Origin of the sequence: Streptococcus hyointestinalis (assembly GCF_011039275.1) — a bacterium.
GTDB lineage: Bacteria > Bacillota > Bacilli > Lactobacillales > Streptococcaceae > Streptococcus > Streptococcus hyointestinalis_A.
The window spans coordinates 1,434,379-1,492,049 of the sequence record NZ_JAAKGB010000001.1 but is presented as its reverse complement, the minus strand read 5'-3'; the positions used below and the strand labels follow the sequence as shown (position 1 = coordinate 1,492,049).

Sequence of the window (57,671 nt, the reverse complement as noted above, 5' to 3'; positions counted from 1 at the left end):
AGCCAAGGTGATGGCAAGAATAACGACTCGCTGGTTTTATATGGCAATCTACTTGGCACACGCTTTTTATTCACAGGCGATTTGGAAAAAGAGGGCGAAGAGGTGCTGCTTACGTATTATCCGCAGCTAGCTGTTGATGTGCTAAAGGCTGGGCATCACGGCTCAAAAGGCTCTTCTAGCATGAGCTTTTTAGAGACCATTAAGCCAAAACTCACCCTCATCTCTGCTGGGCAAAACAACCGCTACCATCACCCACATCAAGAAACATTGGAGCGTTTGGCAAAGGTCAACAGCCAATTTTTGCGCACCGACCAACACGGTGCTATCCGCTTTATCGGCTGGCAAACTTGGCACATCAAGACTGTGAGATAGTGGTCAATAGGGCGAGATTTTGCTATAATACTGGGACTTTTATCAATTTAGAATTTCTTAAAATGCGTAGCGTAATCGCAGTTTAATGCTGCGATTTTACCATTTTCATAAATTTGTCGTATATTGGATTGACAAATTATTAGTTTTCATTTAAAATAAGAGTAACTTAAAAATAGGCTTGAAATCGGTAGAGAGGTTCGACTCCTCTCCTCACCATACTGAGCTAACCGGTGAAACAGGCTCTCCCCAAATTATTTTAACATCTGTGCAGATTGGTGTTGAGATACTTATAGACTTAATAAGTAATTGGTTTGCCAAATGGCTAGAAAAAATGGAGGACAAAGTTATGAGCATAATAATTACGTCAATTTTTAAGTTAATGTGCCTCGTAGTAGCGGTGAGGGTTTGTACGGTTACTGTAGCGTACGCGAGGTACTACAAAAGGACATTTCTTTAGAAATGTCCTTTTGTAGTACCTGACACATAATAAGCAAATTGTATCAACTTGCTCACCCACGCAGATACCTACTTCATAGGTAAAAAGTAGCAGCAAAACAGCCAATTTTTGCGCACCGACCAACACGGTGCGATTCGCTTTATCGGCTGGCAGACTTGGCACCTAGAGACCGTGAGGTAGTGGTCAATAGGGCGATATTTTGCTATAATAAAAAGAAAAAAGCGAGAAAAATCATGACAAAAACCTACAACTGGGCAACACTTGGAACGGGCGTTATCGCAAATGAACTGGCACAGGCGCTAGAGAGCCGTGGGCAAAAGCTCTATTCGGTTGCTAACCGCACCTATGACAAAGGGCTTGCCTTTGCTGAAAAATACGGTATCGACAAGGTCTACAAAGAAATCGACGAGGTCTTTGAGGATGAAAATGTCGACATCATCTATATCTCAACCCCTCACAATACCCACATCAACTACCTGAGAAAGGCTTTGGCAGCCGGCAAACACGTGCTCTGTGAAAAATCCATCACGCTCAACAGCGAAGAACTAGAAGAAGCTGTCGCCTTAGCCAAGGAGCACGGTGTCGTCCTAGCGGAAGCCATGACTATTTACCACATGCCGCTTTACCGTAAGCTCCATGAACTGGTAGCGTCAGGTAAACTGGGTGAGCTCAAGATGATTCAGATGAACTTTGGTAGCTACAAGGACTATGACATGACCAATCGTTTCTTTAGTCGAGATTTGGCTGGTGGTGCGCTTTTAGACATCGGAGTCTACGCTCTGTCTTTTGTGCGCTGGTTTATGTCTGAGACGCCTAGTCAAGTCAGCTCTCAAGTCAGACTAGCACCGACTAGAGTGGACGAGCAGGTCGGCATTCTCCTCTCAAATGACAAAGGCGAGATGGCAACTATCGCTCTGACCCTTCACGCTAAGCAACCCAAGCGTGGCATGATTGCCTTTGACAAGGGCTATATCGAGATTTACGATTATCCTCGTGGAGAGCGTGCAGTCATCACCTATACAGAGACAGGAGAGCAAGAGGTCATCGAGGAGGGCGAGATGGCTTCTGCTCTTGCCTATGAAGTAGCAGATATGGAAAAGGCTGTCGCTGGGGACACTAGCCGTGTCCACCTAGACTATACAAGAGATGTCATGCAGCTTATGACCCAGCTCCGCCGTGACTGGGGCATGACCTATCCTGAGGAAGAGTAATATTTTTAGCGAGAAAAAATCCTTTACGTTAAGTAAAGGATTTTATACTATCTTTTTACGGTACAAAAAGCAAGACAGCGGTACTTTTTTCTTGTTTAGTGTCAGCTCGATAGTGCGCTCTTGGTAGCGCTCAAAGCCACGCTTTTCATAGAATTGATAGGTGCAGAGGGAGTCGGTGTAGAGATAGATTTCCTTGCCAGAGAGGTCTTTTTCAAGAGAGTCTAACAGCGCTGTGCCTACGCCTTTGACCTTGAGAGTGGGATTGGCAGCTAAAAAGATAATCTCACCGTCTGGCTGATAATGCTCTTTGTAGACATCTAGCATGTCCTTGTTGACCGTGTCGTAGGTGCCTGCGCTGGATTTGAAAAAGATTTTCTGCAACCAATCAACGGTTTTGCTGTAGGCTTTTTCATACCAGCACTGCCGAAGTGGTGGATGACCTTTGACTTCCGCTAAAATCACACCCAGCAATTCATCACCTTGGTAGGCAGCCTTTAGATGTGTGGCTCTGCTATTTTCCAAATACCAAAAATAGCGTCCGTACAAACGTAGAAGCAGTGGATTTTTGATATACTGGTCAAAGTGCATGCCAGAAATGGCAAAAGAGATGGCTTTATTGCAGTCTTTTGGATCTAGTTCTTGAATAGAAATCGTGCTCATAGCGCCCTCCTATTTTCCTTTTTTTCTATTATACTGAAATTTTTGAAAAAGGACAGTGTAAAGACTTGTGATAAGAAAGAAAAGCATTTTTTCTTTTCATTTTTTCTCATAGTGTTATAATGAAACTAATAGGAGGCAGATATTATGTTAGTAAATTACAAGTCCTTTTGGACACACTATTTAGACTTTAAGGGCAGGACATGCCGTAGTCATTTTTGGCTCATTGTTTTGATTAACAGCTTGATTAGCTTGTCCTTTTTCTTTCTCATTGCGACCTTAGCTTTTGGGCTTCCTCAATTGCTTTATCTATTAGCCAACTCTGGCAATCTCATACTGACTGAGCAGAGCTTTCAATCCACATGGGCACGGTTGTTGCCGCTTATCTTATTAGGTGTCGCTTTTCTTAGCATTTGGTTTTTGTTTATCCTTGTGCCGTCTGTTGCTCTGCAAGTGAGACGTCTGCGGGATGCAGGATTCCACAGTGCCTTTATTCTCTTATTGTTAGGTGATTTTGCCGTCTTTATTCTCCCGCTTGGTTGGATCATTACACTGGGTTGTCACATCGCTCTTTTAGTTTTTTATTGCTTACCAAGCAAAAAAGAATCCCACTAACCATACGTGGGATTTTTTGGTATAATGAAACCATGATTGCAATTGAAGAAATAGAGAAGCTGTCTACGGCAAATCTCGCTCCTATCACCGTTCTAGCTGGTGATGATTTAGGGCAGTACACGGAGATAAAGCAAAAGCTCTTTGAGCAGATCGGCTTTGATAAGAGTGATTTGGCCTATTCTTATTTTGATTTGTCCGAGGATAGCTACCAAGAGGCGGAGATGGATCTCGAGAGTCTGCCTTTTTTGTCCGACTACAAGGTTGTTATTTTTGATAATCTCCTTGACATTACAACAAATAAAAAAAGCTATCTCGAGGATAGCTCTCTAAAGCGCTTTGAAGCTTATCTTGAAAATCCTGTAGACACCACACGCTTAATCATTTGTGCACCAGGAAAGCTCGATGGTAAGCGCCGTTTGGTCAAATTGCTCAAACGTGACGGCAAGGTCATCGAAGCTAGCACGCCAAAAGAAGCAGAGCTTAAAACCTATTTTCAAAAATACGCTCACAAACTGGGGCTTCGCTTTGATAAAGGGGCGTTTGAGGACTTGCTCATCAAATCAAACTATGACTACAGCGCCATTCAAAAAAATCTCGCTTTTTTGACCTCTTATAAAAAGACAGGGCTTATCAGCTCTAGCGACATCGCAGAAGCGATTCCTAAGACGCTTCAGGACAATATCTTTGATTTGACACAGCTGGTTATCCTAGGGCGTGTGGATGATAGTTTTGAGCTGGTGCGTGATTTGCGCCTACAAGGTGAAGATGACATCAAGCTCATTGCTGTTATGCTAGGGCAATTTAGGACTTTCTTGCAGGTCAAAATCCTGTCTGAGCAAGGTAAAAATGAAAGCCAAATAACCAGTGAGCTGTCCTATTATCTCGGACGCAAGGTCAATCCTTACCAAGTGCGCTATGCTTTACGTGATGTTAGAACCTTATCAACTGCTTTTTTAGCGTTTGCTCTTAAGTGCTTGATTGAGACGGATGCAGCGATTAAGAGCGGTCTTGCTGATAAGGATTATTTATTTGACAAGGCACTCTTACAGCTCATCACCTATAAAGCATAAGTTTCAGTCAAATTATTTGTAAGCTCTATCTCTTTTCGATACAATGAAGGTACTTTATAGAAAAGAGGAGCTTACTTATGGCAATTATCCTACCAGAACTACCTTATGCTTACGACGCTTTAGAACCTTATATCGATGCTGAGACAATGACTCTCCACCATGACAAACACCATGCGACTTATGTGGCAAATGTCAATGCAGCCCTTGAAAAACACCCTGAAATCGGTGAAGACTTGGTGGCACTTTTGTCTGACGTGGAAAAAATTCCTGCAGACATCCGTAAAGCCGTTATCAATAACGGTGGTGGACACCTCAACCACGCTCTTTTCTGGGAATTGATGACGCCAGAAAAAACAGAGATTTCAGCAGAGTTGTTAGCAGATATTGAAGCTACTTTTGGCTCATTTGACGCTTTCAAAGACGCTTTTTCAGCAGCAGCTGCGACTCGCTTTGGCTCTGGTTGGGCTTGGCTTGTCGTCAACAAAGAAGGAAAACTTGAGGTTCTCTCAACAGCTAACCAAGACAACCCTATCATGGATGGCAAACAACCTATCCTTGGACTAGACGTTTGGGAACACGCATACTATCTCAACTACCGTAATGTTCGCCCAGACTATATCAAGGCATTCTTTAACGTCATCAACTGGAACAAGGTTGCTGAATTGTACAAAGCAGCAAAAGCCTAAAAAACGAGCCGAAAGGCTTGTTTTTTTAGATAAATGTTACTTAAAAATATGAAATGACATGTTTTTGTAAAATATTTGTCAAAATACTTGCAATTTTAAAAAAATACTTTACAATAGAAGTGTTATGAAAAATGATGGAAAGAAAAAACGGCGTCAAGTTGATTTTATATTTGCGTGTACGATTTTAGGGCTACTGTTTTTGATTATTATATGCTTGTTTGTGACCATGTTTCAGCATGCTTCACAGTCAAAAACTGCAAGTTCGTCAACAAGTAAGAGCACTCAAGTCTCAACAAAGCCATCAAGCACCAAGACAAAGACCAGCACGAAAACCAAGTCAAAAGCAGATAAAGAAGCCGACTTACAAGCAGATTTAGCGGAAATGGATAGTTTAGGGCTGTATTATGACTATGCTAACCTCAGCTTAGAGGAGACGGTGAAGGCTTATATGGCAGAGTTTGGTTTGGCAGAGGACAGTGTCGCCTTTTCTTACAAGGACTTAACAACTGGAAAAACAGCCTCAATGAATGATACCCAGCCCATGACAGCAGGTTCTACCTACAAACTCCCCTTAAATATGCTGGTGGTTGACGAGGTGGCTAAGGGAAAATTATCCTTGACTGAGGCATTTGACATCATAAACACCACCTACGAGTACATCGGTGAGCACAATAGCTATGTCTCTGCCTTTGATGGAGCGATGACTATTCCTCAAATGCAGAAGTTCTCTCTCGTCTACTCTGAAAATACACCTGCTTACGCTCTAGCGGAGCGTTTAGGAGGCATGGAGAAAGCTTATGCCAAGTTTGGACGTTACGGCAAATCTAAAGGCAAGATTAAAACCATCCAGCAAGAAGGCAATAAAACCACAACAGACTACTATATCCAAGTGCTAGATTACCTCTATACGCACCGCAAGAAATACAAGGACTTGCTCTATTACCTCAAGGTCGCTTTTCCCGGAGAATATTACCACGGTTTGATTGGGGATGACTTGACAGTCGCACAAAAGCCTGGTTATGTCCGTGAAGCGCTCAATGTTGGTGCTGTTGTTTACGAGGAGAAGCCGTATATCATCGCCCTCTACACAAAAGGCTTGGGCGGTGCGACAGAAGAAAGTACAGAAATCAACGGTGTCGGCTACTATCAGCTCACCCAGCTTTGCTATGTGATTAACGAATGGCATCGTGTCAATATGAACTAAAGACTCATTACAAGCGTAATGAGTCTTTTTGCTCTAATGGCTGTTGCTAGACGGTGTGAGGAGTTGTTGGTAGGCTTTGATACGTTTCTTGAACGCTTTAGCTACAGCTTTTGAGAGCTGTTTAGAGGACTTGCCTTTTCGGCTGAAAATGCGATTGTGCTTGTCCTTTTGCTCTTCTAAGCTCGGCTCAACAAAAGTCTCACCGTTTGCTGTCATTGCCTTGGTGACAAAGTGAGGTTCGTGATAGGTAATCGGTGTCACATCCAGTTGGACGTGGCGGTCGTCATTTTGATTGGCATAGTTAAAGGTAGCGCTGTTGATGATGGCGTTTTGTGTCGTTTTTTGCACATCGGTTGCTACCAAAAAGTCGCCACTTTCAGACAGGATAAACTCACTGTGAAAATGAATGAGCACTTTGAAATTGCTCTCTTTACGATTGTCAGCGTAGACAGGCTTTAGCACACCGTTTTTGGTTAATTTACTTGCGACCTTGTTGTGGTATCTGGCAGATTCGTTGAGCGTGTAGTCAGAACTGTCCAGCTCAGCGAGGTATTTGGCAAGGGCATCAGCGTCTGTATCGTTTGTAGTCTTATAGTGACGTCTAATCCACTGGGCTTGCTGGCTAGAGATAATGTAGCGAAACTGGTGGAGCTGGATGGCTAGCTTATCATTTTTTGAGAAATTATCATTGGGATAAGCCGTCTGTGTCAGCGTTGCTAAGTCGCTCCACAGGCTGTCAGCAGGCGAGACACTGTCGTCGAAGCGAGCAAGCAGTGCCTTGGTTTGTGTTTTTTGCCCGCTGATGGTTTGTGGCATTTTATCCTGCTGTAAAAAGATAGCTAGCAAATGCTTAGCCTGCTCCAGTTTGTAAAGGGGTTGCTGACTTTCAACTCTAGCGAGCTCTGTTTTCCACAGCCTTCTAAAGGTTTGCGTGCCGATAATCTGTGTTTGAGCGAGCGCTTGATTAACTGCTTTTTGTGACAGATTGTCCTGTGGGAGATAGCGCAGATAAGCCCCCTCGATGGTCTCATCTGACCAGCCGTCCTCTTGCAGTTGCTTGATCGTTGCCATCATGTGCTGACGCATGGACATCTTCTCTAGGATAGGGAGCTTTTGATAGGCTTTATTATGCTTTTGAAAATAGCTGAGCGCATTTTGCGTGCTTTGGTAGCTTTTTTCAAACTGTGAGATACTCTTTTCATGCTGAAAAATGCCAAAACAAACAGCACACAAAAGGACAATACCCAGCAAACGCTTGAGATAAATCATCGCCTTCTCCCTTCTTTCTAATCTAGACTTTATTGTAACACAAGTTGACGGTCAAAAAAAGCTGAGCGAGTTCTCAAAAGAGAGTGGGACAAAAATCGGTCATTTCGCAGAAATGCGATTTTGTTGTCCCACCTCCGCAAAGTTGAGTAGGGTTCTAGAAGTTGATTTATCAACGTATTAGAACCCACTCAACTACTGCGTCTAGGGCAAGAGTCTGTAAAAATGAGAAGATGATAACTTTGTTTTTATCCTTTCAAAGTTTATTTGACAAACATAGCGTCCCCAAAGCTAAAGAAGCGGTAGTGCTCGTCGACAGCGTGTTTGTAGGCATCAAGGACAAACTCACGTCCAGCAAAGGCAGAAACGAGCATGACTAGAGTTGACTTTGGCAAATGGAAATTGGTTGAAAAAGCGTCTACAACCTTGAACTGATAGCCTGGTTTGATAAAGATATTGGTCCAGCCTGAGTCGGCTTTGATGTCGCCATCAAACTTTGTACCAATGGTCTCAAGGGTACGAATAGAAGTTGTGCCGACAGCAATGATACGTCCGCCATTTGAACGGACTTGGTTGAGCGTATCTGCAGCTTCTTGAGAGAGCTGGTAAAATTCGGAGTGCATTTCGTGTTCATCGACATTGTCAACAGATACAGGGCGGAAAGTACCAAGTCCAACGTGCAGGGTCAGATAGACTAGTTTAACGCCTTTTGCAGCGATTTTATCCAGCAAATCTTGGGTGAAGTGCAGTCCTGCTGTCGGTGCTGCAGCGGAGCCATTTTCCTTGGCATAGACTGTTTGGTAGCGTTCACGGTCTTCTAACTTTTCGTGGATATAAGGTGGTAGAGGCATTTCCCCTAGGCTTTCTAGCACTTCAAGGAAGATACCCTCGTATGAAAAGGTCACGATACGTCCGCCATGCTCAAGCTCTTCCTTGACAACAGCTGTGAGTCTACCGTCTCCAAAGGAAAACTGTGCGCCCACACGCAAGCGCTTAGCTGGCTTAGCAAGAACTTCCCAGTCGTCATTTTCGATATTTTTGAGAAGAAGAAGCTCGACATGCCCATGTGTGTCAGGCTTTTCACCGTAGAGACGAGCAGGCAAGACCCGTGTATTGTTCATCACGAGCGCATCTCCTGGGTTCAACTCGTCAATGATATGGTCAAAGTGTGTATCCACCATAGTGTGCTCTTTGTGGTCGATGACGAGAAGTTTTGAACTATCACGCTGTTTGAGCGGCGTTTGAGCAATTAGCTCTTCTGGCAAATCAAAATCAAAATCGTTTGTATTCACGCAAATTCTCCTTTATTCAGTCATGAATGGTGCTTTTTTATTATATCACAAAAAAAGCTAAAGATAGTTGTGATTTTTCTTGACAAAAATTGGTCTATACCATATAATAAAAGTAAAGATTGGTATAGACCTAAAGGAGGTAACGAGATGAATATTATTAGAGTAGCAGACGCCAAAGAAGGTGGCAAAAAAGCATTTGAACTTTTAAAAGAAAGTATGGCAAAGGGAAGTAAAACCTTGGGGCTAGCGACAGGGAGCACACCTTTGACTTTTTATAAGGAAATCACAGACAGCGATTTGGACTTTAGCCAAATGACCAGTCTCAATCTGGATGAGTACGTGGGTCTATCGGCTAGTCATCCGCAAAGCTATGCACACTTTATGGAAGAGCATCTCTTTAAGGCAAAACCTTTTAAAGCGCACTATTTGCCAAATGGATTGGCAGAGGATTTGACAGCTGAAGCCAAGCGCTATGATGACTTATTAGAAGCACATCCGATTGATTTCCAGATTTTAGGGATTGGGCGCAATGGACACATTGGCTTTAACGAGCCAGGGACACCTTTTGATGAGACGACACATGTGGTAGACTTGACCGCAAGCACTATCGAGGCTAACAGCCGTTTCTTTGCTAATAAAGACGAAGTGCCGAAACAAGCTATTTCGATGGGCATTGCCTCTATCGTCTCTGCTAAGCAAATTGTGCTTATGGCTTACGGAAAAGACAAGGCAGAAGCTATCAAGGCTTTGGTCGAAGGTAGGAAAACAGTAGACCTTCCAGCAAGCAGTCTAAAAGACCATCCAAATCTGTATATCATCTTAGACGAAGAAGCTGCTTCTCTTTTGAAAAACTAAGAGATATGCTACAATAGCAGCATGAGACTGGACAAATTACTGGAAAAAGCCAAGGTTGGCTCACGTGGAGAGGTCAAAAAACTCCTCCGCTCTAGACAGGTGCGTGTCGATGGACACATAGTAACCAAAGCAAATCTCAATGTCGATAGCCACCTGCAGGAGATTACCGTTTCTGGACGAGCTGTTCAGATAGAGGGTGAGTCTTATCTAATGCTCCATAAATCCGCTGGTGTGGTTAGTGCCGTGCGTGACGAAAAACATCAGACCGTCATTGGCCTGATAGCACCACAAGACCGAAAAGAAGGGCTTTATCCGATTGGTCGCTTAGACCGTGACACGGAAGGGCTTCTTCTTTTGACGACCAATGGTCCTCTAGGCTTTCGCATGTTACATCCTAGACACCATGTTGAGAAAACCTACTATGTCGAGGTCAATGGATGGCTAGGAGAAGACGCACCCCATTTTTTTGAAAAGGGGGTGTCTTTTTCAGATGGAACACTCTGCCAGCCAGCCCAACTAGAACTTTTGGAAGTTGGACAATCGCAAAGCAGTGCCCATCTGACCATAAGAGAGGGGAAGTTTCACCAAGTGAAAAAGATGTTTCTCGCTTATGGTGTTAAGGTTACTTATCTCAAGCGCATTCGCTTTGGTCCTTTCTGGCTAGATGCCAAGCTAGCTGTTGGTACTTACAGAAAACTGACAAATGGGGAGTGTGACCTTTTAAAAGATTATTTGGGCTAAAATTTGGGCATTTTTACCTGTTGTGCGAAAAATTTTGAAAGAAATTGAAAGTTTTTGAAATATTTCTTGAAAAATATGTTACAATGGGTAATGTTTTAGGTCAAAATTTATTTAGATAAGGAGCACAGACGGTGACGACTGTTAGAAAATTACGAACAAGGCGCCAGATTTATCATGCGGCTGGAAAACTTCTCCAGGACATTCCTTATGACAAATTGAGAGCTACCCAAATCGCAGAAGAAGCTCTCATTAGCCGTTCTGGTTTTTACCTTTATTTCTCTGATAAAGATGCGATGGTAAGCTCTTACTATGACTTTTTGATTAGAAAGGTGACCGCTATCTATGATGCCCACAGAAAAGACGCAGCAGATGTCGATCAGGCACTTATAGAGGTGATTGCATTTTTACAAGACGAAGAATTATTCGCAGCTCTGCTTGGTGACCACTCAACACCAGTCATTCGTGAGAAGACACGTGAAAATATCCGAATGGTCGTAATGGCAGAGATTGTGGATTATTACAAGCTGCTTGGCTTTGATCTCACAAACATGAGACTAGATAAAACAGAGATGGAGTATTATCAGGATATTATTGTTGATAGTATCATCTCCATTCTCATGTGCTGGTTTACAAGACGAAAAGCAGAGCGTCCAGAGCGTGTAGCGGGTATGATTCGTGAGTTTTTGATTGCCTTTACAGCAGTATTAAGACGCCACTTTAATCGCCAATACCCAAGTGAAAAATAAGAAAGACTGAGGTTGTGTACTGCCCCCCAAAAGTTGGACAATAAATATCAAATGATTAAGCTAAGGACTTAGTTCTGTATTGCACAGGGCTAAGTCCTTTTCTACTATTTGTCAAGTATATCAACGATTTTTAGAAGAAATTATTACCAGAAGCTACTCTATTTAACTGGTATAGGAGTAATTTCCTTTATTTAACAGGAAACAGTGCACAACAAAACAACACCCTATCTAGCTATATTTTTAATAAGGTGCTAAAATGATAGTGCATAAAACTTTTAGTAACTTTTAGCTAAATCATAGTCATAAAGTTTGTTGTGCACAATGAGGTAATGTATCGTCCGAATGAGACGGTGCATAGCGGCAATCGTAGCTGATTTAGTTGAAATCACTTGCGATTGTCGTTTTCTTTTCTCGTAAAATTCGGCAATGTGACAAGGATGGTAATGTCCAGCCGTGGTGATATTGTGAATTGTCTTGAACAAAATCTTTCTGGCATAAGGGTTACCCCGTTTGGTAATGTGTTCCTGAGCCAGATAAATCCCAGATTCGTAATGTCTCAAATCAATACCGATAAAAGCATTGATTTGATTGGCAGACTGAAACCGACGAACGTCTCCCAATTCGCCAATAATGCTTGTTGCAGTAGTCTCTGCAATACCAGGAATAGAAAGCAGAATATCATATTCTGGTAAAGGCTGAGCTAGTTCTATCATGTTATCTAAAGTAACTTGTCGGCGTTCTGTAAGTCTAAGCAACTCTTGTGCATAGTATCTAACCTCTTCAATCATCGGAGAGGCTATCTTAACCGCACAATAAGATTGTTTTAGGTTAACCTTGATACGCTTGTGATTATAATAATGAATAGAGTCCTCAATAGCTCTCTTTAATTGTTTAAGCGATTTGAATTCATGTTCGTGTCCATAAAACAGTTCAGATTTCAAAATACCAAAGAAAGATTCCATCATCCCATTATCAGGACTATTCCCTTTCCTAGACATAGAGGGATGAATCCCTTTTGAGTTTAGGAAACGATGATAATAATCGTGTTGGTATTGCCAACCTTGGTCGCTATGAAGGATAGCCCCTTGATAATTGTCTTTAGGGAAGGATTGCTTTAACATCCGTTGAAGTTGATACATATTTGGAGACGTTGAAATATCATAGCTGATAATTTCGCTATTAAAGCCATCCAAAACAGGCGATAGGTAAAGCTTCCCTGAAGCTATTGAAAACTCTGTCACATCTGTGTATACCTTTTGATAAGGTTTATTAGCTCTAAAATCTCTTTGAATGAGATTATCTGCTTTTTTCCCAACTTCCCCTCTATAAGAAGAATAGTGACGCTTACGACGGATAGTAGCTTTTAAACCTAGGACACGCAATAACCGTTGGACTTTTTTATGGTTAATATGATAACCGCGATTACGGAGTTCTAAACAAATTCTACGATAGCCATAACGTCCCTTATGCTCTTTGAAAATGGCTTTGATTTCTTTTTTGAGAGTCGCTTCCCTATCTACGGACCTTAAACGATTTAATTGGTAGTAGTAACTGGAACGGGATAACTTCAATTGATTCAAGAGAATGTCTAAAGGGAATTGGTTTACTAATCCTTGAACAATCTCTGTGCTTCGTCGTGTTCTGCTTCGTCCCTCAATCGGAACTCTCTCAGCTTTTTTAGCACGGCATTCTCCGCTCTAAGACATAGGTTTTCATATTCAAGGCGTTCTAGTTTGGTCATCTCTTCAAGCTTCTTTTTAGGTTTACGTCCCATTGTTGGTCTCCCTCGTTGTTTCTCAACAATAGTATATCCGTTTTTCTTGTATTGTGCTATCCAATTTGGTAATATTCCCATATTAGGAAGTGCATAATCAATAGAAACACTCCCTTGAGAATAACCCTCAATCAGAACCTTATCAATGATTTCCTGTTTTAGCTCAGGGGAATAGTGACGATTGGTCGTCTTTTGAATAACCTCTATGCCATGACGGTCAATTAAGCGAACCATATACCTTAAGTTATTCGTATTCACACCGAACTGGTTATGAATTTGTGACCAAGTAACACCTGATTTTCTCATCTCATATATTTTGACTTTATCTTCATAGCTTAATTTCATACAAAAACACCTCAAAAGTTAGATTTTTTCTGTCCAACTTTTGGGGTGCGGTTCATTGTTCAGTCTTTTTGTTTTTTGATATAATAGCTCTATGAAAACAATTCAAGAACTCTACAAAGATTATCCAGAAATCCCATATATCTCAAGCAAGCGTGATTTGCTTGAAGTGAATACCACACCTAAAGTGCCAAAGCGCAACATGATAAGAACTAAGGAAGGCGTTTTGCCAGGGCACATCATCTTGCTGTGGCGGATTCACTTTGGCACTTTTACGACAGAGACACCTTTTTCAAAATACTTTGAATACAGCTATGGTGTCAACGGCGCTGACGCACTTTCCTTTGTGATTGAGGAGGGTTATGTAGTGGTTGAGTCGGCTTTTGACTCGCTTGACCATATCCCAGCAACTAAACTCAAGCAGATTTTAAAAGAAAAGGGTGCTAAAGGGCTGTCCAAAATGAAAAGAAGTGACGTGGACGCTACACTTAAAGAGTTATTAAGCGAAGAAGAGTTAGGGGCTTATTTTTCACTCCGTGGCTTACGCTTAACACCAAAAGGTGAGGAGCTACTCACAAGCTATCCAGAAATCATCGCTAAGCATCCTCAAAAGAAATTCTAACTTTAATCCTTTCTTAAAATATGCTATAATGAGTCTAACTATCTAAACTAAGTCACTAGGTCGACATAAAACTATTTGGACTTGGTGCTTAGTAAAGTTATAGCACAGTGATTGTATGTGCTAACCAAAACTGACAAGTGCTTAGGAGAGCTGATATGACCAAAAAGACTGCCTGTTGGCAGCGTGATGGCTTTACGCTTCGTTCTTTTAAGAAAGGGGAAGCTGAGAAGTACTATCAAGATTGCTTTACCAAAACTTGCGAGGAAGTGGACTATCTGACGGGAACGACACAGACCTTTAGTCGAGATGATATTATCCGCTATCACAATCGTATTGTCTCAAGTTCGGAGCGTTTTGACTTTATCCTTGTGGCACCAGATGGCACTTTCATCGGTGAAGCTGTGGTGAATGACATAGATGAGCTTGACCAATCGGCAAACTTTCGTATCGTGATTTTTGATAAAGCATACTGGAATCAAGGGCTGGGCAGTTGGATGACGACATCTGTTTGTGATTTTGTCTTTGGTACGGTTGGTCTTCATCGCTTGGAATTAGAGGTTTATTCTTTTAATCCTAGAGCGCAGGCTGTCTATGAAAAGGCTGGTTTTAAGCTCGAAGGGCGTAAGCGTGAGAGTATCAAGACACAGGATGGCTACGCTGATACGCTCATCATGGCACTTTTAGATAAAGAGTGGAAAGCTCTCAAAAAGTAACAAGATTTCTACTAAAAGGTCAGTTAATACCGTTATTACTTGGGAATACCCAGATATAGAGGAGAAAAAACATGGAACTTACCCGTGAAAAAGAATTTGTGAACCAATACCACTATGACGCTAGAAACCTAGAATGGGAAAAGGAAAATGGTACTCCAGAGACCAACTTTGAGGTCACTTTCCAACTAGCAGAGCGTGATGAAGAGGCTGTACGCACAAGTGTTGTTGCTGTCCTTCAGTTCATGGTTGTCCGTGATGAGTTTGTCATTAGCGGTGCGGTGTCACAATTAGTTCACATCAAAGACCGTTTGATTGATGCACCAAAAGATTTTAGTCAAGAAGAAGTTCAAGACTTGGCGGCTCCTTTACTTGATATGGTGCAACGCTTAACCTATGAAGTTACAGAGATTGCCCTTGACCGTCCGGGCTTGAATTTGGAGTTTAACAGTTAATGAAATTAGCTATAATTACTGATAATACAGCGGTACTACCGCAAGAAGTTGCAGACCGAGAGGATATTTTTGTCCTTGATATTCCGGTCACTATCGAAGAAACGTCTTATGTCGAAGGGAAAAATCTGACCATTAGCGACTTTTACGCTAAGATGGCAGCCTCAAAAGACCTTCCAAAGACAAGCCAACCTAGCCTTGCAGACCTAGAAGAAGCTCTAAGCCAGATTGAAAGTGCTGGCTTTACCCATGTTATCGGGCTCTTTTTGTCATCAGGGATTTCAGGATTTTGGCAAAATATCCAGTTTTTGACAGATGATTATGACAAGCTGACCATAGCCTTTCCAGATAGTCGTATCACTTCCTACCCGCTAGGACGCATGGTGACCAATTGCCTGCGCTTAGCTGAGGATGGCGTTGCTTTTGAGACGATTCTTGAAAAACTCGCTTACCAGATTGACAAGACGCAAGCCTACATCATGGTGGATGATTTGAACCACTTGGTTAAGGGCGGACGTTTGTCAAATGGCGCAGCTATTTTGGGAAATCTTCTCAGTATCAAGCCGATTTTGTACTTTAATGACGAGGGGAAAATCCTTGTTTATGAAAAAGTCCGCACTGAAAAGAAAGCGATGAAGCGCATGCTAGCGATTTTAGAGGAGACAACATCGGCTGGTGCTTGCGATTACGATATTTTCATCATCGAAGGGCATGCGGCGGATAAGGCAGAGCGTTTGCGAGAGACGATGACTGATGAAGGCTACCAAGGCATTGACCTTGTTAGCTTTGGCAGTGTTATCGCCACACACCTTGGTGAGGGAGCAATCTGCTTTGGTGTGACACCAAAAATTTAAAAAAGGAGATAAGGATGCGTATAAAAGTCATTATTGCAGGATTTACAGGACGCATGGGAAGTGCTGCGCTTGATATGGTTAAAAAGGATGAGGAGCTTGAGCTCGTTGCCCTTTTGTCGCCTACAGCTGAAGTGGACGAGCTAGACGGTGTGCCTGTCTATCAGCAAAAAGAGGACTTGGCAGGGATTGATGCGGATGTCTGGGTGGACTTTACCATACCAGAGGTCGCTTATGCCAATACCCGCTTTGCCCTTGAAAATGGCTTTGCTCCTGTCGTTGGCACAACTGGCTTTACAGAAAGCGAGATAGAAGAGCTGATTGCTTTTTCAGCTGAGAAAAAGCTGGGTGGCTTGATTGCTCCAAACTTTGCCATTGGTGCGATTTTGCTCATGGAGTTTGCAGCAAAAGCAACGCAGTATTTCCCAGACCTTGAGATTATCGAGCTACATCATGACCAGAAAAAAGACGCTCCGAGCGGAACGGCTATCAAGACAGCGGAGCTTATCTCGCAGGTGAGACAGGCAAAACACCAAGGTGTTCCTGATGAAACCGAGTCTCTAGCGGGAGCTCGTGGGGCAGAGTACGATGGTTTTCGTATTCATAGCGTGCGTTTGCCGGGGCTTGTCGCCCATCAAGAGGTCATCTTTGGTGCGCAAGGTGAGGGGCTGACGCTTCGCCATGATTCTTATGATCGAAGCTCCTTTATGAGTGGCGTCAATCTGGGTATCAAGAAAGTTGTCACAGCGCAAAAATTAGTTTATGGTTTGGAAAAATTATTATGAAATTAACACACTTGCCTTCTGAATTTCAGAAGGCTTTGCCCATATTGAAGAAAATTCGCTCAGCTGGCTATGAGGCTTACTTTGTCGGCGGAAGTGTCCGTGACGCACTCTTAAATCGTCCTATCCATGATGTTGATATTGCGACCAGCTCATATCCCGAGGAGACCAAGCGGATTTTTAAGCGGACAGTCGATATCGGCATTGAGCATGGGACTGTTTTGGTGCTTGAAGAGGATGGCGAATATGAGATTACGACCTTTAGGACAGAGGATGTCTATGTGGACTATCGACGTCCGAGTCAAGTAAACTTTGTGCGCTCTCTCGATGAGGATTTGAAGCGCCGTGATTTTACGGTCAATGCTTTTGCCTTAGCGCCAGACGGTGAGATTGTTGACCATTTTGGTGGACTGGATGACCTTGAACATAAAATCCTGCGTGCTGTCGGTGAGCCAAAAGAGCGCTTCAACGAGGATGCACTTAGGATTTTGCGTGGTCTGCGTTTCTTAGCTAGCCTTGACTTTACGCTTGAAGAAAAGACTTTTGCTGCCATGAAGAGCCATGCTCACCTTTTAGAGAAAATTTCGATTGAACGCTCCTTTATCGAGCTGGATAAGCTGCTTGTAGCTCCATTTTGGAAGAAAGGTTTGCGTGCCTTTGTTGATTGTGAGGCTTATCGCTATCTGCCACAGTTAGACGACCAAGCGCCAGCTTTACTGGCTATGACTGAGGAGATGACAGACACAGTCTTTGTCAGCTCTACTCAGGCTTGGGCAGCTTTGCTATTAGAGATGAAGTGCCAAAATCCGAGAGGCTTTTTAAAGGCATGGAAAACCTCTAGTCAGTTCCAAAAGGAAGTGACTGCTATCATGGCGATCTATGAGCTTCGCTTAGAACAGCCTGTTGATAGGCGGATACTTTACCATTATGGCAGGGACTTGGTATGTCTTGCAGAGCGCCTGCGTGAAGCAAAGGGGCTAGCAGTGGATTACGAAAGCATTGACGCTATTTATAAGGACTTGCCTATCTACGATAAGCACGAGATTGTGGTCAATGGCGCTGATTTGATAAAGCAACTTGGCTTGACACCAGGTCCTAGCTTAGGGGAGCATTTGTCAGCGGTGGAGCTTGCTATTGTAGATGGTGACTTGGCAAATGACAGATCTGCTATTTTAGAGTTTGCGAGAAGGAGACAAGATGAGTGATTTTTTAGTAACACACTTGGCTAAGTCGGTTGGGGACAAGACTGTTTTTAAGGACATTTCCTTTATCGTTCACGACCTTGACCGGATTGGGATTATCGGTGTGAATGGTACGGGTAAGACGACACTTTTAGACGTCATTTCTGGTGAAATCGGATTTGACGGTGATGTGCCGCCTTTTTCATGTCCTAATGATTATAAGATTGCCTATTTGACACAGGAACCTCAGTTTGATGAGACTAAGACGGTGCTTGAGACCGTCCTTGACTCTAGTCTACGTGAAATGCAGTTGATTCGCCGTTATGAGACGCTACTTGCCCACTATGACGATAGCAAGCAAGCTGAACTAGAGGCGGTGATGGCAGAGATGGATAGTCTTGACGCTTGGTCCATTGAGAGTGAGGTCAAGACTGTTCTGACAAAACTTGGTATTTCAGATTTGACCAGTCGCATTTCAGACTTGTCTGGTGGTCTTAGACGTCGTGTCCAGCTGGCGCAGGTCTTGCTGGGGGAGGCGGACTTGCTTTTGCTAGATGAGCCGACCAACCACTTGGATATTGATACCATTGCTTGGCTGACGACTTATCTTAAGACCAGCAAAAAGACCGTTGTCTTTATCACCCATGACCGCTACTTTTTGGATAATGTGGCAACGCGCATTTTTGAATTGGCAGATGGTCAATTGACCGAATATCAGGGCAATTATCAAGACTATGTGCGCTTGCGAGCAGAGCAGGATGAGCGTGATGCGAGCACCCTGCACAAGAAAAAACAGCTCTACAAGCAAGAGCTTTCATGGATGCGCACGCAACCGCAAGCCCGTGCCACAAAACAGCAAGCTCGTATCAATCGTTTTAAGGACTTAAAAGCAGATTTAGCAAAATCAACCAACAAAGCAGAGCTAGAGGTCAATTTTGAGACCAGCCGTATCGGCAAAAAGGTCATCTCTTTTTCGCATGTGGACTTTGCCTATGAGACCAAGCCTATCTTGTCTGACTTTAACCTCCTTATCCAAAACAAGGACCGTATCGGTATTATCGGAGACAATGGTGTCGGCAAGTCAACGCTGCTTAATCTCATGACCAAGCGCCTAGAACCTAGCGCAGGTGTGGTGGAGATTGGTGAGACGGTGCGTATTGGCTATTTCTCACAGCAGCTGGTGGATATGGATGAGTCAAAGCGTGTCATCAGCTACCTGCAAGAAGTCGCTGATGAGGTTAAGACAAGTGTCGGCACTACCAGTGTGACAGAGCTTTTGGAGCAGTTTTTATTTCCACGCTCAACGCACGGCACTGTGATTGCAAAGCTGTCTGGTGGTGAGAAAAAACGTCTGTATCTCTTGCGTCTTTTGATTGAAAAGCCAAACGTTCTGCTTTTAGACGAGCCGACAAATGACCTTGATATTGCGACGTTGACGGTGCTTGAGCAGTTCTTGCAGCAGTTTGCAGGTCCTGTCATCACGGTTAGCCACGACCGCTATTTCCTTGACAAGGTCGCCAATAAAATCCTCGCCTTTGAAAATGGTATGGTGCGTGAGTTTTTCGGTAATTACACAGACTATCTAGACGAAAAAGCCTTTGAGGCAGATGTCCTTGAAAAGCAAGTGCAGACTGAAAAAACGACCAAGGTCGCCAAAAAAGAGCCGAGCAAAAAACGCATGTCCTACTTTGAAAAGCAGGAGTGGGCGACCATTGAAGAGGACATCAGTCAGCTGGAGGAGCGTATCGAGGCGATTGAGGCTGAGATGTTAACCTGCGGTAGCGATTTTACACGACTATCAGATTTGCAGAAAGAACTGGACGAGAAAAACGAGCGCTTGCTTGACAAGTACGAGCGCTACGAGTATCTGAGTGAATTGGAAAATTAAGAAAGGAGATGTTATGGGCTACATTTGGTCTTACATCAAAAAATATCCTAAGTGGTTGTTTTTAGACCTTCTAGGAGCACTTCTCTTTGTTGTTGTTAATTTAGGAATGCCGACCATGCTGGCACGCATGATTGACCAAGGGGTCACCAAAGGAGACGCCAAGGCGATTTATTTTTGGGCTGGTATGATGGCGATTATCGTTGTCTTAGGGATTATTGGACGTGTCACGCTGAGCTATGCTTCTGGGCGTTTGACGTCAACCATGATTCGTGACATGCGAAATGACATGTACACCAAGTTGCAGCAGTATTCGCACCATGAGTACGAAAAAATCGGTGTGCCGTCACTTGTGACACGGATGACCAGTGACGCATTTGTTCTTATGCAGTTTACAGAGCAGGTGCTACGCATGGGTGTGGTAACGCCCTTGATGATTATCTTTAGTATCGTCATGATTTTAGTGACGAGCCCTTCTTTAGCTTGGGTGGTGGCGGTTGCTATTCCATTTCTTATCTGGGTGGTTGCCTATGTTGCTATCAAGACACGTCCGCTGTCTGAAAAGCAACAAGCGCTTTTAGATAAAATCAACCAGTATGTCCGTGAAAATCTAACAGGGCTTCGTGTTATCCGTGCCTTTGCTAGAGAGGATTTCCAAGAAGAGCGCTTTGACACAGCAAATGTCGAGTACACCAACACTTCTAATCGCCTCTTTAAACTGACGGGACTGACTGAGCCGCTCTTTGTGCAAATCATCGTTGCTATGATTATCGCTATTGTCTGGTTTGCCCTTAAACCGCTTGGCGCTGGCTCGCTTCAGATTGGGGACTTAGTTGCCTTTATTGAGTACAGTTTCCATGCGCTCTTTTCATTCCTCCTCTTTGCCAATCTCTTTACCATGTATCCTCGTATGGCGGTCTCAAGTAGCCGTATCCAAGAGGTCATGGCAATGCCGATTTCCATTGACCCAAATGAAAATGGTATCACGGAAACCAAGGAGCGTGGCTATCTTGAGTTTGACAATGTCACCTTTGCTTATCCAGGTGAGACTGAAAGCCCAGTGCTTCACAGTATCAGTTTTAAGGCAAGCCCTGGTGAGACCATTGCCTTTATCGGCTCAACTGGATCTGGAAAATCATCCCTTGTTAACCTCATCCCACGTTTTTACGATGTGACTCTTGGGAAAATCTTGGTTGACGGTGTGGACGTCAGAGAGTACAACCTCAAGGCGCTGCGCCAAAAAATTGGTTTTATTCCGCAAAAAGCGTTGCTCTTTACAGGGACAATCGGGGATAACCTCAAATATGGTAAGGAAGATGCGACGATTGATGACCTGCGTCAGGCAGCTGACATCGCTCAAGCCAAAGAATTTATCGAAAGCCGTGAGGAAGCTTTTGAGACCCATCTAGCTGAAGGGGGAAGCAACCTCTCCGGTGGTCAAAAGCAACGTCTCTCCATTGCTCGTGCGGTGGTCAAAGACCCAGAAATCTATATCTTTGATGACTCATTCTCAGCCCTTGACTACAAGACAGACGCTATTTTACGTCGTCGTCTCAAGGAGGTCACTGGTGATAGCACCGTGCTTATCGTAGCACAACGTGTCGGCACCATCATGGACGCTGACCAAATCATCGTGCTTGACGAGGGCGAGATTGTCGGACGTGGCACACATGATGAGCTCATGAAGTCCAATGCCATCTACCGTGAAATCGCCAACTCCCAGCTCAACCAATCAGCGACTACAGAAGAATAGGAGGAAAATATGAAACAAAGAAGTGTCTTTCTGCGCTTGTGGGACTATCTCAAGCATTACAAGGGAGCTTTGTTCCTTGCTGTTTTTTTGAAAATTCTCAGCGCTGTCATGAGTGTGCTTGAGCCCTTTGTCATCGGTCTAGCCATCACCGAGATTACCAACAATCTCCTTGATATGGCAAGAGGCGTTCAAGGTGCCCACATCAATGTGCCCTATGTCGGCATGATACTGATTATCTACTTTATCCGTGGCTTTCTCTTTGAGGTCGGCTCATACGGGTCTAACTACTTTATGACCAATGTCGTGCAAAACAGCGTGCGTGATTTGCGTCGTGACCTCAGCTACAAAATCAACAGCATTCCAGTGTCTTATTTTGACAAGCACCAGTTCGGGGACATGCTTGGACGCTTTACCAGTGACGTCGAAACCGTCTCAAATGCCCTTCAGCAGAGCTTTCTTAAAATCATCGAGGCTGTGCTCACTATCGTCCTTGTTCTGTGCATGGTCTTTTACCTCAATGCCAAGCTAGCGCTGGTGCTTCTCGTTTGTGTGCCGCTGACTTATTTTGTCTCTCAGTATATCCTGAAAAAATCACAGCCTTACTTCAAACGCCAAGCCAATCTTGTCGGTGATTTGAACGGTTTTGTTCAAGAAAAACTCACAGGATTTAACGTCATCAAACTCTACGGACGTGAAGAAGCTTCAACTAAGGACTTCCAAGAAATCACAGATGAACTACGAGAAGTCGGTTTTAGAGCCAGCTTTATCTCTGGTATCATGATGCCAGTGCTCAATGCCATCAACGACTCAGCCTATCTCATCATAGCGTTGCTCGGTGGTTTGCAAGTATTAGCAGGAAAACTCACCGTCGGTAACATGCAAGCCTTTGTTCAGTACGTTTGGCAAATCAGCCAGCCTATCCAAACCATCACCCAGCTAACTGGTGTCATCCAAAGTGCCAAGTCCTCTCTTGAGCGTATCTTTGAGGTGCTGGATGAAGAGCCAGAAGTGTCAGAGGTTACAGAGCACCTAGAGCATGACCTTAGCGGTCGTGTCAGCTTTGAGCATGTGGACTTTCAGTATGTCGCTGACAAGCCCCTTATCCGTGACTTTAACCTTGAGGTCAATCCTGGTGAGATGGTCGCCATCGTAGGACCTACCGGAGCTGGTAAGACCACTTTGATTAACCTTTTGATGCGTTTCTACGACGTGACAAATGGCTCTATCAAGGTAGACGGGCACGACATTCGCCACCTGTCTCGTCAAGAATACCGCAAGCAGTTCGGTATGGTCTTGCAAGACGCTTGGCTCTACGAGGGTACCATTAAGGAAAATCTACGCTTTGGTAATCTCGACGCCACAGACAATGAAATCGTAGAAGCAGCCCTTGCAGCAAACGTTGACCACTTTATCCGCACGCTACCTGGTGGCTACAACATGGAGATGAACCAAGAGTCTAGCAACGTCTCTCTCGGTCAAAAACAACTCCTCACCATTGCCCGTGCCCTACTAGCGGATCCTAAGATTCTCATCTTGGACGAGGCGACGTCATCGGTGGACACACGTCTTGAGCTTCTCATTCAAAAAGCCATGAGTAAACTCATGGAAGGACGCACTAGCTTTGTCATTGCCCACCGTCTATCAACCATCCAAGAAGCTGATAAAATCCTCGTCCTAAAAGACGGGCAAATCATCGAGCAAGGCACTCACCAAAGCCTACTAGCGGATAAAGGTTTCTACTACGACCTCTATAATAGCCAGTTTGCTAATGAAAAGGACTAAGATCCGTAAAAGCACTTCCTAGGAAGTGCTTTTTGTGGCTCTATAATATCTGTAGTGGGTAACTCCACCGCAGAGGTTATAGGGCTTTTTGAGTACAGAAAAAAGCCCATAAGACTTATAATGAAAAGCGCTAAACCATCATTAGGAGGTACTTATGAAACATATTAAAAATACCAATATTAAGAATACCACAAAACTCATTGGAATCAAAAACTTAAACATCAAAATATGACTTGTTCTCAAACAGCAGACTCACATTGACCTTAGAGCTGAGCTGGATTATCCAGCCCCATCCTGTCCTCATTGTCAAGGAAAGATGATGAAATACTTTTCAAAGGCCTTCCACCAGCCCAATCTTAGACGTCCAAGGTATGGCAACCGTTCTAAAGCTCAGAAAGCGGCGTTTTCAGTGTAAAGTGTGTCGCAGGGTCTCTATCGCCAAAAACAGTCTAGTCAAGAAAAATTGCCAAATCTCACAGCCTGTCTGGGCGAAAATCACCCAACTTCTCAGCGAAAAACGCCTCCACATCTCTGTTTCCACCGTTCAAAGACAGCTAAATGCTTTCACTTTGAAAGAGAATTTTGAGGTCTTGCCTGAGATTTTATCCTGGGATGATTTCGCAAGAAACAAGGGAAGACTAGCTTTCATTGCGCAAGATTTTGAGACCATGAAAATCGTAGCAGTGCTGGAGAATAATCGCCAAACGACCAGCAAAAACCACTTTTACAAGTATTCAAGACAAGCTAGAGAAGCAGTCAGAGTAGTGCCTGTCGACATGTCGGGTGCCTACATTCCTATCATCAGGAAACTATTTCCGAAAGCGGAGATTGTCCTCGACCGTTTCCACCTCGTGCAGCACCTCTCTCGAGCCATGATGACCAATCGTATTGCCATCATGAAGAGCTTTGACAAGAAGTCTCTGCCTTACAGAGCCATGAAGAATCACTGGAGAATCCTGCAAAAGGATAGCAGAAAGCTCTCCGAATTATTATGACCTTTACCAATTACTGCTCTTTCATTTTCAAGAGAAGCGTGTCGAGTCATTTTTCGGACTGATTCACGACAATGTCGATAGTGTTAACGCAAACTTTGCAAGAGTCTTTCGGACTTTTCTAAAGCACGAAACCTATATCACCAACGCTCTGAAATATCCTTATTCCAACGCCAAATTAGAAGCTACTAACAAACTCATCAAAGACATCAAACGGCAAGCGTTTGGGTTTCGTAACTTTAAGAACTTTAGAACAAAGATTCTCATCATTTTGAATATCAAAAGAGAGAGAACGAAAATCGTTCTCTCTCGCACTTAGCTTTTCATCAACACACTACAGTTGACAAAGAGCCGTTTTTGTGCTTTAGCTCTGTAAAGAAAATGCCATTATGCAAGCAAAATAGTATCAAACCAGAAACAAAAAACAAAACTTTTTTAACTGATAAAACAATTAAAAATAAAAAGACAAATATTTGACATTTTAAAATTAAATGTGTTAATATGATAGTGTGCGATACTGCACACAAAAAGGTAAAGGAAAAAAGGAGAAAAAAGTATGTTTTATAAAGGAAAACATAGGCAACGATTTTCGATTCGCAAGTATTCATTTGGTGCTGCGTCAGTATTGTTGGGGGCCGTGATTGTTGGAGTAGCAGCTCCAAGTGTTAATGCGGATGAGACACAATCAAATACGCTACCATCAGTGCAAGTAGAGCCGCAAAATACAGATTCAGTAACTGCGGCAGTCGAAAATGAAGCTGTGGAAACTAAAGAGGCTAGTGAGTCAGTGGGAAGTTCTGATCAACTTACTAATGATGGGACTGCAGTAGAAACGCCTACAACTTCAACTGCGGAAGTAGCCGAAAAATCATCAGAAACTGCAACTGCAGGCAATGAGAGCGAAGTATCCTCAGATGAGGTTGAGAATACAACGCAAGAAGTCGGCGATAGCACGGCTTCCTCGGATGTTTCTGATAGTTCCTCAGCACTTAAAGTTGAAAATGCAGATTTAAAAGCTGAAGAGAAAACTGCGACAGGTGAAGTGAATGAAGCTTCTAAAGAAGAGTCTCTTGAAGTTCCTCAGGCTCGTCATAGAAGAGCCGTTGGTGATGCTGCGAATGCACCAACTTCACCAATGCCAGAAGCTACCACTACAGCCCTTTCAGAGTCTCTTCAAGATGTGAACCAAGCGAATGCGATTTATAGTCCTGGGGTAATTGGAGACAAACGCTCCTATGCTGGTAAGGCTTGGCTTCAACAAAGTGAAGAAACCCTAGATGGTATGGGTAGTGGTTCACTTCCAATGTCTGGTGTGAAGATTTATCTTCAATGGGTCAATGGAAAAGGTCATGTTTCAAATGTTTACTACACAACTTCTGAAGCAGATGGTACCTTTGTTATTAATCTAGATCATGCAGATCTTGAAGATGGAAACCAGTTTAATTTGGCTGGAGATCCAAAAATGGCTGTTCGTACTTGGGTTGAAAATCCTGATTCTAGCAAATATAATATTGTACGAGCTGGTGATGCCATTTATGGTTTCCATACGCGTCTCAATCGGAAAAATGAATCATGGGATTTCACAGCTGGAATCAATCGCATTGTGAATGGTATGGTTATTTTCCAAGATAAGGTGGGCGAAGATACTTGGCTAATCAAACCTGAATCACAACGAGAAGTTTCTCCAAATTCAAATGGTGAATGGCCTAATCGTGGAACGTATGGTGTGATTGATGGTTATGTTTGGTATGATAACGGTGATGGTGCTGGTACTCTAGCTAACCAATGGATTAACGATGGTAATGATGTAAAAGCTACTGGTGTGAAAGTTGTTGGTTCCTATCTCAATGATGAAGTTGTCCGTCAAATAGAAGAATGGAAAACTAACAATAAAGGTTATGCGGTTAATGACCTACGCAAAGCACAAGCTGAAATTGTTACAACCTATCAAGCACAAAATGGTGAGGGTTCACATATTGCTGAGACTGTTGTTGGAACTGTCGATGCAAACGGTTATTACTACCTTCCATTTAGAGGTCTTTATGGGGTAAGTGCTACCAAACGGAATAATGCTCTCTCGCCAAATAAAATTTCTGAAGAACAGTGGGGACAACTGGTTTCAGATGACGATGTGGATAATAAGAGCTTGATGAAATGGAATGGGACGGCTGGCCAAGTCTACCGTCACATTAATCAAGACTATATGTACGTCACTCCATTAGTGGATAATTACAATGTATGGAGTAATGCTTTCTCATCTAATATCTTCCAAGAAGCCAATAGTTTCCTTTCAAATGCTGTAGCAGGTTACAATATCTCATCTGTTAACTTTGCTATTTTGGCACCACAGCCAATGATTGATGCTTTGAAATATGACAATAGTGGCAAAAATAATGCCGCAATTGGTGATGTTGTGGAAGCTCGAGTTGGTGGATTGCTCCCTAGCCGTGAATACCAAGTACAATGGTTTGTAGATGGTAAGCCTTCTGGTGATCCGGTGACCATTCTTTCAACTGTAGATGGAACATTTGAACCTGCAGCAAGTACGAATTTCACAGTACCTGCAGATATAAAACGTCAATCCAATATTACTGTTGGGGTATATGAACAGGGAGAAAATACCAAAACTCTCAACAATGCTTTGGCTTTAGATTCTTTTATCGCTTCTATAGATCCAATCGGTCAAACCATTTCAGTTGAATTAAATGAAACTCCAACAGCTAGTGCTGCAATTGCCAATGTTGACCAGCTTGGAGATGGCGTAACCTATACATGGAAAGAAAATGTTGATACGACAACAGCAGGTGATAAGCCTGCAACTGTCCTTGTAACCTATCCAGAAGATAAAGATAATGGTCTACCAGAGAAAACAGTCGAAGTGCCTGTGACGGTTAAAGTTATCGACAGTCGTCCTGATAATGTCAAATATGATGCGCAAGGTCAAAATCAGACAGTAGAATTGAATGCAACACCAGAAGCAGAAAAATCTATTGCAAATACAGCTGATCTCCCAGCAGGTACAAAGTATACCTTTAAAGAGGAAGTAGATACTTCTACAACAGGGGATAAAGACGCAATCGTAGTTGTAACTTACCCAGATGGCTCTAAGGATGAAGTACCTGTTAAGGTTACAGTGGTAGACCCACGTACGGATGCAGAGAAAAATACTCCAGTAGCGAAAGATCAAACTGTAAACATTGGTGACACACCTAAGGCAGAAGATTCAATCGCTAACTTGCCAGAACTTCCAGCAGGAACTAAGGTAGACTTCAAAGAACCAGTTGATACCACAACAGCAGGAGATAAAGACGCAACCGTAGTTGTAACTTACCCAGATGGCTCTAAGGATGAAGTACCTGTTAAGGTTACAGTGGTAGACCCACGTACGGACGCAGAGAAAAATACTCCAGTAGCGAAAGATCAAACTGTAAACATTGGTGACACACCTAAGGCAGAAGATTCAATCGCTAACTTGCCAGAACTTCCAGCAGGAACTAAGGTAGACTTCAAAGAACCAGTTGATACCACAACAGCAGGAGATAAAGACGCAACCGTAGTTGTAACTTACCCAGATGGCTCTAAGGATGAAGTACCTGTTAAGGTTACAGTGGTAGACCCACGTACGGACGCAGAGAAAAATACTCCAGTAGCGAAAGATCAAACTGTAAACATTGGTGACACGCCTAAGGCAGAAGATTCAATCGCTAACTTGCCAGAACTTCCAGCAGGAACTAAGGTAGACTTCAAAGAACCAGTTGATACCACAACAGCAGGAGATAAAGACGCAACCGTAGTTGTAACTTACCCAGATGGCTCTAAGGATGAAGTACCTGTTAAGGTTACAGTGGTAGACCCACGTACGGACGCAGAGAAAAATACTCCAGTAGCGAAAGATCAAACTGTAAACATGGGTGACACACCTAAAGCAGAAGATTCAATCGCTAACTTGCCAGAACTTCCAGCAGGAACTGAGGTAGCCTTCAAAGATCCAGTTGATACCACAACAGCAGGGGATAAAGATGCAACCGTAGTTGTAACTTACCCAGATGGCTCTAAGGATGAAGTACCTGTTAAGGTTACAGTGGTAGACCCACGTACGGATGCAGAGAAAAATACTCCAGTAGCGAAAGATCAAACTGTAAACATTGGTGACACACCTAAGGCAGAAGATTCAATCGCTAACTTGCCAGAACTTCCAGCAGGAACTAAGGTAGACTTCAAAGATCCAGTTGATACCACAACAGCAGGAGATAAAGACGCAACCGTAGTTGTAACTTACCCAGATGGCTCTAAGGATGAAGTACCTGTTAAGGTTACAGTGGTAGACTCACGTACGGATGCAGAGAAGAATACTCCAGTAGCGAAAGATCAAACTGTAAACATGGGTGACACACCTAAAGCAGAAGATTCAATCGCTAACTTGCCAGAACTTCCAGCAGGAACTAAGGTAGCCTTCAAAGATCCAGTTGATACCACAACAGCAGGGGATAAAGATGTAACCGTAGTTGTAACTTACCCAGATGGCTCTAAGGATGAAGTACCTGTTAAGGTTACAGTGGTAGACCCACGTACGGACGCAGAGAAGAATACTCCAGTAGCGAAAGATCAAACTGTAAACATTGGTGACACGCCTAAGGCAGAAGATTCAATCGCTAACTTGCCAGAACTTCCAGCAGGAACTAAGGTAGACTTCAAAGAACCAGTTGATACCACAACAGCAGGAGATAAAGACGCAACCGTAGTTGTAACTTACCCAGATGGCTCTAAGGATGAAGTACCTGTTAAGGTTACAGTGGTAGACCCACGTACGGACGCAGAGAAAAATACTCCAGTAGCGAAAGATCAAACTGTAAACATGGGTGACACACCTAAAGCAGAAGATTCAATCGCTAACTTGCCAGAACTTCCAGCAGGAACTGAGGTAGCCTTCAAAGATCCAGTTGATACCACAACAGCAGGGGATAAAGATGCAACCGTAGTTGTAACTTACCCAGATGGCTCTAAGGATGAAGTACCTGTTAAGGTTACAGTGGTAGACCCACGTACGGACGCAGAGAAGAATACTCCAGTAGCGAAAGATCAAACTGTAAACATGGGTGACACACCTAAAGCAGAAGATTCAATCGCTAACTTGCCAGAACTTCCAGCAGGAACTAAGGTAGCCTTCAAAGATCCAGTTGATACCACAACAGCAGGGGATAAAGACGCAACCGTAGTTGTAACTTACCCAGATGGCTCTAAGGATGAAGTACCTGTTAAGGTTACAGTGGTAGACTCACGTACGGATGCAGAGAAGAATACTCCAGTAGCGAAAGATCAAACTGTAAACATGGGTGACACACCTAAAGCAGAAGATTCAATCGCTAACTTGCCAGAACTTCCAGCAGGAACTAAGGTAGCCTTCAAAGATCCAGTTGATACCACAACAGCAGGGGATAAAGACGCAACCGTAGTTGTAACTTACCCAGATGGCTCTAAGGATGAAGTACCTGTTAAGGTTACAGTGGTAGACTCACGTACGGATGCAGAGAAGAATACTCCAGTAGCGAAAGATCAAACTGTAAACATGGGTGACACACCTAAAGCAGAAGATTCAATCGCTAACTTGCCAGAACTTCCAGCAGGAACTAAGGTAGCCTTCAAAGATCCAGTTGATACCACAACAGCAGGGGATAAAGATGTAACCGTAGTTGTAACTTACCCAGATGGCTCTAAGGATGAAGTACCTGTTAAGGTTACAGTGGTAGACCCACGTACGGACGCAGAGAAGAATACTCCAGTAGCGAAAGATCAAACTGTAAACATGGGTGACACACCTAAAGCAGAAGATTCAATCGCTAACTTGCCAGAACTTCCAGCAGGAACTGAGGTAGCCTTCAAAGATCCAGTTGATACCACAACAGCAGGGGATAAAGATGCAACCGTAGTTGTAACTTACCCAGATGGCTCTAAGGATGAAGTGCCTGTTAAGGTTACAGTGGTAGACCCACGTACGGACGCAGAGAAAAATACTCCAGAGGGACAAGACATCACTGTAAATATAGGAGACACACCTAAGGCAGAGGATGGTATTAAAAACCTTGGCAAGTTACCAGATGGTACAAAAGTTGAGTGGAAAGAAGATATTGATACCACAACTCCTGGCGATAAGACAGGAACGATTGTTATCACTTACCCAGATGGCTCTAAGGATGAAGTTACTGTGTCAGTTCATGTAATGGTTCCACAGACAAATACAGGGAATAAAGACGTACTAAGTCAAAATATTACTGTAACTGTTAGTGAGAAAACTAAAGCAGAAGTTAAATCTGCTGACAAACCAGCGACTACTAAAGAATTGCCTGAAACAGGTGATGATGGTTCTGTAGCTATCGCAGGTCTTGGAGCTGTGCTTCTTGGAGCAGCAGCTATGGTAGGTAAACGTCGTAAATCTGAAGATTGAGATGATATAATCTACTTTTAATGGAAAACTCCAAAGTAATTCTGGCTCTTTGTCAACTGTAGTGTGTTGATGAAAAGCTAAGTGCGAGAGAGAACGATTTTCGTTCTCTCTCTTTTGATATTCAAAATGATGAGAATCTTTGTTCTAAAGTTCTTAAAGTTACGAAACCCAAACGCTTGCCGTTTGATGTCTTTGATGAGTTTGTTAGTAGCTTCTAATTTGGCGTTGGAATAAGGATATTTCAGAGCGTTGGTGATATAGGTTTCGTGCTTTAGAAAAGTCCGAAAGACTCTTGCAAAGTTTGCGTTAACACTATCGACATTGTCGTGAATCAGTCCGAAAAATGACTCGACACGCTTCTCTTGAAAATGAAAGAGCAGTAATTGGTAAAGGTCATAATAATTCGGAGAGCTTTCTGCTATCCTTTTGCAGGATTCTCCAGTGATTCTTCATGGCTCTGTAAGGCAGAGACTTCTTGTCAAAGCTCTTCATGATGGCAATACGATTGGTCATCATGGCTCGAGAGAGGTGCTGCACGAGGTGGAAACGGTCGAGGACAATCTCCGCTTTCGGAAATAGTTTCCTGATGATAGGAATGTAGGCACCCGACATGTCGACAGGCACTACTCTGACTGCTTCTCTAGCTTGTCTTGAATACTTGTAAAAGTGGTTTTTGCTGGTCGTTTGGCGATTATTCTCCAGCACTGCTACGATTTTCATGGTCTCAAAATCTTGCGCAATGAAAGCTAGTCTTCCCTTGTTTCTTGCGAAATCATCCCAGGATAAAATCTCAGGCAAGACCTCAAAATTCTCTTTCAAAGTGAAAGCATTTAGCTGTCTTTGAACGGTGGAAACAGAGATGTGGAGGCGTTTTTCGCTGAGAAGTTGGGTGATTTTCGCCCAGACAGGCTGTGAGATTTGGCAATTTTTCTTGACTAGACTGTTTTTGGCGATAGAGACCCTGCGACACACTTTACACTGAAAACGCCGCTTTCTGAGCTTTAGAACGGTTGCCATACCTTGGACGTCTAAGATTGGGCTGGTGGAAGGCCTTTGAAAAGTATTTCATCATCTTTCCTTGACAATGAGGACAGGATGGGGCTGGATAATCCAGTTCGGCTCTAAGCTCAATGTGAGACTTGTGCTTGAGAACAGGTGATATTTTGATTTTAAGTCTACCGTGCTGCTAGCTGCTAGTTGATTTCAAAATACAATAAAAAGCCCAAAAGGACTATACTGTAAGTGACGAAACAAACAGGAGGTTAGTCCAAATGAGCCACTTACAGTATACTGCTAAATCTCATCATTTGCAATGGAAGGTATATCAATTATCACAAATTTGTCATCACTTCTACCAAAACTACTGTCCGGATTCCTCCAAACATCGGCGTAATGTTAGTTTAGCCAAAGTTTCAGATGAATCAATTCTTGTCTTGCTTTTGTTACAGGCTGAATTAGGCATAACGTCACAGTGTCATTTCTACAGCATCTGCCACCTCTTTCCTTGTGGGCAGCTACTAGAAAGAAGTCGTTTCAATCGTCGGTCAAAACAATTGATTTGGCTCGTCCAATTAATCCGGAAAGCTATGAGTGAAATGCTTCCATCTGATAAACTAGCCATTATAGATAGTTTTCCTTTGCCACTTTGCCAACCTATTCGCAATCATAGTGCTACCATTTTTAAAGGATTAGCCGATATTGGCTACTACGCCTCTAAATATCTTTGGTTCTACGGCTTCAAAGTTCATATGCTGGTGACCTTATCTGGTTATATTCTGAACTATGTTGTCACACCAACCTCTGTCCATGATATTAAGGTGGGTTATGAACTATTATAGGGATGTAAGCAATCGGTTATCCTAGGGGATTTAGGCTACCTGAGCAGTGAACTCAAGAAGGACTTAGAACAACAAGGTTACCATCTATGGACGCCATTTCGTAAAAACATGACAGGGGCCGAAGAACATAACGATTGGAAAGTGATGGCCATGAGACGAACTATTGAAACACGTTTTTCTGAACTGTGTCGTCTCTTTGACATCGAACATACATTAGCTAGAATCCTAGCCGGACTACAGTTACGAATTGAACAAATTATTCTAGCTCGTAACTTACGCTATTTTGAAATCAACTAGCACCACGGGTGTATAGTATCTATTTACATTTTGTTATCTCTAATGACTAATCGAGGAAATGAGTTATGTTTATATTGGTAAGTCTTGTTAGCATTAGCCATCTTTATAACATCTTTTGTAATAGAAGTTGTTAGGACACAAAAGTATGGCGTTAGAGAGATGACACCAGTTAGGGTTCTACTTAATTGGCTGCTCATTATCATCTTTACATCTAGTTTGACAGGGATAGGAGTACTAAGTGTCGTTGGTCATAGCACCCAAAAGGTAGCTTCAAGTACTGTTAAAAGTACCGCATCAAAATCAAAGAAAACGACAACAAAGTCTTTTAGTTCAAGCCAAAAGAAAAAAACACCAGCTACTTCTGGCTCGACTTCACAGGAAGCGAGTAGAAGTAGCTCTCAAGAGGCTCAGCCTAGTAGTACAGAAGCAAGTACTACACCAGCTAGCTCCTATGTAGCCTATGCTTCCTCAACGACACCAGTCACTCAAGGAAGTCAAGGTAGCTACGAAGAGTACTGGGGAGAAGGAGAGCTGACATCAACAACTGTTCCTTACTCCTACACGACATCAGAAACAACTATTGTCGGCTCTAGAACAGAAACCGTTGATGAATAGCCATGGACTCGAGATTAGATTTTAGATGACAAAAAGTCGTACAATTTAAAGAAACTAGACAGTTTGAGTTTTGTAAGCTAAACTTGCAGTATTTTTAAAAAGTGCCCAGTTGCTTTCCACTTGTTTAAAATCTCTCATTTTTTCGAGAGATTTTTGTTTTAGTAAACGCTTAATCAGCTGATATAATTGCATTCAAAAGTATTTTTAATTGATTTGCAATTTTAATAAAAAGGAGTATACTAAAACCATAATTTAGTTATCACAAAGATATAACAAAATTATAATAACTGACTTACAGGAGGAATGATTGTTATGTTGATAGAATCATCTAGTTATTTTTTGACATGTTATTAAAATTAAATTCACAAAACTTTAATAATATGTGGAAAATAATTAGATTATATGATGGATTGTGCGAAAAGGGGAGCTAGAGTTTCCTAGTCACGTTTTAAAAACAGATCGCCTTTTGGTTAGTCTATGATATGGTTTTCTTTGGCAAAGCAATTTTTCTTGCTTGGTCACAGAAAGGATTTTTCACAATGAATTATGGTGATACCACCTTTATGATGTTAGCGACTGCTATGGTGTGTTTGATGACACCGGGGCTTGCCTTCTTTTATGGGGGTCTAGCGAGGAAGCGTAGCGTTCTCTATATTATGATGCAATCGTTTATCTCAATGGGGATTGTAACGATCATTTGGATGTATGGTGGATTTGGTCTTGCTTTTGGTAAAGACCACGGTGGTGTGATTGGTTCGATTTCAGATTATTTCGGACTAGCGCATGTTGGTTTAGTGCCAAGTAATGTTCACGCTGCGTCCATTCCATTTATTCTCTTCTTTGCGTTTCAATTGATGTTCTGTGTCATCACTGTACCGCTTATGAGTGGTGCCTTTGCAGAACGCCTCAATATGAAGGGATATATCTGGTTGCTCATCATCTGGACAATCATTGTCTACATTCCAGTTTGTCACTGGATTTGGGGCTCTGGTTTCTTATCCAAGATCGGTTTTGTAGACTTTGCTGGTGGAACGGTTATCCACACGACAGCAGGTTTTGCAGCGCTAGCCGCAATCTTTGTTCTTGGACGACGTCATCAAAAAGATATTTCCATGAAACCAAGTAACTTGATGGCAGCAGCTATCGGTACTGGCCTTCTCTGGTTTGGTTGGTTTGGATTTAACTCAGGTGGCGCACTCAAGGCAGGAAGTCTTGCAGCGATTGCTTTTTCAAACACCTTTATCGGTCTAGCAAGTGGTATGGTGACTTGGATGATTTATGCCAAGTTAGTCCGTGGTAAAGTTGATTTTGTAGATGTTCTGACAGGTTCAGTTGCTGGTCTTGCAACGATTACACCATGTGCAGGTTACATCCACCCACAATTAGCAATTTTAGTTGGTATCATAGCTGGTATCATCTGTAATCTTGCTCTATCCTTACAAGAAAGTCGTGGTTGGGATGATGCGCTCGGTGTTTGGGGCGTCCATGGTATTGGTGGCTTTACAGGAAGTATCTTGATTGGTATCTTTGCTGATAAAGCGGTCAATGGTGTCTCTGCAAGTTGGCATCAATTCTGGATTCAAGTGTTCGGAGTGATTCTTGTTGCCATTTACAGTTTTGTCATTACCTTTATCATCCTAAAAATCCTTGGTGCTATAACCAATATTGAACCAAGTGATGAAGAAATCGCAAATGGTCTGGATGCTTCTTTACTCGAAGAAACAACTTATGACCTTGAAAAATTGAATAACTAATTCACCATTGAAAGGAGGTGATTCCAATGCTGGGTGTCGTTTTGCTTTACGTCGGTATGGTCTTGATGAGTAACGGACTTTTCCGCTTGCAAAAGATTGATGACAAATCAAATGTTGTCATGAATATCTTCACAGGTGGTCTAGGTTTAATCCTAAACATCATTTCTATCGGCTATGGCGCTTGTCACAACAAAGATGCTTTATGGTTCTATGCGAGCGCAACAGGTCTCTTGTTTGCCTTTACATATCTATATGTGGCTATTAACACAATTTTCGATTTTGACAATCGTCTCTATGGTTGGTATAGCTTGTTTGTAGCGATCAACTCTGTTCCTGCAGGGCTCTACTGCTTTGTCGGATATGGCGGAAATTGGCTTTATGGTCTTATATGGTGGGCATGGGGTATTCTGTGGCTCACAGGGTTCATTGAATGCAACATGAAAGTCAATTTAGGCAAATTTGTCGGCGTCTTAGGTATCATTGAAGGTATCGTTACTGCCTGGATTCCAGGATTCTTGATGCTTATTGACAAATGGCCTAAACTATAATGCGAGAATACATGAGATTATTCTCGTAAAACGATAGTTAATAGTTAATAATATCGTTTGATTACAGAAGGAGTGTACGTATGCAACTTACGGAACGCGAACGCGAAAAAATGTTAATTTCTTTGGCTGGTATGATTGCCAAAGAAAGAAAAAATAATGGTGTGAAATTAAATCATCCAGAAAGTGTTGCCTTGATTACAAGTTATATCTTGGAAGGAGCACGTGCAGGTAAAACTGTTGCCCAATTGATGGATGAAGGTGGTCGTGTCTTGACACGCAGTGACGTTATGGAAGGTGTTTCAGAAATGATTCCAATGATTCAAGTTGAAGCAACCTTCGTTGATGGTACAAAATTGGTTACTGTTCACGACCCAATTCGTTAAGCTAGGAAAGAAGGTAATAATATGATTCCTGGAGAATACAAACTGTCTGATAAGACTGTAACTTATAATGAGGGCTACGACGCCATCTCACTTGAAGTCAAAAACTTAGGTGACCGTGCCGTTCAAGTCGGTTCTCACTATCATTTTTATGAAGCCAACGAAGAAGGTTTGAGTTTTGACCGTGAAAAAGCTTGGGGCAAACGCTTGGATATCGCTGCTGGTACAGCTGTCCGCTTTGAACCAGGTGAAACACACACAGTCAACTTGATTGACTTTGGTGGTAAACGTCGTGTCTTTGGCTTTAACAACCGTGCCAATGGTTATCTAGATAAAGCTAAAAACGAAGCACGTGATCAACGCTAGAAAAGAGGTTCAACCATGAGTTTTGAAATGGCTCGAAAACAATTTGCCTCACTTTATGGACCAACTATTGGAGATAGCGTCCGTCTTGGAGACACAAATCTGTTTGCAGCAATTGAAAAAGACTACACTGTACACGGACAAGAAAGCAAGTTCGGTGGTGGTAAAGTCTTACGTGATGGTATGGGTGTAAACGCAAGTGAAACCCGTGAAAGCAATCCATTGGTAGCTGATACTATCATCTCAGGCGCAACAATTATTGACTACACTGGTATTATCAAAGCAGATATCGGTATTCGCGACGGTAAAATCATTGCCATCGGTAAAGGTGGTAACCCAGATATTATGGATGACATTGATTTTATCGTTGGGGCAAGCACTGAAGCCATTTCTGGTGAAGGCTTGATCGTTACTGCTGGTGGTATTGACCTTCACGTTCACTACATCTCACCAGGTTTGACACATGCCGCTCTTGATAACGGTATTACAACTCTATTTGGTGGTGGTACTGGACCTGCTGATGGTACAAACTCAGCAACAACTAGCCCTGGTAAATTCCACATTCACCGTATGCTAGAAGCTGTTGACCATGCACCAATTAACGTTGGTATCATGGCAAAAGGTGCTGGTTGTCACCCACGTACAATCGAAGAACAAATCGAAGCAGGGGCTGCTGCTGTTAAGACTCACGAAGACTGGGGTGCAACTGCAGCTGGTATTGACAACTCTCTTCGTGCTTGTGATAAATACGACGTTCAATACGCTGTCCACACTGACTCTCTTAACGAAGGTGGTTTCGTTGAAAACACATTGAACGCCTTTGCAGGACGTACTGTCCACACATTCCACACAGAAGGTGCTGGTGGGGGACACGCTCCAGATATTATGATCGTTGCTGGTCAAGATAACATCTCGCCATCATCAACTAACCCAACAAACCCTTACACTCAAAACGTTATTGACGAACTCTTTGATATGACTATGGTTTGTCACAACCTTGATCCAAAAGTACCTGAAGACGTTGCTTTTGCAGAATCACGTGTTCGTAAACAAACTGTTGCCGCTGAAGACGTTCTTCACGATATGGGTGCCCTTAGTGTCATGACTTCTGACGCTATGGCTATGGGTCGTGTTGGTGAAGTGGCTATGCGTTGCTGGCAATTAGCTGATAAGATGAAAGCACAACGTGGACCACTTGAAGGCGATACTGAATTTAACGATAACAACCGTATCAAACGTTATGTCGCTAAATACACTATCAACCCAGCTATCGTAAACGGTATGTCAGACTACATCGGTTCTGTCGAAGTTGGTAAATTTGCTGACCTTGTTATCTGGGAACCAGCTAAATTTGGTACAAAACCAAAAATGGTTCTTAAAGGTGGTATGATCACTTACGGTGTTATGGGTGACGCAAGCTCAAGTCTTCCAACTCCACAACCACGTTTGATGAAAGACCTTTACGGTGCCAAAGGTAAAGCTGTTGGTTCTACAAACATCACATTTGTATCACAATACGCTTACGAACATGGTATCAAAGAAGAACTTGGTCTTGATAAGATTGTGCTTCCTGTACGTAACACACGTAACCTTACAAAACGTGACATGAAGCTCAACGACTACATTCCAAAAACAATCAAAATTGATCCACAATCCTTTGAAGTAACAATCGATGATAAACTCATCACTTGTGATCCAGAAGAAGTTATTTCTTTGGCACAACGTTACTACCTATTCTAATCGCATAATCTAGCGCTGCTAAAAGCCACCTCTACTCTTAGCAAACTGTGTTATCGTTGGAAAATAGAGACGTTTTCCATTTAGCGCTTATAGCAGCGTTAGGCTATCCTTTGAATTTTTATGTTTCATTTTTGACTAGCCTCGTCTAGTTTTTAGAACCCAAGTCAACTGAATAGATTGAAAGACTTGGGTTCTCTTTTTTTAAAGGAGAAGATAATGATTTTAACTGATGTTTTTAACACTGTTGATGAGATTGAAAATCTCTCAGATTTTCACATCGAGACTGCAATGGTGAAAAGTGATGATCTGATGAAGAGTATCTTGCGTGTCACAACGGACCACGGCAATGACTACGGCATTCGTCTATCAGATTCGAGTCAAGTGCTTGAAAATGGTTCAGCCTTTAAATTGTCTGACGGTGAATTGCTTGTTTTGAGTGTTATTCCTGATGAGATGATTGTGATTTCACCAAAAGGCATTGATGAAATGGGAGAGCTTGCTCATATGCTAGGCAACCTCCACAAGCCTGTCCAAATCGCAGACGGCACCATCTCACTTCTTTTTGATAAAGTGGTGGCTGAAACACTGAGAGCTCGTCACATTCCTTATACCGTTGAGAGCATTCAACTAGAACAACCACTTCGCTATGCGGATTTATCATTGTAAGGGGACGCTATGGAGTTTTTAGATTATTTAGATGTCTTTCAAGTATGTGACTCCACCTTTCCTATCGGAAGTTTCAACCATTCATTTGGGATGGAGCACTATTTGTTTGAGCGTCACATTAAAAAAGGGCATGAATTTGCTGTGTGGTTGAAAAACTACTACCAAACACAGTTTCGTGATGGTGAGGGACTCCTCATCAAGCTAACCTATGAAGCCCTTGAAGCAGAAGACTTTGAGTTGTTACTCGAAAATGACCTTATCATGGATGCGTCTACCATCGCTACTGAAACACGCAACGGTACACGCCTTATCGCAAATCAAATGATGAGCCTTTTAGAAGAACTCTATGGCGATACCATTCCTCATCTTTTTGCTTACAAACAAGCTATCAAAGAAGGGCTCGCTTATGGTAATCCCGCTATTGTTTTTGCTATTTTTGCTCATCACAAACAAGTCCCATTGAAGGAAGCCTTTCTCATGTATGGCTACAGTGTTGGCTCAACCTTGGTGCAAAACGCTGTGCGTGCTGTCCCTCTAGGGCAAAAAGAAGGTCAAGTCATCCTTAATCGCTTGATTGACCAACTTGGTGAACTCTACAAAGAAGTTGTCGACTTAGACCGTTACTATCTCGGTGCAAACTCAGTCGGACTTGAGCTCGCTCAAATCAAACACGAGACTCAAGAAGCCCGTTTATTCATGTCATAAAGGAGGAAATCTAATGAAACGAGCAGTTAGAATTGGTGTTGGGGGTCCTGTTGGATCAGGTAAAACAATGTTGATCGAACGCCTCACACGTCACATGGCAAAAGATTACAATCTTGCTGTTATCACAAACGATATTTACACAAAAGAAGACGCTGAATTTATGTTGAAAAATTCAGTGCTTGATGAAGATCGTATCATCGGTGTTGAAACAGGTGGTTGCCCACACACAGCTATCCGTGAAGACGCTTCTATGAACCTTGCCGCTATTGAGGATCTTGAAAATCGCTTCAATGACCTTGACTTGATTTTCCTAGAAAGTGGTGGTGACAACCTCGCTGCAACCTTTAGTCCAGAGCTTGTTGACTTTTCAATCTACATCATCGACGTTGCTGAAGGGGAAAAAATCCCACGTAAAGCTGGTCAAGGGATGATTAAGTCTGACCTATTTATCATCAATAAAATCGACCTTGCTCCATATGTCGGTGCAGACCTTGATCGTATGAAATCTGACTCTGAAAAATTCCGTGCAGATGGTACTTTCTTATTTACCAACCTAAAAGAAGATAAAGGTCTAGATGAAGTCATCAACTGGATCAAGAAAAATTGCTTATTAGAGGACTTATAAGATGAAAAAACGTGACGGTTATATTGATATGCGCTTTGCTTATCGTGATGGTCGTACGGTAGCTGAGCGTATCTATCGTGAGGGCAATTCACGTGTTTCTGCGTCCATCAAAGACACAGGAGTTGTTCCTGTTTACTTCTTTATCGCAACTGGTGGTGGTTATGTTGAGGGAGAAGATTATCTCCAAACGATAACACTTGCTGAACATAGCCATGCTGTTATCACCAGTCAAACACCAAACTATGTCTACAAATGCCAACGTCATATTGAGACCACACAAGAAACCATCATCAAGGTGGGAAAAGATGCGACTCTTGAGTATTACCTAGATGAGGTTGTCCCTTATGAAACAGCTCACTACATGCAAGATACCAAAATCGAGCTGGAAGAAGGGGCTAGTCTCATCCTAACAGATGGTATCACAGGTGGTTGGTCACAAGCAGGCGACCCATTCAAATACCACAAAGTCGGACTCAAAACAAGTATCAAAAAAGCAGGAAAATGGCTGCTCAACGACTTTTTGGTCTGTGAACCAGAAGATGACTTGATGGCAGAGCTTGGTTATTTTGAAGGACGTACCAACTTTAACTCTGTTGTTATCATTGATGATAAGCTAACAGATGAGATGGTAAAAACCATGCAAGACATGCTTGATAGCCTGACTACAACATGTAAATATGGCTTGACCAAAATCAACGGTGGTGTGGTGCTGCGTGTACTAGGTGACACTTATCATGATAATCGTCACTTGGTCTGGGCATTTATCAACTTTTACCGTGAAGCCTTTAAGCACTTTGACCCTATCAACCTGCGTAAACTGGATATGAAAGTGAAATAGCAGGTGGCATTATGGGAATCTTAGAATTTTGCTTAGCAGGTGTAGGTGCCTTTTTTGGCGGTTGTCTAAGAGCACTCTTGTCTGATGTCTTTAACAAAAAAGACGACGCATACCCTTATGGGACCTTTCTAGCCAATATCATCGGATCCTTTCTCGTGGGTTTTTTCCTTGGTATGGTGAGTCATAAAGGTTTGTCACAAACGTCTAATGTCCTCTTGATAACAGGCTTTTGTGGAGGATTGACGACGTTTTCAACCTTTAGCTCAGAAGTGTATCAATTCTTTGTTGAGCGTAAAGACTCCAAAGCATGGACTTACTGGATAGGCAGCTGTATCTTGTGTATCCTCTGTGTCTTTATCGGCATTGGTGTTCAGGCTTGGTTTAAGTGAGGTGTCCCATGAAAACAGGAATTAAATATTTATTGATTGGTTGTGGTGCGGCACTTGGTGCAGCTATCAGATGGCTTTGTGAGGTCTATATCGGAAAAGCAGTGTCCGATCCTTTTGCCATCCTGTGCGTCAATGTGGTCGGCTGCTACATCATCGCCTTGGTGAGTGCGCTTGCCACCAAACAACGTATCTCCCAAGAATGGAACAAATTTTTAACGACAGGTTTTTGTGGCGGTCTAACAACCTTCTCATCTTTTGCCTCAGGTATGTATGATTTGATAACTGGTGGGCACACATTTATTGCGCTCTGCTATATCTTTTTCAATTTGGTGCTAGGACTTTGTGCAGTTGCTCTTGGTTTTTACACCATTTTAGGAAAAGGGACAAAACAAGAAAGGTAGACTATGACAACTCCACTCTCAAAAGTCAATACCGCTTATTGGACAAAACGCTCGGAAAGCTACGGTAAGCAACATTTTGCGGAATTGACCGATTTAAACGCCAGCAAATGGGACAGCTATTTGACCAAAGTCTTTAAAAAAGCAAATGGTACGCTAACAAAAGCCGTCGACATCGGTACAGGTCCAGGATTTTTAGCGATTTTACTGGCTAAAAAGGGCTTGGAAGTCGACGCTGTCGATATGAACCCAGCTATGCTAAGAAAAGCAAGAGAAAATGCCGAAAAACTCGGCGCAAATATCACAACAAAACAAATGAATGCTCTTGATTTGGACTATGAGGACGATAGTTTAGATCTCGTTGTGAGCAGAAATCTCACATGGAACTTAGAAGACCCTGAGGCAGCCTACAAAGAATGGCTACGTGTCCTTCGCCCAGGTGGACTTCTCATCAATTTTGATGCTAATTGGTACAATTACTTGTACGACAAAGAAGCTAAAGAAGCTTATCGCAACGACCGTAAAAGAGTCGCTAACGAAGGAGCTTACGACTTTTACATTCACACAGATGTCTCCCGTATGGAGGAGATTGCAAAGCACTTACCACTCAGTGCCAAACAACGTCCACATTGGGACTTTACCATCCTAAAAGAACTCCTCCCGCACTCTAGTCATCTCACAGTTACTAAAAATATCAATCATTCTGTGCTGACAAAAGACCAACAACTCAACTTTAACGCAACACCGATTTTTTCAATTATTGTACGAAAAGGCATGGAATGAGCAAGCCACGCAAAAGGAGAAAAAATGCATATTCCAGAGAATTATTTAAGCCCACAGACCTGTGCGGTTATGGGAGCTATCATGCTTCCTATATGGTATAAGGCTGTAAAAGAGGTTGAAGTTAAAGTCAAAGAAGCTAAAGAAGCCGTCCCTATGATGGGAATGATGACCTCTCTTTCCTTTTTGATGATGATGTTTAATCTACCTGCACCGGGCGGGACAACGGCTCACGCTGTCGGTGCAGTCTTGATTGCCATTTTGATGGGACCGTGGACAGCGACACTGTCTGTCAGTATCGCTCTTGCCATCCAAGCTTTCTTGTTTGGGGATGGCGGTATCTTAGCCTTTGGTGCTAACTGCTTTACTATGGCGTTTGTCATGCCATTTACAGGCTATGCGGTCTATCGTTTGTTGAGCCGATTCCACTATAAAAAGCTGGGTGCTTTTCTAGGTGGTTATGTCGGTATCAACTTGGCGGCTTTGACAGTTGCTATTTTACTTGGTATCCAGCCTATTCTTTTCCAAGATAGCAATGGCAATCCTCTCTACAATCCTTATCCACTCAGTGTCACTATCCCAGCTATGATGCTAACGCACCTGCTCATTGGACTTGTTGAAGGTGCCTTTACAGTAGGTGTTGTGAGCTTTGTCGAAAAAAGCCAAGACAAGTCTGCAGCAGCTAGCTCGGGTGGCAAAAAGAAAACTCTGACATGGTTGCTCGCTCTTATTGCATTTCTCATCCTTTGTGTGCCGCTTGGACTCTTAGCCTCAGGAACTGCCTTTGCCGAATGGGACGTGACGGAAATTGTCGAAAATCTCTCCCACTACCACCTAAAAGCCGTCTCTCCAAAAGGCATGCTCTCAGGCTTTAACTTTAATGCTATCATGCCAGACTACACCATCCAAGGGCTCCCTGACCCAATTGCCTATATCCTCTGTGCCGCTAGTGCAGTTGTCGTCCTTTTCCTCCTCTTTAAAGTTTTATTTGGAATGAGGAAAAGTAGTAAATGAATATGCCCGAATGGCTAGAATTAACAGCCCAAGGCACAGAGCAAAAAACAGGTGGCAGAGAACATTTCCTCATCCGAAATCGCTCGGCGCTAGAAGCTGTTATCAATAGCTTTTCAAGTGAGCGTTTTGAGCTTCGTTTTCTGTCCCTACATCCAACGACACTTTTACTGTCAACTCTCTTGTTGATTATCAGCATTAGTCTCTCGCAAAAAATGCTCTACTTTTGGGTTCTTGCTTTAGTATTTGGTAGTTTTCTGATCTTTATGCCCAGTGATAAGCTGCGCAAGATATTGAAAAAAACGCTTCTGCTATCCGTTTTACCACTCCTTGTCTATCTTCCAGCGCTGTTTTTAGGAAGAGGGACGCTGCTATTTATCGTGAGAATTCCTTTGATTTTACTGGTGGTATCACTCTATGCAGAACTCTCCAGTCTACCAGACTTTATCCAAGCATTAAAGCAATTACATTTTCCAGATGTTTTATTGGTACAGCTCGACATTACGCTCAAATACATTTTCACCTTTAGCCAAATATTGGTGGACATGCTAAAAGCTATCGAGGTGCGCTCAAATGCTAATGCCTTCTCCTTCAAACTAGGCACTAGTATCTGGGGGATTTTGTACCTAAAAGCGAGACGATACGGCACTGACCTGCAAAAAGCGATGGAAGCCCGTGGATTTGTCGGTCACTACTATGCTAGTCGCAAGAAGTTGGCGCTAAAAGATTATCTCTTTTTACTCGGAACACTCGCTGTTCTAATCATCAGTCTGTGAGGTGATTTTATGTACCAACTGGACAATATATCCTGTGCTTATGATGAGCGTCTTATATTTGAAAACGTCAACCTGACTATTAAAAAGGGAGACTATGTGGTTGTTCTCGGAGAGAACGGTCAAGGAAAATCGACTTTCTTAGACCTTTTGATGGGCTTTAAAGCAGCAGAAAGTGGCAAACTCCTCTTTGAAGGGGATGAGCTCAAACAAATCCTCAAACATCGAAAAAGCAAGCAAGCTTATTATCAAGGTCTTGGGATTTTGTTTCAAGATGTTGATATTCAGCTCTTTAATCAGACCGTCTATGACGAAATTGCCTTTAGCCTTTATCAGGCAAATCGAAGTGAAGAAGAGATTAAAGAGCGTGTGCTTGACTTGGCGGATGTCTTTGGCATTCATGACTTGCTGGGGCGCATTCCCTACCAACTCTCTGGTGGTGAAAAAAAGAAAGTCGCCAAAGAAGCCACCGAACAACTAAAAGCCATTTTACGTCATCTAAACAGCATTGGAAAAACCATCATTTTATCCACCCACCATTATCACTACCTGGCTGATGAAAATACAAAAGTCTGTCTAGTTAAAGATGGCAAGATTACTCTCTATAACAAAGACACGACGACAAAAGACCAAGACCTCAAAGACCTTTTCAATCAATTTTAATCCATTATTAGAAAGTCTAAAAGCGTGAGGACAAGACATTTTATTTGGGAATCATTGCCGAGGGGGCAAGTGAACCACCCCTACCTACGCATACGCTAAGAGGTAGGGGCTTCTTGGGTAGAGTGCAGACTTATTGATTAGCTGACTAACCAACAGAGGTTACACTATTTTACCAAGCTATCCCCGTAGTTCCTACGGTTCATTTGTTTTGGACTAGGCTAATCTCAATCCTTCATTTAGGATATTGATACTAGCGTTGATGTCTCTATCATGATGAGAACCACAATTCTCGCAAGTCCAATTTCGGATATTGAGTGGTTTCTTTCCAGAGTTGTGACCGCAATCTGAACATAGTTGAGATGATGGATACCAACGACTGATTTTTGATACTTGTTTCTCGTACCATTCAGCCTTATATTCCAACATTCTCACAAATTCAGACCATGAGACATCGCCAATAGATTTCGCTAACTTGTGATTAGTCATCAGGTTTTTACTCGATAAGTCCTCAATACAGATAATATCGTGGTTCTTGATAATCTCCATACTGAGCTTATTGAGAAAGTCCTTACGCTTATTGGCAATCTTTTCATGGATTTTAGCAACCTTGATACGTTGCTTTTGGTAATTAGCACTCTCAGAGAAGTTCTTTCCTGCCTTTTTAGCAACCAAGGAACGACGAGATAGGATTTTCTGTTCCTTAGCTAACTTCTTAGACAGGTTCTTCAGAAACCGCTCATTACCGATTTTCTCACCAGTGGATAGAATGGCGAAGTTTTCAATACCTAGGTCGATACCAACAGAAGTACCTGTCTTTGGAAGGGGCTGGACATCGCTTTCACAGAGAATAGAAATGTAATACTTTCCAGTTTCTGTCATGGAGATAGTTGCACTTTTGATTGTACCAATCATTTGACGATGTTGTTCCAATCTAACCCAACCAATCTTAGGGAGCTTGACTTTACCGTCAGAAACAGCTATTGTACCATTTTGGTTATTTGTTCGATAAGACTGACGGTGGCGTTTTGACTTGAATTTAGGAAAGCCAAATCCAGAGTTGAAGAATGATTTATAGGCTTTTTGCAAGTTGAGCTGAACATTGGCAAGTGCCAAACTGTCAACCTCTTTCAGCCAAGGGAACTCTTTCTTATACTGAGCTGGTGTGTTTTTGAGCGTTTTACCAGTCTCCTCGTAATACTTGATTTTATCTGCAAGCATTATATTCCAGATAGCACGAGATGAACCGAATGTTTTCGCAAACATGATACGCTGGTCAAGGTTGGGATATAAGCGAAATTTATAGGATTTCTGTCTAATAGTCATTTTTTCTGTCCTTGATTTTCAATATACTGCTTAACGACATCAATTGGAGCTCCCCCACTTGATAAGAGGCAGAATGATTGTGACCAGAACATCTCTTTCCACAACCGTTGACGAATAACTGGGAACTCCTTTTTGAGTAATCGGCTACTCGCAGATTTGTATGCATTGATGAATTTACTTATTTCTGTTTTAGGTTGCCCTTTGAAGAGAATATGAACATGGTCTTTATCATGATTCCACTCAACTAATTCGATTTTATAACTAGGGGCGATATACTCAAATATTTCCTTAGCACGTTCAGAAATCTCATCAGTGAATACTTGTCTACGATACTTCACGACTAGAATAAGGTGGTAATGAAGAAGAAAGACTGAATGTGCATTTGTATCTAATTTCATTGATATTATTATTCTTTCAGTTTAGCAACTGATTATAGAATAGCACAACTAAAAAGACAAGTCAAACTTGTCTAATACTTTCTATTTGTCGGTCACGCACAGGGCTTCTAGCCCTGCACTAGACCGAAGCACTTACATCCCACCACCTAAGAGGTGGGGGAATTACGTGCTGTTAGTTAACCTTTGCAAGAAACAATAAAGTAGCCATCAAGACCTCAAAGAAACATAATCATTAAACTTAATTATTTAGAAAAGGATAAAAACGTGAAGAAAAAACAGTTTATCTGGGTATTATTACTGCCTTTAACCATTGCACTACTAGCTGCTTGCTCTAAAACGCAAGATACAAAAACAAAAACGACGCTAAACTATGGCTCTACAAAAGACGTCGGCGACCTCAATCCTCACCTCTATAATGGTGAAATGGCAGCACAAAACATGATCTATGAACGCTTAGTCACTAGTGACGGCACCAAAATCAAACCAAATCTCGCTAGCAGCTGGGAAATCAGTGAAGACGGTAAAACCTATACTTTTCACATTCGTAAAAATGTCAAATTCTCAAACGGTGATGTCCTAACAGCAGAAGACGTCAAAGAAAACTTTGATGCCATCTTAGCCAATAAAGAACGTCATGGCTGGATGGGACTCATCGAAGAGATTGATAGCTGTGAAGCTGTTGACACGAATACCTTTAAATTGGTCTTGAAACACGCTTATTACCCAACCCTTATCGAGCTTAGTGTCGTCCGTCCGTTTGGTATCGCTTCGCCAAAGACCTTTAAAGATGGCGGGACAAAGGACGGTGTTAATGGCTACATCGGAACAGGTCCTTATGTCCTCAAAAGCTACAAGAAAAATAAACAAGCTGTCTTTACTACCAATAAATACTACTGGGGCACGAAACCAAAACTGAAGACCGTTAAATGGCAAGTTATCCCATCATTCCAAAGCTTGCAATTAGCCCTTCAAAAAGGCAGTATCGACCTCATCTACGGAAGTGACGGCGACCAGCTCACATCAGACACCATCAAAACTCTCGAGAAAAACAATAAATTCAAGGTTTACTTCAGTAAACCAAACGCTTCACGCTCTGTTGTGCTCAATGCCAACCATAGTTTTCTAAAAGACATCAAAGTCCGTGAAGCCGTCTCTTATGCTATCAATAAAAAAGAAATCGTCTCTGGTGTCTTAGACAATCAAGAAACAGTCGCCAAAACACTTCTTCCAAGCACTGCTCCATATATGAAAGACCTTGATTTAAAAACGATTTCTTACAACAAGAAAAAAGCCCAAAAAGTCTTGGAAGAAGCAGGCTACACCCTCAATAAAACAACTGGCTACCGTGAAAAAGACGGTCAAGAACTTAGTTTGACCTTCTCATGTAATGCGCAAAATGCTCAAGAAGAAAGCATTGCCCAAGTTATCCAAAGTAACCTAAAAGCAGTAGGTATCAAAGTCAATATCATCTCTGATGACAAACAATCCTACCTCAGTCGCCAAAAAGATGGTGATTTTGATATGCAATACTCTCTTTCTTGGGGAGCTCCATATGACCCACAAACCTTCCTAAGCTCATGGCGTGTCGCAGCCCATGCGGACTACCAAGCACAGCTCGGTCTCTCTAAAAAAGCATGGCTGGATGACAAGATTCAAGAAGCGATCTCATCAACAGATGAAACGACACGCCAAGACGCTTACCGTGAAATTATGACCTATATCTCAGATGAGTACGTTTACGTACCAATCTCTTACTCACGTACAAAAGCTGTTGCGACAAGCAGCTTAGGAGGTATTTATTTCCCAACCTCTCAATACGAAATCCCATTTGCGCACATGTATTTTAAAAAATAAAACACACTAATAGAACGGTTTTTTCATGACATTTAGAGTTTTAATAAAGACGTTGCTGAAGATAATCATTACTTGGTTTATCATTGTCAGCTTATCCTTTTTCCTCTTTTTAGCCTTTAACCCCGATCTTGCTGCAAGCTCCTTACACGCTAATCGTGTCACAGTGACTGCAGCCGCTATAAAAGCCGAAAAAGAACGCCTGGGGCTAGATAAGCCCATTTTAAACCAGTATGGTGATTGGCTATTACATCTCTTTCGTGGTGATTTAGGCACTAGCTATACGCAAAAAGAACCTGTGACACAACTCATCTTAGAAGCTCTCCCCAATACGCTTTTATTGATGATTATCACCGTTATCTTGATGAGTCTTATCATCTACATCTATGCACGGGTTCTGATTGGTTTCAAAGAACACTGGCTTGAAAAATGCATGCGTGTTGTGTGCTTGATTTTCTCGAGCTTTCCTGCCTTTTGGCTGGGGCTCATCCTGCTTAGTGTCTTTGCAGCTAATCTTGGCTGGTTTCCCATCTCCTCTATTGATATAACCCCGCTGAGTCTGGTGCTTCCGGTATTGACCATGACGTCTATTTATATCGGCTCTTACGTCAGACTAGTGAGACAAGAAATTCTGGACAATCAAAAACGTTCTTATATGAGTTACTACCGCTACAATGGCTTTCAGGAAAACTATTACCATCGTTTTCTCCTAAAAAATTCATTGACATCAACCTTTTCTTCATTGAGTATTAGTTTGCCTAAGCTTTTAGCAGGTAGTGTGATTGTTGAGACACTCTTTAACTTTTCAGGTATGGGTTCCTTGTGTATCACAGCCATCACCGAGCGTGATTTTCCACTCATAGAAGGCTATATTTGCATTATGACGATTCTCTTTTTAATCCTTAATTCCATTTGCCAAGCTTATCATCATCACTTTAATGCGAGGGAAAACCTATGACAACCAAGAAAAAAGACATTATCCTTATTATCAGTATTTGCGTTCTTGTCCTTTTTATACTCCTAGCGATTTTAGCACCAGTCATCACCCATTTTGACCCTAACAGTATCCATCTCTCAGAAAAACTCCAATTACCAAACCTTATTCATATCTTGGGAACCGATGAGCTGGGGCGTGACATTTTTTCCAGAATTCTCTACGGGGCAAGAACCACTCTCTTACTTGGTGTCCTATTAACATTGATTATCCTCTTATTGGGAGCAATATTAGGCTTTTTAGCAGCATTTTACAAGGGCTTTATAGAGACGATTGTAACAGGTATTTGTACGCTATTTTTAGCACTGCCTAGTGAAATGCTGACGCTGATGATTATTGCTCTCATTGGTCCCAATTTTGTGGGTCTAGTCTTTGCTATTGTCCTCGCCAAATTGCCTTGGTATGTGCAGATGATTAAGGCAGACACAGAGCAGATTTTAGAGCGTGACTATGTGGCGTTTTCCCACATCGTCAAACGCTCACGTCTGTGGATACTGCTCCATCATGTCCTACCCAACATCGCTAATCACTTAATCGTCTATGCGACGATTGATATGAGTGCGCTTATTATTAGCATTGCTTCGCTATCGTTTTTGGGGCTTGGTGTTCAAGCACCGACTGCCGAATGGGGACGCATGCTAAGCGACGCTGGTGAGTCTGCTGTGTCTTATCCTTGGCAGATGATTCCAGCAGGTCTAGCTATCTTTCTTGTCAGTGTGACCCTTAACTACATCGGAGATAGTATCAGAAAGGACAGAAAATGAAATTAGTCATTAAAGACCTTGCTATTGCAAGTAGCCAAAAGACCATTGTCAGTATTAAGCATATCGAGTATGAGCTAGAGAGCTTAGCGCTTCTTGGTAAAAGCGGTGGTGGCAAGACCACCCTTATCAAGACCTTGCTTGGCGATTACTCAGATAGCTTGACCTACCAAGGAAGTATTAAGCTAGTAGATGACGACAAGGTCTTACAACTTGGTAAGGACATCCGAGTGATTCCCCAACTCCCACAAAATGCACTAGACCCCCACCGTAAAGTATTAGCACAGGTAAAAGACATCATCAAGCAACAAGAATGCTCTGATGTTGACGCTGCTATTAGTGAGTTATTAGACCTTAGCCAATTAAATCAAAATGACCTTTCAAAATATCCCTATCAACTCTCTGGCGGACAATTGCAGCGCTTAGTCTACAGCTTAGCCCTTTTAAACACACCAAAGGTGATTATCGCTGATGAGCCGACAAGTGCGATTGACAGTCAAGGGGTCCGCTATTTTATCAAACTCGCTAAAGCAGCACTTAACCGTGGGACCAAATTGATTTTTAGTAGCCATGACCTCACGCTTTTAGAAAATCTCAGCACCGATGTTCTCGTCCTCGAAAACGGGACTGCCCACTTGATAGCAACAGCTTATATGAGCAAGCAATCAACAGGATTTTTAGCCCAACTCCAAGAAGCCAAAAAAACATGGCAACAATTAACCTTTCATAATAGCCAAAACAGTTCTGACGTTCTTTTAGCGTTTCAGGATGTCTCCAAAATTTATACAAACAAAATCTCTCTCTTTAAAACTGGGCAAAAAGATATTTTTCACAAGCTGAATTGGACAGTCAAAAAAGGACAAGTCCAGTCTATCCGTGGCAAAAATGGTGCTGGAAAAACCACTCTTATTCGTATGGCGCTAGGACTAGAGGAAGTCACTAGTGGTGAGATTATCACAAATGGCACACCAAGTATCGTCTTTCAAAATACCAGCACCGCACTAGACCCCTCCTTTACTGTTGAGCAGGTCTTGCGAGAGGTTATTGGTGCTAGACATTTTGAGGACTTACTGGTGACTCTGACTGCGGTGGGTCTCACTGCTGAACATCTCCCCCGAACAGTCACCACCCTTAGTGGGGGCGAGCAGCAGAGACTTGCCATTGCCAGAAGTCTCATCCAACAAGCAGACCTCATCTTTTTTGACGAACCCTTTAGTATCCTAGACCTTATCCATAAAGTAGCTATTTTCAAACTCCTCGTCCAACTCCAAAAAGCAAGAAACCTCACTTATGTCTTTATTACGCATGATGATAGCATGGACGACAAAGTCGATAGTATCTTGAATCTCGATACCATCAACTAGAAAACCTCTCCCGTTGGGAGAGGTTTTTGTGACTTCTGTATCTTATTTCTAAAAAATATGCTAAACTAGTTTTATAGTAGCACAAACGTTGCATAAATGTAAAAGGAGAGCTTGTATGGACGATAGTTATGGAAAAGTTTTTAAAATGATTCGAGAATCTAAGAACATGTCCCTAAAAGAAGTGGCTGGAGACTTTGTAACGCCTGCTCAACTTTCTCGATTTGAAAATGGGAAAAGCAATCTATCTGTAGATACTTTCTTTTACTGTCTGAGACGCATGGATGTTTTACAAGGAGAGTTTTCCTCACTCTTTGACGCCTATTTCCAAGACCAAGATGTGCGATTGTCGTCACAGCTCTACAAATCCATAGAAACTGGAAATATTGGCTACTTTAAAAAACAAATAAGAGAATATCAAGAACGTTTTGAAGAAAATGGGCGAAAGTCAGACCGTGTTTTAATTGCTGTTTTCCATGTTATGATGAATCGCTGTGACTCCACTCAAATCATACCAGAAGCTGAAAAAGAAGTTATTGCAGACTATCTAATGTCCGTAGATGAATGGTGTTTTTACGAACTCTGGATTCTGAGTTACTGCGCTCGAGCTCTAAGCACAAAGTTGCTAGAGCTACTATGTTCAGAACTTCTAAATAGAACTCAATTTTTTCATACCATAACTGAGAATCGTCAACGTATTTATCGAGTGCTTTTAAATGTAGTTAGTATCCTACTGGATAGAAAAGAAACCATAGTAGCGGCTAAGTTTATCCACTCTTTAGATAGCCTTGACATTATGGAAGGAGACTTATATGAACGCCAGCAACTAAAATTTGCTAAAGGGCACTTGAATTACCTTCAAGGCAACATCAAGGGGCTAGAGACCATGAAAAAATGTAAAGAAATAGCTGATTTTCTAGATTGTTATGACCTATCACAACAAATTGAAGATACTTTTACCCATTTACAGATATGTAACGATTTTTAATTCCTCCAAAATTTCCTGTAAGATAATAGGTGTAAGGCTTACAAGAACATTATCATACAGGAGAGATGACCATGAAAAAATCACTTTTATTACTAGGCATTGTGGCGAGCTTAGGACTTGCTTTCTTTGCTATTAACAATGACGACACAAGCGCTACCGCAAGTAACAAGGCAAACGATGGCTTTGTCGTCTGGGGCAAGGTTGACTTTTCAGACGATAAAGAAGAAGCAGTAGAGACGACAAGCGCTAAACAATCAGAAGATGACAAGGGACTTGAACATTTTATCAAGACCCACCAAACACCCCTCTCAAAAACGATTACTAAATAACACAAATTTCCCTCCTTTATTTAAAAGAGGGAAATTTTGTTTATTCATGCGGGACACCTTTTTCCTGCTGAGTGATTTTGGCAAAGACGCCGATAGTGGCAATCTCGTAGATGAGCTCGACCAGTTTTTCCTCGGGGAGATTTTCGCCAGAGACTGTCCAGTGGCGAAGCACGCCAAAGATAGCAGAGATATGGTACTCTAGGATATAGCTGGTCTCAAGGGTGATGGTGATACGTGATTGGAAGTTATCAAGGAGTCGCTCTTTGACAATGTCCTCTAAAATGGTGTGCTGTCCACGCTCGATAAGGAGCTACAGCTTATGGTGATTGCGCTTAAAGAGCGTGATAAAATTGCGTAATAGCTGGTCTGGGCTGTCAAAAAAGCCGTCTAGCATGACCTCTTTTGAGAGCTCTTGCGCTTCTAAGATTTGGTAAATCGCCTGCTCCAGCAAATCATAAATATCCCTAAAATGGTCGTAAAAAGTCGTGCGGTTGTAGCCAGCCGTAGCACACAACTCTCGGATAGAAATTTTTTGAATGGGCTTGTCTTGGTAGAGTTGCCAAAAGGCAGTGATAAAGTTTTCTTTGGTTGCAGTCATGGCTTTATTATACCAAAAACCGACAATTAACACGAGATTGTCGGTTGAAAAGGTCATGATTTGGATTTACAATATTTTCAGAAAAACAAAAAAAGGAGTTCTCTGTATGGATGTTATAAAAATCAGCCATTTAACCAAAGATTATGGCGACAACAAAGGTGTTTTTGATGTTTCAGTCACTATCAAGCAAGGTGAGGTCTATGTTTACCTCGGTCCAAACGGCGCAGGGAAATCAACGACCATGCGTCACCTCATGGGCTTTTCAAAACCGCAAAAAGGGACTGTCACTATTTTTGGCATGGACGCTTGGACGCAGCAAAAGGAAATCCAAAAACGAGTCGGCTACCTGCCTGGTGAGATTGCTCTGCCAAACGATATGACAGGCTTATCCTATCTCAAGATGATTGCTAAAATGCGTGGTATGAAGGATTTCTCCTATGCGACTGAATTGCTGGATTACTTTGAAATCAACCCTAAAGCAGGTATCAAGCGCATGTCAAAAGGGATGAAACAAAAGATTGCCATTGTCGCAGCCTTTATGCACAAGCCTGACTTGCTCCTTTTGGACGAGCCAACGTCTGGGCTTGATCCGCTTATGCAAAAGAAATTCATTGACCTCGTTGAGAGGGCAAATAAAGCTGGCGCTACAGTCATCATGTCCTCACATATCTTTGAAGAGGTGGACAAGACTTGTGATCGTATAGGGATGATTCGCCAAGGTAAGCTCATTAAGGAATTGCCAGTGGATGAGTTGCGTCACGCACAGACCAAGACCTTTAAGGTTGAGTTTGCTTCCGCAGAAGCGCTCGTTGGCATGAAAAAAGCCTTTCCCAATGCTACTTATCGTGACTCGCAAAACCAAGTCATCCTAGACTTCAAAGATAGCGAAACCAACCATGTGCTTGCTGAGCTCTCGAAATACGACGTTCACTTCATCTCCGAAGAAAAGCACACCTTAGAAGATTACTTCATGCAATTCTATTAAAAGTGAGGTACCGTTTATGTTTTCAATGACTTATTTTATCCAAACCATAAAATCAAACGCCAAAACTTGTCTTGCTCTGACCTTGGTGCCTAGCGTCTTTCTGGTTATCATGACCAATGTCTTTACACCGACGACCATCTCTAGCTTAGAGTCAACCTTGGGGTCTGGCGACAGCATGGTGTCTAACCTCATGGGTAGTGCAGGCTCTAGCCTAGTCAGCTTTATGGGGTCATCTTTTTACACCGTGATTGGAACGCTGGTGCCTATGGTTTACTCCATTATGGTGGCAAATAGTCTCTTAGCGCAAAAGGTGGATGATGGTTCGATGGCAAGTCTCCTCTCCACTCCAACCAAACGCCGTCAAATCACCATCTCAAGCGCTGTTTATCTGATTTTGTCCGTTATTGCCATGTGGGTGGTCATCACCCTTGTCGGTATCTGGGGTGCTGATACTTTCCAACCAGACGCCCTAGACGTTGACGCCTTTATCCGCCTCAATATGGGAGCTTGTGCTTTGCAGCTCGCTCTCTCTGGTATCAGCTTTGCTGCGTCCGCTATCTTTAACACCAGCCACAACTCCATGGCGATAGGCGCTGGTATTCCTCTCCTCTCCTTTGTCGTAGCAACGCTAAAACGCCTCTCAAGCGACCTCGATGGACTCAAATACTTCACACTCCAAACTTTATTTGACACCACAAAACTTATCGAAGGCAAGGACTACTGGGGCAATATCTGGATACTACTAGCTATCGCAGCTGTCCTCTATATCTTAGGTATCGTCTGGTTTGACAAGAAAGACTTACCACTCTAGGCAAAAAGTAGGCTTTGTCCTGCTTTTTTCTTGTTGACAAATGTCTTTCTCTTATCTAAAATGAATAATAAAACATGTGGAGGGTTGTTATGATTGAGATTTGTCAAGCGTCGCTAGAGGATGCCAAGAAACTGCTTGCGATTTATGCGCCTTATGTGGAGGAGACGGCGATTACTTTTGAGTATGAGGTGCCTAGTCTTGATGATTTTCGTGAGCGGATGAAGCATATCAGGCGCTTTTATCCTTATCTGGTTGCTAAAGAAAACGGCGTCATCCTAGGCTATGCTTATGCGTCTGCCTTTCACGAGCGAGCGGCTTATCAGTGGTCAGCAGAAGTCAGCATTTACCTAGCTAAGGCTGCTCGTGGTAAAGGTCTTGGACGCAAGCTCTATGAAAAGCTTGAAGCCTACCTCAAGCAAATGGGTGTCCTCAATCTCAATGCCTGTATCGCAAGTACGAGCGAGGAGGACGCTCACCTGACCAATGCCAGCCAGAAATTTCACGAAGCGCTTGGCTACCATCTGGTCGGACGTTTTCACAAGACAGGCTACAAGTTTGAGCACTGGTATGACATGATTTGGATGGAAAAAGCACTAGGTGAGCACACCACCCCTCCAAAAGCGCTACGCTCATTTCAAGAGATATTAGGAGAAGAAAGATGATTTTAGAAGATTATGATGAGAATAAAGAAGCCATCATCAACCCATCAGACCTCAATGAGAAAGTAGAAGGCTTTCCAAAGACGGTCGTGACCTGCTTTGCAAGAACGACCTTTAAGCGCATGCTGTCTGAATTTCCTCATAGGCAAATCGCTCAACTGTCTGTAGCCAATCTTGCTATTCCCTTTTATGAGCTTGATTTTAAAGGGCATAAGCTAGGCTTTTTCAACTCTTATGTCGGCTCTAGCGGTTGTGTGGCAGTGCTAGAGGATGTGATTGCTATGGGTGCTGAAAATCTCCTTGTCTTTGGCACTTGTGGCGTCCTAGACAAAACCATAGAAGAGACGTCTCTTATCCTGCCGACTTCTGCCATCCGTGATGAGGGGACGAGCTATCACTACCTGCCCGCAAGCGATGACATAGCGGTAAATACGGACTATCTACCTGCTTTTAGAGCCTTTTTGGAGCGTTTGCAAGTCTCTTATCGTGAAGGCAAGGTCTGGACGACAGACGGGATTTACCGTGAGACGCTAGACAAGATGGCAAAGCGAAAAGCAGCAGGAGCTATCGCTGTCGATATGGAATGCTCGGCTATCGCAGCACTAGCAGCCTTTAGAAATATCAACCACGTTCAGTTTTTCTACTCCGCAGATAACCTTGATAGCGAGAAATGGGACGCTAGAACCCTAGCAGACGACGCCGACCTTGAGCAAAAAGACAAGATTGCTTATCTCGCCTTTGAATTTGCTATTGAAACCTTTGAGAAAGGACGCTAATTCAGATTAGTGTCCTTTCATAATACCCATGAAAGCGTTGAAAAGCGTGTCTTTTTGCGCTACAATCACAGTGACAACAGTCACGATATTTTTACAGGAGGAGAGTCCGATGAGATGAGTAAAAAGGCTATTTTTCTTATGACATTGGGGGCTTGCACCCTTGTTTTTTGGTGTGTCTATGCTATCCCATGTCATCAACTGCACTACGCCTTACTTGGTCTTGGTTTGTGTTTGGGCTCTTTGTGACCTATTGCTTTTGGAGGTATTGTTATGCCATTACACGTATTAAAGAATATTCATTTAGAGATAGAAGGCAAAGAATTGTTTTCGTTAGACAAGCTGACCGTAGAAGAAGGAGACGTTATCGGTCTCATTGGTAAAAATGGCGCTGGCAAGACCTGCCTGCTTAGGATACTCTCAGGTGAGCTGACAGACTATTCGGGGAGCGTTTCAGGCAATGCTTCGACCTGTTTTGGTGATCTGCGACTGACTGAGGATGACCTCAAAAGCGGTGGTGAGCTTGCTATTGCAAACTTTCTGGAGCTTCTTAGGCTACCTACTGACCTTTTTCTTCTTGATGAGCCGACGACTTATCTGGATAATCGTCATTTTAAAAAGGTTGTCGCTATGATTAAGCGCTCCCCGTCTAGCTTTTGTATTGCCAGTCATGACAGGGCGCTTTTAGAGGAAGTTGCCACTAAAATCTGGGTTATT

At 42.6% G+C, this 57,671-nt stretch carries 54 protein-coding genes and 5 pseudogenes (2 of these 59 only partly in view); 48 read left to right on the top strand and 11 right to left on the bottom strand.

What is annotated here, in order from left to right; translation table 11 throughout:
• Together G5B60_RS07285 and G5B60_RS07280 are read left to right on the top strand one after the other, a co-directional pair.
• Window positions 1-372, top strand: the final stretch of a protein-coding gene (locus G5B60_RS07285) for a DNA internalization-related competence protein ComEC/Rec2 (RefSeq protein WP_164684234.1). Its footprint begins 1,866 nt before the window's first position; the window shows 372 of its 2,238 coding nt (coding positions 1,867-2,238); its start codon lies off the left edge, out of view; the stop codon is at window positions 370-372.
• A 690-nt stretch (window positions 373-1,062) separates the two neighbouring features.
• Window positions 1,063-2,040: a Gfo/Idh/MocA family protein gene (locus G5B60_RS07280; protein ID WP_164683418.1), complete on the top strand. Its 978-nt coding sequence runs from the start codon at window positions 1,063-1,065 to the stop codon at window positions 2,038-2,040.
• A 42-nt stretch (window positions 2,041-2,082) separates the two neighbouring features.
• Here G5B60_RS07280 and G5B60_RS07275 read toward each other — a convergent pair whose 3' ends face one another.
• Window positions 2,083-2,700: a GNAT family N-acetyltransferase gene (locus tag G5B60_RS07275; protein ID WP_164683417.1), complete on the bottom strand. Its 618-nt coding sequence runs from the start codon at window positions 2,698-2,700 to the stop codon at window positions 2,083-2,085.
• A gap of 144 nt (window positions 2,701-2,844) precedes the next feature.
• Between G5B60_RS07275 and G5B60_RS07270 the strand changes: the two genes are divergently transcribed.
• The 4 genes from G5B60_RS07270 (at window position 2,845) to G5B60_RS07255 (ending at window position 6,272) form a co-directional block, all read left to right on the top strand.
• On the top strand, window positions 2,845-3,312 hold the full coding sequence (locus tag G5B60_RS07270) for a DUF805 domain-containing protein (RefSeq protein ID WP_164683416.1): 468 nt from the start codon (window positions 2,845-2,847) through the stop codon (window positions 3,310-3,312).
• A 32-nt stretch (window positions 3,313-3,344) separates the two neighbouring features.
• Window positions 3,345-4,382, top strand: a complete 1,038-nt coding sequence (gene holA, locus G5B60_RS07265; RefSeq protein WP_164683415.1) for a DNA polymerase III subunit delta — start codon at window positions 3,345-3,347, stop codon at window positions 4,380-4,382.
• A 77-nt stretch (window positions 4,383-4,459) separates the two neighbouring features.
• Entirely contained in the window at window positions 4,460-5,068 is a 609-nt protein-coding gene (sodA, locus tag G5B60_RS07260; RefSeq protein ID WP_164683414.1) for a superoxide dismutase SodA, read from the top strand.
• 124 nt (window positions 5,069-5,192) lie between these two features.
• Entirely contained in the window at window positions 5,193-6,272 is a 1,080-nt protein-coding gene (locus tag G5B60_RS07255; protein ID WP_164683413.1) for a serine hydrolase, read from the top strand.
• 33 nt (window positions 6,273-6,305) lie between these two features.
• Here G5B60_RS07255 and G5B60_RS07250 read toward each other — a convergent pair whose 3' ends face one another.
• Together G5B60_RS07250 and queA are read right to left on the bottom strand one after the other, a co-directional pair.
• A complete protein-coding gene (locus tag G5B60_RS07250; RefSeq protein WP_164683412.1) occupies window positions 6,306-7,541 on the bottom strand; it encodes a DUF3114 domain-containing protein in 1,236 nt (411 codons plus the stop codon).
• Between the two features lie 260 nt (window positions 7,542-7,801).
• Window positions 7,802-8,830, bottom strand: a complete 1,029-nt coding sequence (gene queA, locus G5B60_RS07245; protein WP_164683411.1) for a tRNA preQ1(34) S-adenosylmethionine ribosyltransferase-isomerase QueA — start codon at window positions 8,828-8,830, stop codon at window positions 7,802-7,804.
• Between the two features lie 147 nt (window positions 8,831-8,977).
• Here queA and G5B60_RS07240 point away from each other — a divergent pair, with 147 nt between their 5' ends.
• The 3 genes from G5B60_RS07240 to G5B60_RS07230 all read left to right on the top strand — a co-directional run bounded on the left by G5B60_RS07240 (window position 8,978) and on the right by G5B60_RS07230 (window position 11,172).
• Window positions 8,978-9,685: a glucosamine-6-phosphate deaminase gene (locus G5B60_RS07240; protein ID WP_164683410.1), complete on the top strand. Its 708-nt coding sequence runs from the start codon at window positions 8,978-8,980 to the stop codon at window positions 9,683-9,685.
• A gap of 21 nt (window positions 9,686-9,706) precedes the next feature.
• Window positions 9,707-10,426 carry a pseudouridine synthase gene (locus G5B60_RS07235; RefSeq protein ID WP_164683409.1) on the top strand — a complete coding sequence of 240 codons (720 nt, stop codon included), beginning with the start codon at window positions 9,707-9,709 and terminating at the stop codon, window positions 10,424-10,426.
• Between the two features lie 131 nt (window positions 10,427-10,557).
• The gene (locus G5B60_RS07230) at window positions 10,558-11,172 is read left to right on the top strand and encodes a TetR/AcrR family transcriptional regulator (RefSeq protein ID WP_164683408.1); all 615 of its coding nucleotides are present in this window, start codon (window positions 10,558-10,560) and stop codon (window positions 11,170-11,172) included.
• Window positions 11,173-11,447: 275 nt separating this feature from the next.
• Here the strand turns inward: G5B60_RS07230 and G5B60_RS11290 are convergent.
• A pseudogene (locus G5B60_RS11290) lies at window positions 11,448-11,996 on the bottom strand (transposase); the annotation flags it as partial.
• Window positions 11,994-13,291, bottom strand: a pseudogene (locus G5B60_RS07225) (IS3 family transposase); the annotation flags it as partial. The pseudogenes G5B60_RS07225 and G5B60_RS11290, both read right to left, overlap by 3 nt.
• Before the next feature lie 91 nt (window positions 13,292-13,382).
• Between G5B60_RS07225 and G5B60_RS07220 the strand changes: the two are divergent.
• The 11 genes and pseudogenes from G5B60_RS07220 to G5B60_RS07170 all read left to right on the top strand — a co-directional run bounded on the left by G5B60_RS07220 (window position 13,383) and on the right by G5B60_RS07170 (window position 30,740).
• The gene (locus G5B60_RS07220) at window positions 13,383-13,910 is read left to right on the top strand and encodes a hypothetical protein (RefSeq protein ID WP_164683407.1); all 528 of its coding nucleotides are present in this window, start codon (window positions 13,383-13,385) and stop codon (window positions 13,908-13,910) included.
• Between the two features lie 155 nt (window positions 13,911-14,065).
• Window positions 14,066-14,623, top strand: coding sequence for a GNAT family N-acetyltransferase (locus tag G5B60_RS07215; protein WP_164683406.1), 558 nt, complete (start codon window positions 14,066-14,068; stop codon window positions 14,621-14,623).
• Between the two features lie 71 nt (window positions 14,624-14,694).
• A complete protein-coding gene (locus G5B60_RS07210; RefSeq protein ID WP_115268987.1) occupies window positions 14,695-15,075 on the top strand; it encodes a DUF1149 family protein in 381 nt (126 codons plus the stop codon).
• On the top strand, window positions 15,075-15,926 hold the full coding sequence (locus G5B60_RS07205) for a DegV family protein (protein ID WP_164683405.1): 852 nt from the start codon (window positions 15,075-15,077) through the stop codon (window positions 15,924-15,926). The genes G5B60_RS07210 and G5B60_RS07205 overlap by 1 nt, the downstream gene beginning before the upstream one ends.
• 14 nt (window positions 15,927-15,940) lie before the next feature.
• Entirely contained in the window at window positions 15,941-16,708 is a 768-nt protein-coding gene (gene dapB, locus G5B60_RS07200) for a 4-hydroxy-tetrahydrodipicolinate reductase (protein WP_164683404.1), read from the top strand.
• Window positions 16,705-17,910, top strand: a complete 1,206-nt coding sequence (locus G5B60_RS07195) for a CCA tRNA nucleotidyltransferase (protein WP_164683403.1) — start codon at window positions 16,705-16,707, stop codon at window positions 17,908-17,910. Before dapB ends, G5B60_RS07195 begins: the two co-directional genes overlap by 4 nt.
• On the top strand, window positions 17,903-19,774 hold the full coding sequence (locus tag G5B60_RS07190) for an ABC-F family ATP-binding cassette domain-containing protein (protein ID WP_164683402.1): 1,872 nt from the start codon (window positions 17,903-17,905) through the stop codon (window positions 19,772-19,774). The genes G5B60_RS07195 and G5B60_RS07190 overlap by 8 nt, the downstream gene beginning before the upstream one ends.
• Window positions 19,775-19,787: 13 nt before the next feature.
• Window positions 19,788-21,524 (top strand): ABC transporter ATP-binding protein, encoded by a 1,737-nt coding sequence (locus G5B60_RS07185; protein ID WP_164683401.1) that lies wholly within the window; start codon window positions 19,788-19,790, stop codon window positions 21,522-21,524.
• Between the two features lie 9 nt (window positions 21,525-21,533).
• Window positions 21,534-23,306 carry an ABC transporter ATP-binding protein gene (locus G5B60_RS07180; RefSeq protein ID WP_164683400.1) on the top strand — a complete coding sequence of 591 codons (1,773 nt, stop codon included), beginning with the start codon at window positions 21,534-21,536 and terminating at the stop codon, window positions 23,304-23,306.
• 154 nt (window positions 23,307-23,460) lie between these two features.
• Window positions 23,461-24,617, top strand: a pseudogene (locus tag G5B60_RS07175) (ISL3 family transposase).
• A gap of 237 nt (window positions 24,618-24,854) precedes the next feature.
• Window positions 24,855-30,740 (top strand): Rib/alpha-like domain-containing protein, encoded by a 5,886-nt coding sequence (locus G5B60_RS07170; protein ID WP_164683399.1) that lies wholly within the window; start codon window positions 24,855-24,857, stop codon window positions 30,738-30,740.
• Between the two features lie 77 nt (window positions 30,741-30,817).
• On the opposite strand, the pseudogene G5B60_RS07165 reads toward G5B60_RS07170, so the two are convergent.
• Window positions 30,818-31,908, bottom strand: a pseudogene (locus tag G5B60_RS07165) (ISL3 family transposase).
• A gap of 103 nt (window positions 31,909-32,011) precedes the next feature.
• On the opposite strand from G5B60_RS07165, the pseudogene G5B60_RS07160 reads away from it, so the two are divergent.
• The 17 genes and pseudogenes from G5B60_RS07160 (at window position 32,012) to G5B60_RS07080 (ending at window position 45,123) form a co-directional block, all read left to right on the top strand.
• Window positions 32,012-32,875, top strand: a pseudogene (locus G5B60_RS07160) (IS982 family transposase).
• A 159-nt stretch (window positions 32,876-33,034) separates the two neighbouring features.
• Window positions 33,035-33,490, top strand: coding sequence for a hypothetical protein (locus tag G5B60_RS07155; protein WP_164683398.1), 456 nt, complete (start codon window positions 33,035-33,037; stop codon window positions 33,488-33,490).
• 539 nt (window positions 33,491-34,029) lie between these two features.
• Window positions 34,030-35,244 carry an ammonium transporter gene (locus G5B60_RS07150; RefSeq protein WP_164683397.1) on the top strand — a complete coding sequence of 405 codons (1,215 nt, stop codon included), beginning with the start codon at window positions 34,030-34,032 and terminating at the stop codon, window positions 35,242-35,244.
• A 26-nt stretch (window positions 35,245-35,270) separates the two neighbouring features.
• Complete coding sequence (locus tag G5B60_RS07145; protein ID WP_164683396.1) at window positions 35,271-35,792, top strand: AmiS/UreI family transporter; 522 nt, start codon at window positions 35,271-35,273, stop codon at window positions 35,790-35,792.
• A gap of 80 nt (window positions 35,793-35,872) precedes the next feature.
• Window positions 35,873-36,175, top strand: a complete 303-nt coding sequence (locus G5B60_RS07140; protein ID WP_164683395.1) for an urease subunit gamma — start codon at window positions 35,873-35,875, stop codon at window positions 36,173-36,175.
• A 21-nt stretch (window positions 36,176-36,196) separates the two neighbouring features.
• Window positions 36,197-36,538, top strand: coding sequence for an urease subunit beta (locus G5B60_RS07135; RefSeq protein ID WP_164683394.1), 342 nt, complete (start codon window positions 36,197-36,199; stop codon window positions 36,536-36,538).
• Window positions 36,539-36,553: 15 nt separating this feature from the next.
• Window positions 36,554-38,275 (top strand): urease subunit alpha, encoded by a 1,722-nt coding sequence (gene ureC / locus G5B60_RS07130; RefSeq protein WP_164683393.1) that lies wholly within the window; start codon window positions 36,554-36,556, stop codon window positions 38,273-38,275.
• A gap of 216 nt (window positions 38,276-38,491) precedes the next feature.
• Window positions 38,492-38,941 carry an urease accessory protein UreE gene (locus tag G5B60_RS07125; RefSeq protein ID WP_164683392.1) on the top strand — a complete coding sequence of 150 codons (450 nt, stop codon included), beginning with the start codon at window positions 38,492-38,494 and terminating at the stop codon, window positions 38,939-38,941.
• Window positions 38,942-38,950: 9 nt separating this feature from the next.
• Window positions 38,951-39,646, top strand: a complete 696-nt coding sequence (locus tag G5B60_RS07120) for an urease accessory protein UreF (RefSeq protein WP_164683391.1) — start codon at window positions 38,951-38,953, stop codon at window positions 39,644-39,646.
• Between the two features lie 13 nt (window positions 39,647-39,659).
• A complete protein-coding gene (ureG, locus tag G5B60_RS07115) occupies window positions 39,660-40,271 on the top strand; it encodes an urease accessory protein UreG (RefSeq protein ID WP_164683390.1) in 612 nt (203 codons plus the stop codon).
• A 1-nt stretch (window position 40,272) separates the two neighbouring features.
• Entirely contained in the window at window positions 40,273-41,109 is an 837-nt protein-coding gene (locus G5B60_RS07110) for an urease accessory protein UreD (RefSeq protein WP_164683389.1), read from the top strand.
• Between the two features lie 11 nt (window positions 41,110-41,120).
• Window positions 41,121-41,498 carry a fluoride efflux transporter CrcB gene (crcB, locus tag G5B60_RS07105; protein WP_164683388.1) on the top strand — a complete coding sequence of 126 codons (378 nt, stop codon included), beginning with the start codon at window positions 41,121-41,123 and terminating at the stop codon, window positions 41,496-41,498.
• 8 nt (window positions 41,499-41,506) lie between these two features.
• Complete coding sequence (gene crcB / locus G5B60_RS07100; protein ID WP_164683387.1) at window positions 41,507-41,899, top strand: fluoride efflux transporter CrcB; 393 nt, start codon at window positions 41,507-41,509, stop codon at window positions 41,897-41,899.
• A 3-nt stretch (window positions 41,900-41,902) separates the two neighbouring features.
• Window positions 41,903-42,679 (top strand): class I SAM-dependent methyltransferase, encoded by a 777-nt coding sequence (locus G5B60_RS07095; protein ID WP_164683386.1) that lies wholly within the window; start codon window positions 41,903-41,905, stop codon window positions 42,677-42,679.
• Between the two features lie 24 nt (window positions 42,680-42,703).
• The gene (cbiM, locus tag G5B60_RS07090) at window positions 42,704-43,690 is read left to right on the top strand and encodes a cobalt transporter CbiM (protein ID WP_164683385.1); all 987 of its coding nucleotides are present in this window, start codon (window positions 42,704-42,706) and stop codon (window positions 43,688-43,690) included.
• Window positions 43,687-44,463, top strand: coding sequence for an energy-coupling factor transporter transmembrane component T (locus tag G5B60_RS07085; RefSeq protein ID WP_164683384.1), 777 nt, complete (start codon window positions 43,687-43,689; stop codon window positions 44,461-44,463). The genes cbiM and G5B60_RS07085 overlap by 4 nt, the downstream gene beginning before the upstream one ends.
• A 9-nt stretch (window positions 44,464-44,472) precedes the next feature.
• On the top strand, window positions 44,473-45,123 hold the full coding sequence (locus tag G5B60_RS07080; RefSeq protein WP_164683383.1) for an energy-coupling factor ABC transporter ATP-binding protein: 651 nt from the start codon (window positions 44,473-44,475) through the stop codon (window positions 45,121-45,123).
• A gap of 213 nt (window positions 45,124-45,336) precedes the next feature.
• Here the strand turns inward: G5B60_RS07080 and tnpB are convergent, their stop codons facing one another.
• Both tnpB and tnpA read right to left on the bottom strand, forming a co-directional pair.
• Window positions 45,337-46,446 carry an IS200/IS605 family element RNA-guided endonuclease TnpB gene (tnpB, locus tag G5B60_RS07075; protein ID WP_164683382.1) on the bottom strand — a complete coding sequence of 370 codons (1,110 nt, stop codon included), beginning with the start codon at window positions 46,444-46,446 and terminating at the stop codon, window positions 45,337-45,339.
• Window positions 46,443-46,844 carry an IS200/IS605 family transposase gene (tnpA, locus tag G5B60_RS07070; protein ID WP_164683381.1) on the bottom strand — a complete coding sequence of 134 codons (402 nt, stop codon included), beginning with the start codon at window positions 46,842-46,844 and terminating at the stop codon, window positions 46,443-46,445. Before tnpA ends, tnpB begins: the two co-directional genes overlap by 4 nt.
• Before the next feature lie 264 nt (window positions 46,845-47,108).
• On the opposite strand from tnpA, the gene nikA reads away from it, so the two are divergent.
• The 6 genes from nikA to G5B60_RS07040 all read left to right on the top strand — a co-directional run bounded on the left by nikA (window position 47,109) and on the right by G5B60_RS07040 (window position 53,128).
• The gene (gene nikA / locus G5B60_RS07065) at window positions 47,109-48,698 is read left to right on the top strand and encodes a nickel ABC transporter substrate-binding protein (protein WP_206225090.1); all 1,590 of its coding nucleotides are present in this window, start codon (window positions 47,109-47,111) and stop codon (window positions 48,696-48,698) included.
• Window positions 48,699-48,723: 25 nt separating this feature from the next.
• On the top strand, window positions 48,724-49,653 hold the full coding sequence (locus tag G5B60_RS07060; RefSeq protein WP_164683380.1) for an ABC transporter permease: 930 nt from the start codon (window positions 48,724-48,726) through the stop codon (window positions 49,651-49,653).
• Window positions 49,650-50,453 carry an ABC transporter permease gene (locus tag G5B60_RS07055; RefSeq protein ID WP_164683379.1) on the top strand — a complete coding sequence of 268 codons (804 nt, stop codon included), beginning with the start codon at window positions 49,650-49,652 and terminating at the stop codon, window positions 50,451-50,453. The genes G5B60_RS07060 and G5B60_RS07055 overlap by 4 nt, the downstream gene beginning before the upstream one ends.
• On the top strand, window positions 50,450-51,814 hold the full coding sequence (locus G5B60_RS07050) for an ABC transporter ATP-binding protein (protein WP_164683378.1): 1,365 nt from the start codon (window positions 50,450-50,452) through the stop codon (window positions 51,812-51,814). Before G5B60_RS07055 ends, G5B60_RS07050 begins: the two co-directional genes overlap by 4 nt.
• Before the next feature lie 115 nt (window positions 51,815-51,929).
• A complete protein-coding gene (locus G5B60_RS07045; RefSeq protein ID WP_164683377.1) occupies window positions 51,930-52,799 on the top strand; it encodes an Rgg/GadR/MutR family transcriptional regulator in 870 nt (289 codons plus the stop codon).
• Window positions 52,800-52,870: 71 nt separating this feature from the next.
• Window positions 52,871-53,128, top strand: a complete 258-nt coding sequence (locus G5B60_RS07040) for a hypothetical protein (RefSeq protein ID WP_164683376.1) — start codon at window positions 52,871-52,873, stop codon at window positions 53,126-53,128.
• Between the two features lie 40 nt (window positions 53,129-53,168).
• Here the strand turns inward: G5B60_RS07040 and G5B60_RS11635 are convergent, their stop codons facing one another.
• Together G5B60_RS11635 and G5B60_RS07035 are read right to left on the bottom strand one after the other, a co-directional pair.
• Complete coding sequence (locus G5B60_RS11635; protein WP_277423792.1) at window positions 53,169-53,300, bottom strand: hypothetical protein; 132 nt, start codon at window positions 53,298-53,300, stop codon at window positions 53,169-53,171.
• 138 nt (window positions 53,301-53,438) lie between these two features.
• A complete protein-coding gene (locus tag G5B60_RS07035; protein ID WP_206225089.1) occupies window positions 53,439-53,783 on the bottom strand; it encodes a TetR/AcrR family transcriptional regulator in 345 nt (114 codons plus the stop codon).
• 49 nt (window positions 53,784-53,832) lie between these two features.
• Here G5B60_RS07035 and G5B60_RS07030 point away from each other — a divergent pair, with 49 nt between their 5' ends.
• The 4 genes from G5B60_RS07030 to G5B60_RS07015 all read left to right on the top strand — a co-directional run bounded on the left by G5B60_RS07030 (window position 53,833) and on the right by G5B60_RS07015 (window position 56,957).
• On the top strand, window positions 53,833-54,711 hold the full coding sequence (locus tag G5B60_RS07030) for an ABC transporter ATP-binding protein (RefSeq protein WP_164683375.1): 879 nt from the start codon (window positions 53,833-53,835) through the stop codon (window positions 54,709-54,711).
• Between the two features lie 16 nt (window positions 54,712-54,727).
• Complete coding sequence (locus G5B60_RS07025) at window positions 54,728-55,522, top strand: ABC transporter permease subunit (RefSeq protein WP_164683374.1); 795 nt, start codon at window positions 54,728-54,730, stop codon at window positions 55,520-55,522.
• A gap of 89 nt (window positions 55,523-55,611) precedes the next feature.
• On the top strand, window positions 55,612-56,184 hold the full coding sequence (locus tag G5B60_RS07020) for a GNAT family N-acetyltransferase (RefSeq protein WP_164683373.1): 573 nt from the start codon (window positions 55,612-55,614) through the stop codon (window positions 56,182-56,184).
• Window positions 56,181-56,957 (top strand): nucleoside phosphorylase, encoded by a 777-nt coding sequence (locus G5B60_RS07015; RefSeq protein ID WP_164683372.1) that lies wholly within the window; start codon window positions 56,181-56,183, stop codon window positions 56,955-56,957. The genes G5B60_RS07020 and G5B60_RS07015 overlap by 4 nt, the downstream gene beginning before the upstream one ends.
• Window positions 56,958-56,963: 6 nt before the next feature.
• Here the strand turns inward: G5B60_RS07015 and G5B60_RS07010 are convergent, their stop codons facing one another.
• Window positions 56,964-57,155: a hypothetical protein gene (locus G5B60_RS07010; protein ID WP_164683371.1), complete on the bottom strand. Its 192-nt coding sequence runs from the start codon at window positions 57,153-57,155 to the stop codon at window positions 56,964-56,966.
• 72 nt (window positions 57,156-57,227) lie between these two features.
• On the opposite strand from G5B60_RS07010, the gene G5B60_RS07005 reads away from it, so the two are divergent.
• Window positions 57,228-57,671 carry the start of an ATP-binding cassette domain-containing protein gene (locus tag G5B60_RS07005; RefSeq protein ID WP_164683370.1) on the top strand. The gene runs 933 nt beyond the window's last position, so 444 of the gene's 1,377 nt are visible here — the first part of the coding sequence; its start codon is at window positions 57,228-57,230; its stop codon lies beyond the right edge, outside the window.

Coding starts and splice junctions, on each gene's coding strand:
- G5B60_RS07280 (WP_164683418.1), top strand. CDS start 1,063: ATGACAAAAACCTACAACTGGGCAACACTTGGAACGGGCGTTATCGCA.
- G5B60_RS07275 (WP_164683417.1), bottom strand. CDS start 2,700: ATGAGCACGATTTCTATTCAAGAACTAGATCCAAAAGACTGCAATAAA.
- G5B60_RS07270 (WP_164683416.1), top strand. CDS start 2,845: ATGTTAGTAAATTACAAGTCCTTTTGGACACACTATTTAGACTTTAAG.
- holA (WP_164683415.1), top strand. CDS start 3,345: ATGATTGCAATTGAAGAAATAGAGAAGCTGTCTACGGCAAATCTCGCT.
- sodA (WP_164683414.1), top strand. CDS start 4,460: ATGGCAATTATCCTACCAGAACTACCTTATGCTTACGACGCTTTAGAA.
- G5B60_RS07255 (WP_164683413.1), top strand. CDS start 5,193: ATGAAAAATGATGGAAAGAAAAAACGGCGTCAAGTTGATTTTATATTT.
- G5B60_RS07250 (WP_164683412.1), bottom strand. CDS start 7,541: ATGATTTATCTCAAGCGTTTGCTGGGTATTGTCCTTTTGTGTGCTGTT.
- G5B60_RS07240 (WP_164683410.1), top strand. CDS start 8,978: ATGAATATTATTAGAGTAGCAGACGCCAAAGAAGGTGGCAAAAAAGCA.
- G5B60_RS07235 (WP_164683409.1), top strand. CDS start 9,707: ATGAGACTGGACAAATTACTGGAAAAAGCCAAGGTTGGCTCACGTGGA.
- G5B60_RS07220 (WP_164683407.1), top strand. CDS start 13,383: ATGAAAACAATTCAAGAACTCTACAAAGATTATCCAGAAATCCCATAT.
- G5B60_RS07215 (WP_164683406.1), top strand. CDS start 14,066: ATGACCAAAAAGACTGCCTGTTGGCAGCGTGATGGCTTTACGCTTCGT.
- G5B60_RS07210 (WP_115268987.1), top strand. CDS start 14,695: ATGGAACTTACCCGTGAAAAAGAATTTGTGAACCAATACCACTATGAC.
- G5B60_RS07205 (WP_164683405.1), top strand. CDS start 15,075: ATGAAATTAGCTATAATTACTGATAATACAGCGGTACTACCGCAAGAA.
- dapB (WP_164683404.1), top strand. CDS start 15,941: ATGCGTATAAAAGTCATTATTGCAGGATTTACAGGACGCATGGGAAGT.
- G5B60_RS07195 (WP_164683403.1), top strand. CDS start 16,705: ATGAAATTAACACACTTGCCTTCTGAATTTCAGAAGGCTTTGCCCATA.
- G5B60_RS07190 (WP_164683402.1), top strand. CDS start 17,903: ATGAGTGATTTTTTAGTAACACACTTGGCTAAGTCGGTTGGGGACAAG.
- G5B60_RS07185 (WP_164683401.1), top strand. CDS start 19,788: ATGGGCTACATTTGGTCTTACATCAAAAAATATCCTAAGTGGTTGTTT.
- G5B60_RS07180 (WP_164683400.1), top strand. CDS start 21,534: ATGAAACAAAGAAGTGTCTTTCTGCGCTTGTGGGACTATCTCAAGCAT.
- G5B60_RS07170 (WP_164683399.1), top strand. CDS start 24,855: ATGTTTTATAAAGGAAAACATAGGCAACGATTTTCGATTCGCAAGTAT.
- G5B60_RS07155 (WP_164683398.1), top strand. CDS start 33,035: ATGACACCAGTTAGGGTTCTACTTAATTGGCTGCTCATTATCATCTTT.
- G5B60_RS07150 (WP_164683397.1), top strand. CDS start 34,030: ATGAATTATGGTGATACCACCTTTATGATGTTAGCGACTGCTATGGTG.
- G5B60_RS07145 (WP_164683396.1), top strand. CDS start 35,271: ATGCTGGGTGTCGTTTTGCTTTACGTCGGTATGGTCTTGATGAGTAAC.
- G5B60_RS07140 (WP_164683395.1), top strand. CDS start 35,873: ATGCAACTTACGGAACGCGAACGCGAAAAAATGTTAATTTCTTTGGCT.
- G5B60_RS07135 (WP_164683394.1), top strand. CDS start 36,197: ATGATTCCTGGAGAATACAAACTGTCTGATAAGACTGTAACTTATAAT.
- ureC (WP_164683393.1), top strand. CDS start 36,554: ATGAGTTTTGAAATGGCTCGAAAACAATTTGCCTCACTTTATGGACCA.
- G5B60_RS07125 (WP_164683392.1), top strand. CDS start 38,492: ATGATTTTAACTGATGTTTTTAACACTGTTGATGAGATTGAAAATCTC.
- G5B60_RS07120 (WP_164683391.1), top strand. CDS start 38,951: ATGGAGTTTTTAGATTATTTAGATGTCTTTCAAGTATGTGACTCCACC.
- ureG (WP_164683390.1), top strand. CDS start 39,660: ATGAAACGAGCAGTTAGAATTGGTGTTGGGGGTCCTGTTGGATCAGGT.
- G5B60_RS07110 (WP_164683389.1), top strand. CDS start 40,273: ATGAAAAAACGTGACGGTTATATTGATATGCGCTTTGCTTATCGTGAT.
- crcB (WP_164683388.1), top strand. CDS start 41,121: ATGGGAATCTTAGAATTTTGCTTAGCAGGTGTAGGTGCCTTTTTTGGC.
- crcB (WP_164683387.1), top strand. CDS start 41,507: ATGAAAACAGGAATTAAATATTTATTGATTGGTTGTGGTGCGGCACTT.
- G5B60_RS07095 (WP_164683386.1), top strand. CDS start 41,903: ATGACAACTCCACTCTCAAAAGTCAATACCGCTTATTGGACAAAACGC.
- cbiM (WP_164683385.1), top strand. CDS start 42,704: ATGCATATTCCAGAGAATTATTTAAGCCCACAGACCTGTGCGGTTATG.
- G5B60_RS07085 (WP_164683384.1), top strand. CDS start 43,687: ATGAATATGCCCGAATGGCTAGAATTAACAGCCCAAGGCACAGAGCAA.
- G5B60_RS07080 (WP_164683383.1), top strand. CDS start 44,473: ATGTACCAACTGGACAATATATCCTGTGCTTATGATGAGCGTCTTATA.
- tnpB (WP_164683382.1), bottom strand. CDS start 46,446: ATGACTATTAGACAGAAATCCTATAAATTTCGCTTATATCCCAACCTT.
- tnpA (WP_164683381.1), bottom strand. CDS start 46,844: ATGAAATTAGATACAAATGCACATTCAGTCTTTCTTCTTCATTACCAC.
- G5B60_RS07060 (WP_164683380.1), top strand. CDS start 48,724: ATGACATTTAGAGTTTTAATAAAGACGTTGCTGAAGATAATCATTACT.
- G5B60_RS07055 (WP_164683379.1), top strand. CDS start 49,650: ATGACAACCAAGAAAAAAGACATTATCCTTATTATCAGTATTTGCGTT.
- G5B60_RS07050 (WP_164683378.1), top strand. CDS start 50,450: ATGAAATTAGTCATTAAAGACCTTGCTATTGCAAGTAGCCAAAAGACC.
- G5B60_RS07045 (WP_164683377.1), top strand. CDS start 51,930: ATGGACGATAGTTATGGAAAAGTTTTTAAAATGATTCGAGAATCTAAG.
- G5B60_RS07040 (WP_164683376.1), top strand. CDS start 52,871: ATGAAAAAATCACTTTTATTACTAGGCATTGTGGCGAGCTTAGGACTT.
- G5B60_RS07035 (WP_206225089.1), bottom strand. CDS start 53,783: ATGACCTTTTCAACCGACAATCTCGTGTTAATTGTCGGTTTTTGGTAT.
- G5B60_RS07030 (WP_164683375.1), top strand. CDS start 53,833: ATGGATGTTATAAAAATCAGCCATTTAACCAAAGATTATGGCGACAAC.
- G5B60_RS07025 (WP_164683374.1), top strand. CDS start 54,728: ATGTTTTCAATGACTTATTTTATCCAAACCATAAAATCAAACGCCAAA.
- G5B60_RS07020 (WP_164683373.1), top strand. CDS start 55,612: ATGATTGAGATTTGTCAAGCGTCGCTAGAGGATGCCAAGAAACTGCTT.
- G5B60_RS07015 (WP_164683372.1), top strand. CDS start 56,181: ATGATTTTAGAAGATTATGATGAGAATAAAGAAGCCATCATCAACCCA.